Annotated in this window: 61 protein-coding genes and 4 pseudogenes (1 of these 65 only partly in view); 30 read left to right on the forward strand and 35 right to left on the reverse strand. The window is 66.3% G+C overall.

The window, feature by feature from the left end:
• On the reverse strand, positions 1-178 hold a 178-nt coding region (locus CDN38_RS26220; protein WP_180276390.1), incomplete at its 3' end, for a class I SAM-dependent methyltransferase.
• Between the two features lie 231 nt (positions 179-409).
• Between CDN38_RS26220 and CDN38_RS26225 the strand changes: the two are divergent.
• The 3 genes and pseudogenes from CDN38_RS26225 (at position 410) to katG (ending at position 3805) form a co-directional block, all read left to right on the forward strand.
• A pseudogene (locus CDN38_RS26225) lies at positions 410-885 on the forward strand (SRPBCC family protein).
• A gap of 191 nt (positions 886-1076) precedes the next feature.
• Positions 1077-1529, forward strand: coding sequence for a Fur family transcriptional regulator (locus tag CDN38_RS26230; RefSeq protein ID WP_036405375.1), 453 nt, complete (start codon positions 1077-1079; stop codon positions 1527-1529).
• 35 nt (positions 1530-1564) lie between these two features.
• Positions 1565-3805 (forward strand): catalase/peroxidase HPI, encoded by a 2241-nt coding sequence (gene katG, locus CDN38_RS26235; protein ID WP_075512152.1) that lies wholly within the window; start codon positions 1565-1567, stop codon positions 3803-3805.
• A gap of 60 nt (positions 3806-3865) precedes the next feature.
• On the opposite strand, the gene CDN38_RS31370 is transcribed toward katG, so the two are convergent.
• From CDN38_RS31370 to CDN38_RS26250, 5 genes are all read right to left on the reverse strand, one after another.
• A complete protein-coding gene (locus CDN38_RS31370; RefSeq protein ID WP_233027048.1) occupies positions 3866-4159 on the reverse strand; it encodes a C39 family peptidase in 294 nt (97 codons plus the stop codon).
• Entirely contained in the window at positions 4095-4610 is a 516-nt protein-coding gene (locus CDN38_RS26240; RefSeq protein WP_233027049.1) for a hypothetical protein, read from the reverse strand. Before CDN38_RS26240 ends, CDN38_RS31370 begins: the two co-directional genes overlap by 65 nt.
• Before the next feature lie 38 nt (positions 4611-4648).
• Complete coding sequence (locus CDN38_RS31375) at positions 4649-5011, reverse strand: NAD-dependent epimerase/dehydratase family protein (RefSeq protein WP_233428399.1); 363 nt, start codon at positions 5009-5011, stop codon at positions 4649-4651.
• Positions 4956-5663: an NAD-dependent epimerase/dehydratase family protein gene (locus CDN38_RS26245; RefSeq protein ID WP_233027051.1), complete on the reverse strand. Its 708-nt coding sequence runs from the start codon at positions 5661-5663 to the stop codon at positions 4956-4958. Before CDN38_RS26245 ends, CDN38_RS31375 begins: the two co-directional genes overlap by 56 nt.
• Positions 5664-5779: 116 nt before the next feature.
• On the reverse strand, positions 5780-6814 hold the full coding sequence (locus tag CDN38_RS26250) for an AraC family transcriptional regulator (protein ID WP_075512153.1): 1035 nt from the start codon (positions 6812-6814) through the stop codon (positions 5780-5782).
• Between the two features lie 104 nt (positions 6815-6918).
• On the opposite strand from CDN38_RS26250, the gene CDN38_RS26255 reads away from it, so the two are divergent.
• A complete protein-coding gene (locus CDN38_RS26255) occupies positions 6919-7476 on the forward strand; it encodes a 2,4'-dihydroxyacetophenone dioxygenase family protein (RefSeq protein WP_075512154.1) in 558 nt (185 codons plus the stop codon).
• 143 nt (positions 7477-7619) lie between these two features.
• Here the strand turns inward: CDN38_RS26255 and CDN38_RS26260 are convergent, their stop codons facing one another.
• From CDN38_RS26260 to CDN38_RS29755, 8 genes and pseudogenes are all read right to left on the reverse strand, one after another.
• Entirely contained in the window at positions 7620-8243 is a 624-nt protein-coding gene (locus CDN38_RS26260) for a hypothetical protein (RefSeq protein WP_075512180.1), read from the reverse strand.
• Between the two features lie 107 nt (positions 8244-8350).
• Positions 8351-9538 carry a cytochrome P450 gene (locus CDN38_RS26265; RefSeq protein ID WP_075512155.1) on the reverse strand — a complete coding sequence of 396 codons (1188 nt, stop codon included), beginning with the start codon at positions 9536-9538 and terminating at the stop codon, positions 8351-8353.
• Positions 9535-10908, reverse strand: a complete 1374-nt coding sequence (locus tag CDN38_RS26270) for an NAD(P)/FAD-dependent oxidoreductase (protein ID WP_099319273.1) — start codon at positions 10906-10908, stop codon at positions 9535-9537. Before CDN38_RS26270 ends, CDN38_RS26265 begins: the two co-directional genes overlap by 4 nt.
• Complete coding sequence (locus tag CDN38_RS26275) at positions 10905-11132, reverse strand: ferredoxin (protein ID WP_075512157.1); 228 nt, start codon at positions 11130-11132, stop codon at positions 10905-10907. Before CDN38_RS26275 ends, CDN38_RS26270 begins: the two co-directional genes overlap by 4 nt.
• A 448-nt stretch (positions 11133-11580) precedes the next feature.
• Positions 11581-11850 carry a hypothetical protein gene (locus CDN38_RS26280; protein WP_142361334.1) on the reverse strand — a complete coding sequence of 90 codons (270 nt, stop codon included), beginning with the start codon at positions 11848-11850 and terminating at the stop codon, positions 11581-11583.
• A 99-nt stretch (positions 11851-11949) separates the two neighbouring features.
• Positions 11950-12180, reverse strand: coding sequence for a DUF167 domain-containing protein (locus CDN38_RS26285; RefSeq protein ID WP_075512181.1), 231 nt, complete (start codon positions 12178-12180; stop codon positions 11950-11952).
• 70 nt (positions 12181-12250) lie between these two features.
• The gene (locus tag CDN38_RS29750) at positions 12251-12547 is read right to left on the reverse strand and encodes a hypothetical protein (RefSeq protein WP_180276391.1); all 297 of its coding nucleotides are present in this window, start codon (positions 12545-12547) and stop codon (positions 12251-12253) included.
• A pseudogene (locus tag CDN38_RS29755) lies at positions 12429-13023 on the reverse strand (LLM class flavin-dependent oxidoreductase). Before CDN38_RS29755 ends, CDN38_RS29750 begins: the two are co-directional and overlap by 119 nt.
• Before the next feature lie 153 nt (positions 13024-13176).
• Here CDN38_RS29755 and CDN38_RS26295 point away from each other — a divergent pair.
• Together CDN38_RS26295 and CDN38_RS26300 are read left to right on the forward strand one after the other, a co-directional pair.
• Positions 13177-13836, forward strand: coding sequence for a cutinase family protein (locus CDN38_RS26295; protein WP_408633048.1), 660 nt, complete (start codon positions 13177-13179; stop codon positions 13834-13836).
• A gap of 336 nt (positions 13837-14172) precedes the next feature.
• A complete protein-coding gene (locus tag CDN38_RS26300; RefSeq protein WP_233027053.1) occupies positions 14173-14937 on the forward strand; it encodes a hypothetical protein in 765 nt (254 codons plus the stop codon).
• Positions 14938-14944: 7 nt separating this feature from the next.
• Here CDN38_RS26300 and CDN38_RS26305 read toward each other — a convergent pair whose 3' ends face one another.
• The 3 genes from CDN38_RS26305 to CDN38_RS26315 form a co-directional block, all read right to left on the reverse strand.
• A complete protein-coding gene (locus tag CDN38_RS26305) occupies positions 14945-15988 on the reverse strand; it encodes a M48 family metallopeptidase (RefSeq protein ID WP_075512160.1) in 1044 nt (347 codons plus the stop codon).
• An 85-nt stretch (positions 15989-16073) separates the two neighbouring features.
• On the reverse strand, positions 16074-16280 hold the full coding sequence (locus CDN38_RS26310; protein ID WP_082274470.1) for a hypothetical protein: 207 nt from the start codon (positions 16278-16280) through the stop codon (positions 16074-16076).
• Between the two features lie 316 nt (positions 16281-16596).
• A complete protein-coding gene (locus CDN38_RS26315) occupies positions 16597-17454 on the reverse strand; it encodes a class I SAM-dependent methyltransferase (protein WP_075512161.1) in 858 nt (285 codons plus the stop codon).
• Between the two features lie 101 nt (positions 17455-17555).
• Here CDN38_RS26315 and CDN38_RS26320 point away from each other — a divergent pair, with 101 nt between their 5' ends.
• The gene (locus CDN38_RS26320; RefSeq protein ID WP_075512182.1) at positions 17556-18569 is read left to right on the forward strand and encodes an NADP-dependent oxidoreductase; all 1014 of its coding nucleotides are present in this window, start codon (positions 17556-17558) and stop codon (positions 18567-18569) included.
• 74 nt (positions 18570-18643) lie between these two features.
• The gene (locus CDN38_RS26325; RefSeq protein WP_075512162.1) at positions 18644-19507 is read left to right on the forward strand and encodes a glycoside hydrolase family 16 protein; all 864 of its coding nucleotides are present in this window, start codon (positions 18644-18646) and stop codon (positions 19505-19507) included.
• On the opposite strand, the gene CDN38_RS26330 is transcribed toward CDN38_RS26325, so the two are convergent.
• Positions 19474-19875: a hypothetical protein gene (locus tag CDN38_RS26330; RefSeq protein WP_233027054.1), complete on the reverse strand. Its 402-nt coding sequence runs from the start codon at positions 19873-19875 to the stop codon at positions 19474-19476. The two genes, CDN38_RS26325 and CDN38_RS26330, sit on opposite strands and share 34 nt — an antisense overlap.
• A gap of 89 nt (positions 19876-19964) precedes the next feature.
• On the opposite strand from CDN38_RS26330, the gene CDN38_RS26335 reads away from it, so the two are divergent.
• Positions 19965-20234 (forward strand): EF-Tu/IF-2/RF-3 family GTPase, encoded by a 270-nt coding sequence (locus CDN38_RS26335; protein ID WP_075512163.1) that lies wholly within the window; start codon positions 19965-19967, stop codon positions 20232-20234.
• A 146-nt stretch (positions 20235-20380) separates the two neighbouring features.
• A complete protein-coding gene (locus tag CDN38_RS26340) occupies positions 20381-20647 on the forward strand; it encodes a hypothetical protein (RefSeq protein ID WP_075512164.1) in 267 nt (88 codons plus the stop codon).
• Positions 20648-20710: 63 nt separating this feature from the next.
• On the opposite strand, the gene CDN38_RS26345 is transcribed toward CDN38_RS26340, so the two are convergent.
• The 3 genes from CDN38_RS26345 to CDN38_RS26355 form a co-directional block, all read right to left on the reverse strand.
• Positions 20711-21442: a hypothetical protein gene (locus CDN38_RS26345; protein ID WP_075512165.1), complete on the reverse strand. Its 732-nt coding sequence runs from the start codon at positions 21440-21442 to the stop codon at positions 20711-20713.
• Positions 21439-22263, reverse strand: a complete 825-nt coding sequence (locus CDN38_RS26350; protein WP_075512166.1) for a hypothetical protein — start codon at positions 22261-22263, stop codon at positions 21439-21441. Before CDN38_RS26350 ends, CDN38_RS26345 begins: the two co-directional genes overlap by 4 nt.
• Before the next feature lie 166 nt (positions 22264-22429).
• Complete coding sequence (locus tag CDN38_RS26355) at positions 22430-23335, reverse strand: NAD-dependent epimerase/dehydratase family protein (RefSeq protein ID WP_075512183.1); 906 nt, start codon at positions 23333-23335, stop codon at positions 22430-22432.
• Between the two features lie 185 nt (positions 23336-23520).
• On the opposite strand from CDN38_RS26355, the gene CDN38_RS26360 reads away from it, so the two are divergent.
• Complete coding sequence (locus CDN38_RS26360) at positions 23521-24939, forward strand: sensor histidine kinase (protein WP_082277287.1); 1419 nt, start codon at positions 23521-23523, stop codon at positions 24937-24939.
• Complete coding sequence (locus CDN38_RS26365) at positions 24921-25583, forward strand: response regulator (protein ID WP_075512167.1); 663 nt, start codon at positions 24921-24923, stop codon at positions 25581-25583. Before CDN38_RS26360 ends, CDN38_RS26365 begins: the two co-directional genes overlap by 19 nt.
• A gap of 111 nt (positions 25584-25694) precedes the next feature.
• Here the strand turns inward: CDN38_RS26365 and CDN38_RS26370 are convergent, their stop codons facing one another.
• From CDN38_RS26370 to CDN38_RS31385, 3 genes are all read right to left on the reverse strand, one after another.
• Positions 25695-26453 carry a hypothetical protein gene (locus CDN38_RS26370; RefSeq protein ID WP_075512168.1) on the reverse strand — a complete coding sequence of 253 codons (759 nt, stop codon included), beginning with the start codon at positions 26451-26453 and terminating at the stop codon, positions 25695-25697.
• A 236-nt stretch (positions 26454-26689) separates the two neighbouring features.
• Positions 26690-26845 (reverse strand): hypothetical protein, encoded by a 156-nt coding sequence (locus CDN38_RS31380; RefSeq protein ID WP_233027055.1) that lies wholly within the window; start codon positions 26843-26845, stop codon positions 26690-26692.
• A gap of 26 nt (positions 26846-26871) precedes the next feature.
• Positions 26872-26922, reverse strand: coding sequence for a hypothetical protein (locus tag CDN38_RS31385; protein ID WP_233027127.1), 51 nt, complete (start codon positions 26920-26922; stop codon positions 26872-26874).
• 631 nt (positions 26923-27553) lie between these two features.
• Here CDN38_RS31385 and CDN38_RS33225 point away from each other — a divergent pair.
• From CDN38_RS33225 to CDN38_RS26390, 3 genes are all read left to right on the forward strand, one after another.
• The gene (locus CDN38_RS33225; RefSeq protein WP_075512169.1) at positions 27554-28210 is read left to right on the forward strand and encodes a PE family protein; all 657 of its coding nucleotides are present in this window, start codon (positions 27554-27556) and stop codon (positions 28208-28210) included.
• Between the two features lie 171 nt (positions 28211-28381).
• Positions 28382-28663, forward strand: a complete 282-nt coding sequence (locus CDN38_RS26385) for a hypothetical protein (RefSeq protein WP_036405345.1) — start codon at positions 28382-28384, stop codon at positions 28661-28663.
• 27 nt (positions 28664-28690) lie between these two features.
• A complete protein-coding gene (locus CDN38_RS26390; protein WP_075512170.1) occupies positions 28691-29092 on the forward strand; it encodes an NYN domain-containing protein in 402 nt (133 codons plus the stop codon).
• 57 nt (positions 29093-29149) lie between these two features.
• Here CDN38_RS26390 and tpx read toward each other — a convergent pair whose 3' ends face one another.
• Entirely contained in the window at positions 29150-29647 is a 498-nt protein-coding gene (tpx, locus tag CDN38_RS26395) for a thiol peroxidase (protein WP_075512171.1), read from the reverse strand.
• A gap of 118 nt (positions 29648-29765) precedes the next feature.
• Between tpx and CDN38_RS26400 the strand changes: the two genes are divergently transcribed.
• Both CDN38_RS26400 and CDN38_RS26405 read left to right on the forward strand, forming a co-directional pair.
• Positions 29766-30716 (forward strand): GlxA family transcriptional regulator, encoded by a 951-nt coding sequence (locus tag CDN38_RS26400; RefSeq protein ID WP_075512172.1) that lies wholly within the window; start codon positions 29766-29768, stop codon positions 30714-30716.
• 19 nt (positions 30717-30735) lie between these two features.
• Positions 30736-31479 carry a DJ-1/PfpI family protein gene (locus tag CDN38_RS26405; protein ID WP_075512173.1) on the forward strand — a complete coding sequence of 248 codons (744 nt, stop codon included), beginning with the start codon at positions 30736-30738 and terminating at the stop codon, positions 31477-31479.
• Positions 31480-31508: 29 nt separating this feature from the next.
• On the opposite strand, the gene CDN38_RS26410 is transcribed toward CDN38_RS26405, so the two are convergent.
• On the reverse strand, positions 31509-31985 hold the full coding sequence (locus CDN38_RS26410; RefSeq protein WP_075512174.1) for a nuclear transport factor 2 family protein: 477 nt from the start codon (positions 31983-31985) through the stop codon (positions 31509-31511).
• A gap of 55 nt (positions 31986-32040) precedes the next feature.
• Here CDN38_RS26410 and CDN38_RS26415 point away from each other — a divergent pair.
• Positions 32041-32250: pseudogene (locus CDN38_RS26415) on the forward strand (SDR family NAD(P)-dependent oxidoreductase); the annotation flags it as partial.
• 28 nt (positions 32251-32278) lie between these two features.
• Positions 32279-32656 carry a hypothetical protein gene (locus CDN38_RS26420; protein ID WP_142361335.1) on the forward strand — a complete coding sequence of 126 codons (378 nt, stop codon included), beginning with the start codon at positions 32279-32281 and terminating at the stop codon, positions 32654-32656.
• 3 nt (positions 32657-32659) lie between these two features.
• Here CDN38_RS26420 and CDN38_RS26425 read toward each other — a convergent pair whose 3' ends face one another.
• A complete protein-coding gene (locus CDN38_RS26425) occupies positions 32660-33436 on the reverse strand; it encodes a YqjF family protein (RefSeq protein ID WP_075512184.1) in 777 nt (258 codons plus the stop codon).
• 373 nt (positions 33437-33809) lie between these two features.
• On the opposite strand from CDN38_RS26425, the gene CDN38_RS26430 reads away from it, so the two are divergent.
• From CDN38_RS26430 to CDN38_RS26440, 3 genes are all read left to right on the forward strand, one after another.
• On the forward strand, positions 33810-34307 hold the full coding sequence (locus tag CDN38_RS26430; RefSeq protein ID WP_233027056.1) for a hypothetical protein: 498 nt from the start codon (positions 33810-33812) through the stop codon (positions 34305-34307).
• A gap of 86 nt (positions 34308-34393) precedes the next feature.
• A complete protein-coding gene (locus tag CDN38_RS26435; protein ID WP_180276393.1) occupies positions 34394-35122 on the forward strand; it encodes a peroxiredoxin in 729 nt (242 codons plus the stop codon).
• 254 nt (positions 35123-35376) lie between these two features.
• Entirely contained in the window at positions 35377-36228 is an 852-nt protein-coding gene (locus CDN38_RS26440) for a bile acid:sodium symporter family protein (RefSeq protein ID WP_233027129.1), read from the forward strand.
• Positions 36229-36247: 19 nt separating this feature from the next.
• Here the strand turns inward: CDN38_RS26440 and CDN38_RS26445 are convergent, their stop codons facing one another.
• Together CDN38_RS26445 and CDN38_RS26450 are read right to left on the reverse strand one after the other, a co-directional pair.
• Positions 36248-36919, reverse strand: a complete 672-nt coding sequence (locus tag CDN38_RS26445) for a GAP family protein (protein WP_075512188.1) — start codon at positions 36917-36919, stop codon at positions 36248-36250.
• Positions 36920-36962: 43 nt separating this feature from the next.
• The gene (locus CDN38_RS26450; RefSeq protein ID WP_075512176.1) at positions 36963-39296 is read right to left on the reverse strand and encodes an arylsulfatase; all 2334 of its coding nucleotides are present in this window, start codon (positions 39294-39296) and stop codon (positions 36963-36965) included.
• Between the two features lie 144 nt (positions 39297-39440).
• Here CDN38_RS26450 and CDN38_RS29760 point away from each other — a divergent pair, with 144 nt between their 5' ends.
• The gene (locus CDN38_RS29760) at positions 39441-39581 is read left to right on the forward strand and encodes a hypothetical protein (protein ID WP_161951668.1); all 141 of its coding nucleotides are present in this window, start codon (positions 39441-39443) and stop codon (positions 39579-39581) included.
• Positions 39582-39658: 77 nt separating this feature from the next.
• Positions 39659-41017 (forward strand): HNH endonuclease signature motif containing protein, encoded by a 1359-nt coding sequence (locus CDN38_RS26455; protein ID WP_075512177.1) that lies wholly within the window; start codon positions 39659-39661, stop codon positions 41015-41017.
• A 195-nt stretch (positions 41018-41212) separates the two neighbouring features.
• On the opposite strand, the gene CDN38_RS26460 is transcribed toward CDN38_RS26455, so the two are convergent.
• The gene (locus CDN38_RS26460) at positions 41213-43081 is read right to left on the reverse strand and encodes a fatty acyl-AMP ligase (protein ID WP_075512178.1); all 1869 of its coding nucleotides are present in this window, start codon (positions 43079-43081) and stop codon (positions 41213-41215) included.
• 154 nt (positions 43082-43235) lie between these two features.
• Between CDN38_RS26460 and CDN38_RS26465 the strand changes: the two genes are divergently transcribed.
• From CDN38_RS26465 to CDN38_RS26485, 5 genes are all read left to right on the forward strand, one after another.
• Positions 43236-43619: a hypothetical protein gene (locus tag CDN38_RS26465; RefSeq protein ID WP_075512179.1), complete on the forward strand. Its 384-nt coding sequence runs from the start codon at positions 43236-43238 to the stop codon at positions 43617-43619.
• 37 nt (positions 43620-43656) lie between these two features.
• Complete coding sequence (locus CDN38_RS26470) at positions 43657-45066, forward strand: TIGR00366 family protein (protein WP_075511897.1); 1410 nt, start codon at positions 43657-43659, stop codon at positions 45064-45066.
• A complete protein-coding gene (locus CDN38_RS26475; protein WP_075511896.1) occupies positions 45056-45970 on the forward strand; it encodes an aminoglycoside phosphotransferase family protein in 915 nt (304 codons plus the stop codon). The genes CDN38_RS26470 and CDN38_RS26475 overlap by 11 nt, the downstream gene beginning before the upstream one ends.
• A 98-nt stretch (positions 45971-46068) precedes the next feature.
• Entirely contained in the window at positions 46069-46428 is a 360-nt protein-coding gene (locus CDN38_RS26480; protein ID WP_075511895.1) for a hypothetical protein, read from the forward strand.
• Positions 46429-46431: 3 nt separating this feature from the next.
• Entirely contained in the window at positions 46432-48735 is a 2304-nt protein-coding gene (locus tag CDN38_RS26485) for a hypothetical protein (protein ID WP_099319274.1), read from the forward strand.
• Positions 48736-48741: 6 nt separating this feature from the next.
• Here CDN38_RS26485 and lipD read toward each other — a convergent pair whose 3' ends face one another.
• From lipD to CDN38_RS26500, 3 genes and pseudogenes are all read right to left on the reverse strand, one after another.
• On the reverse strand, positions 48742-50013 hold the full coding sequence (gene lipD / locus CDN38_RS26490; RefSeq protein ID WP_075511893.1) for a lipase LipD: 1272 nt from the start codon (positions 50011-50013) through the stop codon (positions 48742-48744).
• Between the two features lie 76 nt (positions 50014-50089).
• Complete coding sequence (locus CDN38_RS26495; RefSeq protein WP_099319275.1) at positions 50090-51262, reverse strand: serine hydrolase domain-containing protein; 1173 nt, start codon at positions 51260-51262, stop codon at positions 50090-50092.
• Positions 51263-51408: 146 nt separating this feature from the next.
• Positions 51409-51982, reverse strand: a pseudogene (locus CDN38_RS26500) (1-acyl-sn-glycerol-3-phosphate acyltransferase).
• 97 nt (positions 51983-52079) lie between these two features.
• On the opposite strand from CDN38_RS26500, the gene CDN38_RS26505 reads away from it, so the two are divergent.
• The gene (locus CDN38_RS26505) at positions 52080-52547 is read left to right on the forward strand and encodes an SRPBCC family protein (RefSeq protein ID WP_075511891.1); all 468 of its coding nucleotides are present in this window, start codon (positions 52080-52082) and stop codon (positions 52545-52547) included.
• A gap of 15 nt (positions 52548-52562) precedes the next feature.
• Here CDN38_RS26505 and CDN38_RS26510 read toward each other — a convergent pair whose 3' ends face one another.
• Both CDN38_RS26510 and CDN38_RS29765 read right to left on the reverse strand, forming a co-directional pair.
• Positions 52563-53744 carry an LLM class flavin-dependent oxidoreductase gene (locus tag CDN38_RS26510; protein ID WP_075511890.1) on the reverse strand — a complete coding sequence of 394 codons (1182 nt, stop codon included), beginning with the start codon at positions 53742-53744 and terminating at the stop codon, positions 52563-52565.
• A gap of 106 nt (positions 53745-53850) precedes the next feature.
• A protein-coding gene (locus tag CDN38_RS29765; RefSeq protein ID WP_075511889.1) for a hypothetical protein crosses the window boundary here: on the reverse strand, positions 53851-53908 show its 3' end. 344 nt of this gene lie beyond the right edge of the window; the window shows 58 of its 402 coding nt (coding positions 345-402); its start codon lies off the right edge, out of view — the gene reads right to left on this strand; its stop codon occupies positions 53851-53853.

The raw sequence follows: 53908 nt of genomic DNA on the forward strand, positions 1-53908 counted from the left end.
GCTTGCCCAGCGCCAGGTCGATCTTGGCGATCTGGGCCTCTTCCAGGGTCATGTCGTCGCGCTCGAAGTAGGCGCAGCTGTAGGTCTGGGTCGGGTCCAGGAACAGCCGGAAGAAATCATCGGACAAGTCGTAGTGCGCCTGCACCTTGTCGAAATGCGGCCTCAGCTTCTGAGCCATGATCGTGTGCCTTTCTGGCCCCCCTGAGGCCCCCGCGGGTGGCATGCACCGGTCTGCAGCATTCTCCCCGTGCTGTCCATCAAACCAGCCGGCGGGCCCTCCGCCCGTTCGTACCCCACCCGTCGGGTGCACCAGACCGGGGCCGGGGCGCAAGGAGGGGTGGACTCCCGGTGTGGTTGGCTGGACTTTCGCGACAAGTAATCGGGCGCGCCTGTGGACCGAGGACAACGCATGAACATGAATCCAGAGCGGTTTGTCGTCAGCCGCATCATCGCCGCGACTCCGGCGGAGGTATTCGCAGTTCTGGTCCAGCCGTCACGCCATCGGGACACCGAGCCCGGCGATTGGGTCCGCGACGCGATAGACGCCGCACCGATCACCGGCAGCGGTCAGGTCTTCGCGATGAATATGTACCTGACTGAAGCCGGTGGCGACTACGTCACCTACAACTTGGTCAATGTCTTCGACCGGGACCGCGCCATCGGCTGGATGCCGGGCCAGCTCGACACCGCGGGAAACCACGTTGCCGGCGGTTGGTGGTGGCGTTACGACCTGGTCCCCAGCGGGGAGCACACCGACGTCACTCTCACCTACGACTGGAGTGCCACTCCGCAGAGTTTTCGCGACCAGGTCGGCGGGATGCCTCCGTTTCGGAGGCCTACCTGGCCGCGTTGCTACAGACGCTGGAGCGCTTGGTCACCGGTTGAGCCGCGATCCACGATCGCGGCTCAACTGCTTGTGCCGCAAGGCTATTGGGCTCATGAGCCGATGAGTCGAGGCGAACGACGCTCGGTGGTCCGACCGGTCACAGCCGACGAAGATGATCCCCGACGGATTCGCCAAATCCCACCCGCCCAGAAGTCTTGACTGATTCAAGATAAGGCGTCATAGTGGCGAAGTGGCGTCAACGGCGCACTACACACAAAAGCTGCGAATGGCCGATCTGCGTGTCACCCGGCCGCGGCTTGCGGTACTCGAAGCCGTAGACGCCAACCCACACGCCGACACCGAGACCATCTTCTCGGCGGTTCGGACCGGCCTGCCCGAGGTTTCCCGCCAGGCGGTGTACGACGTGCTCAATGCGCTCACCTCGGTAGGCCTGATCCGTCGGATCCAGCCGTCGGGTTCGGTCGCCCGCTACGAATCGCGGGTGGGCGACAACCACCACCATGTCGTCTGCCGCTCGTGCGGGGTCATCGCCGATATCGACTGTGCGGTCGGGGATGCGCCGTGCCTGACTCCCGCGGACGACGGCAACGTTCTTGATGGCTTCGTTCTCGACGAGGCCGAAGTCATCTACTGGGGCTTGTGCCCCGACTGCTCGACCGCAGTACCTCGATCACAGCCGTGATCGCAGCCCGTTTCACCACACCCGGAAGGAATGCTGTGTCATCCGATACATCCGAAAGCCGCCCGCCGCAACCGGATACGAACACGGCGAGCACCAGCGAGAGCGAAAACCCGGCGATTCCGTCGCCCAAGCCCAAGGCGCATGCACCGCTGACGAACCGGGACTGGTGGCCCGACCAGATCGACGTGTCGATGCTGCACCCGAACCCGCCGGCGGCCAACCCGCTCGGTCCGGATTTCGACTACGCCAAAGAGTTCGCCAAGCTCGACGTCGAGGCGCTCAAAGCCGACCTCATCGATGTGATGACCACCTCGCAGGACTGGTGGCCCGCTGACTACGGCCACTACGGCGGCCTGTTCATCCGGATGAGCTGGCACGCCGCGGGCACCTACCGCATTCATGACGGCCGCGGCGGCGGCGGTCAGGGCATGCAACGGTTCGCCCCGCTGAACAGCTGGCCGGACAACGCGAGCCTGGACAAGGCCCGCCGGTTGCTGTGGCCGGTCAAGAAGAAGCACGGCAACAAGATCTCGTGGGCGGACCTGATCATCTTCGCCGGCAACGTCGCCCTGGAATCGATGGGGTTCAAGACCTTCGGCTTCGGCTTCGGCCGCGAAGACGTCTGGGAGCCCGAAGAGATCCTCTGGGGTGAAGAGGACGAATGGTTGGGCACCGACAAGCGCTACTCGGGCGAACGCAACCTTGCCCAGCCCTACGGTGCCACCACCATGGGCCTGATCTACGTCAACCCCGAAGGCCCCGAGGGCAAGCCGGATCCGATCGCCGCGGCGATCGACATCCGCGAGACGTTCGGCCGGATGGCCATGAACGACGAGGAGACGGCCGCCCTGATCGTGGGTGGGCACAGCTTCGGCAAGACCCACGGGCGCGGCGATCCCGAGCTGGTCGGTCCCGAGCCGGAGGCCGCCCCGATCGAGCAACAGGGACTGGGCTGGAAGAGCTCCTACGGCAGCGGCAAAGGCAAGGACGCCATGACCAGCGGCCTGGAGGTCGTCTGGACACCCACCCCGACCAAGTGGGACAACACCTTCCTGGAAACCCTGTACGGCTACGAATGGGAGCTGACGAAGAGCCCAGCTGGAGCCTGGCAGTTCACCGCCAAGGACGGCGCCGGCGCCGGCACCATCCCCGACCCGTTCGGCGGACCGGGCCGCGCCCCGACGATGCTGGTCACCGACATCTCGTTGCGCGAGTCGCCGATCTACCGCGACATCACCCGGCGTTGGCTGGATCACCCCGAGGAGCTGCAAGAGGCATTCGCCAAGGCCTGGTACAAGCTGCTGCACCGCGACATGGGGCCGATCAGCCGTTACCTGGGGCCGTGGGTTGCCGAGCCGCAGCTGTGGCAGGACCCGGTTCCGGCCGTCGACCACGAACTGGTCGACGAGCAGGACGTTGCCGCGCTGAAGAGCAAGGTGCTCGAGTCCGGCTTGTCGGTTCCGCAGCTGGTCAGGACGGCATGGTCGGCCGCGGGAAGTTTCCGCCGAACCGACAAGCGGGGCGGCGCCAACGGGGGCCGACTGCGCCTCGAACCGCAGAAGAGTTGGGAGGCCAACGAGCCTGCCGAGTTGCAGCAGGTGCTGCCCGTGCTGGAGCGCATCCAGCAGGAGTTCAACGGATCGGCATCCGGTGGCAAGAAGATCTCGCTGGCCGACCTGATCGTGCTGGCCGGGTCCGCGGCGGTGGAGAAGGCGGCCAAGGACGCCGGTTACGAGATCTCGGTGCATTTCGCGCCAGGGCGTACCGACGCCTCGCAGGAGAACACCGACGTGGAGTCGTTCGCGGTGCTGGAACCACGGGCCGACGGGTTCCGCAACTATGTCCGTCCCGGGGAGAAGGCTCCGCTGGAGCATTTGTTGGTCGAGCGGGCATACCTGCTGGGGGTGACCGCCCCGGAGATGACGGTGCTGGTCGGCGGGTTGCGTGCCCTCGGTGCCAACCACGGTGGCAGCAAGCACGGTGTATTCACCGACCGGCCGGGCGCGTTGACCAACGACTTCTTCGTCAACCTGCTCGACATGGGTACGGAGTGGAAGCCCTCGGAGGCCGCGGAGAACGTCTACGAGGGTCATGACCGGGCCACGGGCGATCTGAGGTGGACCGCGACCGCCAATGACCTGGTATTCGGGTCGAATTCGGTGTTGCGGGCGCTGGCCGAGGTGTACGCCCAGGACGACAACGCGGGCAAGTTCGTCGAGGACTTTGTCGCGGCCTGGGTCAAGGTCATGAACAACGACCGGTTCGATCTCGCCTAATCCGCCGGCGTGACCGAGCGACACCCCGCGAGCCGCCGGTTCGCGGGGTGTCGTTTTTGCTCAACCTGAGGCGGCAGTGACGACGATCGAATCCCCCCCGGTATGCCAGGCCGTCGTGAACGTGGTGACGGCGACCTGCTCGTCGGCGTGGTCGGCGCCGGGGTCGTTGAGGTGGACGATCTCGTTGTTGGTGTCGATCGCGGTGACGACGAGGAAGTGGTCGGCCGTGCTGCGCTGATCGTTGCTGTTCCAGATGACCGCGGAATTGACCCAGGCGATGATCTTGCGGTTATCGGTGAGGTACTGCTGCAGGGCGGGCAGCCCGGTCTGATCGGGGTGCGTGGTATCGGTCATCACGGATGCGATGCCGTAGTTCGCGCCCCAGCTCGATGCCCCCGGTGCCGTTGGCGTGGCTCGGGTAGTTGGCGGGAGCATAGATCGGCCCCGGGTTGGTCTGCGACGGGGTGCTTTCCGCCAGCGCGATCATCTCTTGCTCGGTCGGCGCGTGCCCAGTGATTTGACCGACCACATCGGCCACCGAAACCAGCCCGCAGTTGTCCTCGAGTGACTGCGGCTGCCAGCTCCTGGCGGCCGCCACCGGGTCGCCGTACATGCCGGCGACGGTGGTCGGGGACGCCGTTACCGGGAAATTGCTGGACGTGGCGCCGGCGGTGACCGTCGACAGCGTCGTAGACGGCTCCGGCGGCGCAGGGTGGCCACAGGCCGAGGCGATGGAAATACCGGCCACGACGAACGCGGCTCGCACCGCATTGCGTGTGGCGGCTGCGATCCGGACGTCGGGCACGGTGCTGATTATCGATCAAAGTCGTGCTGCCCGAAGACCTACTTCGTGCCCTCGATGAGCCCTTCGCTCTGAAGCCAGTCTTCGACACGGACCATCCCCTCGTCGATCGAAAGCCGCGGTTGGTAGCCGAGCATTTTCTGCGCCTTTTCGATCGAGTAGGTACCTGGACGGTTGAGCAACCACATGGTGCCGGCCGAGAGGTCGGTCTTGTGCCCCAGGCGGCGTAGCAGCGAGCCGAGGAGTTCGGCTGCGGGCGCGGCCGCCCTGATCGGTATGGTGCGGATCGTGCCGGCGCTCATCGCTGCCATCCGTCCGAAGAAGTCGGCGCAGCGGACGCCGAGGCCGTCAGTGATGTTGAACACCTGGCCGACGGCGTCGTCGGACGAAACGGCGAGCACCATGCCGTCGACGAAGTTGTCGATGTACACCGCCTGAGAAGATGCCGTTGCCGCCGTTGGGCAGAGGAAAGCCGGTCTTCTTGCGCATCTCGGCGATCGGCGAACGGACCCAGACCGAGCCGGGGCCCCACACGTCGCCGGGCCGGATCACGGTGACATCGATCTCCCTGGCGGCGTGTGCGGCCAGGACGACGGCCTCGGAGTTCACCTTGGTGTTGGTGTAGACGTCACCGTTGACGTGAACGGGGTACGTCTCGTCGATATCGTCGGGGAAGTCGAAGCCATAGGCGGCCACCGAGGAAAAGTGCACAAACCGGCGGACCCCGGCGTCGATCGCCGCGCGCAGTACCCGACTGGTGCCCAGGACGTTGACGCGCCAGGCCTGCTCCAAGGGAAACGACGCGCCCAGCAACGCCGCGGTGTGGATCACGGTGTCCACACCGGCCAGCGACGCTGCCCAGACCTCCGGGCGCGTGATGTCGCCGGCCACCACGTTGCCGGCCGGATCGGCGGCCAGATCGACACCGCCGACTTCGGCGCCCAGGGCGCGAAACCGTTCGGCCATGGCGCGGCCGATGAAGCCGTTGGCTCCGGTGATGAAGATCTTGCGCCGCTGCAGCGAGGGCACGGGGCGGTTGATTTCGGTGTCGTTCATCGAGATTCCATTTCGGTCCGGGGTCGTCGTCGGCTACCAGCGTGCCCGCTCAATCGCCGGATGTATTGACAGCAGAGACCAATTTCTTGACTGTAGAGGACGTCGTCGGGAGTGCTTCACCGCGTCAACGGGACGGTAGGTGGCACCTGGGCCTGTTGCCACTGCGCCCTCAGCGACGCCGGGCTGGCTCCGAACCAGCGTTGGCATGACCGGGAGAGCACACTTTGCTCCGCGTACCCCAGTTGTCGGGCGAGATGGTTCAACGTCATATCGGTATCCCGCAAATAGCGTTCGGTGAGTTCGCGTCGCACGTCGTCGACGACGGCGTTGAAGGTCGTCCCCTCCGACGCGAGTCGGCGGCGTAATGCCTTGGGGTGCAACCGAAACTGGTCTGCGATCACCGGAACCGTTGCGGCACCCGTCGGTAGCAGCTGCCGGATGAGCTCCCGTGCCGACGACGATATCGTCCCCCGGTGCCGGCCGATGACGGTGTCGAGGTAGTCCAGCACCACGCGGTGCGCCATCTCGTCCCTCACCAGCGGCCGTTGCAGGTCATCGGTCGACACACTGAATCCTGCCCTGCTCGAGCCGAATTGGGGGGTACAGGAGAAATAGCGCAGATAGTCCTCGCGCGCCGTCAGTGGCTGATGGGGCAGGTGAACCACGGTGGGCGCATAGCCGGCGCCGAGCAGAAAACGTAGCACCCGCAGCATCACTCCCAGCGACAGTTCGGTGGTCTGCGGGTGTGCCGGCGGATGCGGAATCAGGATTTTGAATTCCAGGAATGACGCATTGGGGTCGAGCTCCGGGCTGAGGGTGGCAGAGATCGCGGGGCTGTAGGCGCCGAGATACTGCTCGAACGTCGCAAACGCCTCGGCCGCCGTTTTCGACGTGCGCCCGGCCACCCCGACCGGGCCGAGAATCTCGATGCCCTGACGTTCGGCCAGCCGGCGGCCGAAGTCGGAGGTATGTGTCGCCGCCGCCGCGGACTCGATCGCGTGGATCAGCGCTGGATATGTGATGAATGCGTCGAAGCGGCCGATGTCGGACCGCCTGATTCCGGCGCGGGCGAGTAACGGCTCGGGATCGCCCCCGAGCTCGGTCACTAGCGCCGGATACCCGGTCATGCACGTGCCCCGGATCACCGACATGTCCCTTACTGTCAAGCAACTGTCCGCTGCTGTCAATACATCGGGCGTTGACCCGGGCAGGGTGGTGGTCACAGCCGATCCACAAACCAGAAGGGAATCCCCTCATGACTATGACCGCCCCCGCTCCGGCGACCACCGCCACCGGTGCACCGCTACCGCTGGTGGCCCTGCCCCAGGGTGAGCTGCTGACCGTCAACGCCAACGACATCCCGCTGGTGCGCAACGCCCTCGGTGAAGGTGTGCACTTCCGGCCACTGCGACTGGATATCGAAAACGGCGAGTGGGTGGTGCTGGCCACCTTCGCGCCCGGCGCACGCATCCCGCTGCACTATCACACGGGTGCGGTGGACGCCTGGACCATCAGCGGCTCCTGGCACTACCTGGAATATGCCGACCAGCCGCAGACCGCGGGCTCCTACCTGTACGAGCCCGGGTCGTCGGTGCACACACTGAAGTGCCCCGAATCCAACGCCGGAGACACCGTCGTGCTGTTCCGGGTCGGCGGCGCCAACGTCAACTTCACCGACGACGGCCAGTTCCACTCCATCCTCGACGCGGCCCTCATCACCCACCTGACCGGGCAACTCGGCGAGGAACAACAGCTTGGTCCCATCGCCTACATCGGCGGCGGCGCGGCCGGCCGCACCGCCCAGGGGGCCTGATGCGCGCGATTCGGCCGCGGGTTGCAGGCTCGCGGTCGCCGAAGTGGTGGCAGCTGCGGCCCATGCACGGATGCTTGAACCTCAACGGCGACAACGCGAAATGGATCTGCGACCGCTCCGTGGCCGCCTCCTGACACCGGTAGTCAGTTTCCGGCGAACCACGCGGTGGCCACCGCGCGAGGCTGCGGCGCCGGGAAATGGTCGGTGGGCATGCCCAGCTGCCCCACCTTGACCGTCCATACCGGCGCCGAGCGGTCGATGCAGGTTCCGGCGCCCTGGCTAGGAAGCCACAAGACCGCGAGGTTCGCGTCGGGGGCGCCACATCCGTAGACGCCGACGTACCCGTCGTCACGGCCGCCCCAGGCGCCGCCGTTGCGTAGCAGGCAACGGGTGCCGTCGTCGAGAAGCAGTGCGAACGGATCGGGTGTCGCGATCGGCCGCACCCGCGGGAGCGGGCCGCCGTAGGTCGCCCGATGCAGCCGCTTGTCCCACGGATTATCAACGCACAGAAGCGATTCCGGCGTCGATGGCCAGCAGGTTCCGGCATCGGCCGCGCTCGGCGAGCAATAGTAGATGTTGTCCGCCACCGCCGACGGCGACGCTGTCGTGCAGCTATCGACGGCAGTGACGTTGCCCTGCGCGGGGGCCTCGCGGTACCCATTGATCGGCTGGCCATCGGATCCGACCGCCACCGCGGTGATCACCTGCGTGGGTGCGGGATCGGCAAGGGCCGATCCGCAGACGGAAACGACCGCGCAGGCAAGCATCGCGATCGGGGTCGCGACGGCTCGAAAGACGAAGTCCACGAGCCTAACTCTGCTCCACCGCAGGCCAGCTTTCAAAGGAGCAATCCGGTTTGTTGAAGAGCCGAAGCTCAGTCCCGCACCCCGTCGACGGTGACAACCAGGTGGCGCGGCCCGCGCAGCAGAGGATTCCTGCGGTACGGGGGCGGATCGGCGACCAGCCGCGGTGATTCCAGCCGACCTACCAGTGCGGTCAACGCGATCTGTGTCTCGAGCCGAGCCATGGGAGCACCGAAGCACGCGTGAATGCCGTGTCCGAAACCGAGATGTTGATTGTCCGGGCGGTCGGGCACGAACAGGTCAGGGTCGGTGAAGCGTCGCGGATCGCGATTTCCGGCGGCAAGCAGGAGATTGACTCTCGCGCCCCGTGGGATCGTCACCCCGGTAACGGAGATGTCCGCCAGGGCCACCCGCGGCGTGATTTGTGCGGGTGGCTCATACCGGAGCAGTTCCTCGACCAACGGGATGACCAAGTCCGGTTCGCGGCGCAGCCGCTCCATCACCTCGGGATGCCGCAGCAGGGTCAGCATCCCATTGGCGATCAGGTTGACGGTAGTTTCGTGGCCGCCGATGAGCAGCAGGACTCCCGTGTCCGCGATCTCGGTCATGCTCATCCGGCCGTCGGGGTCGTTGTCGGTGACCCACCGCGACAGCATGTTGTCGCCCGGCTGGCGGCGATAGGCCCCGGCGATTTCGGTGATGTATTCCCGCATTTCGGCGATCGCTTGCTCGCCTCGCTGCCGCTGTTGGGGTGTCCCGAATTCGCCGTCGAGGAAGTCTTGCGTCCAGCACTGGAATCGGGGTTCGTCCTCGAGCGGCACCCCGAGCATGTCGCAGATCATCGACACCGGCAGTGGATACGCCAGGTCCTCCACGATGTCTATCTGGCGACGGCCGCGACAGTCGTCGATGAGGCGCTGGACCGTGTCGGCGAACTTGTCGCGCATGCCGTCGATCCATCCGGCCCGGTGCGGCGGACCGAAATGCCGCATCGCCATGCGGCGTAGCCGACCGTGCTCGGGCGGGTCGAGCGTGATGAAGCCCGGGATCAGATCTGGCTCGAGCTGGGCGCCCTTGGTCATGTCGGAGCTCATCCGCGGGTCGTGAAGCAAAGCCACGATCTCCCGATGGGTGCTGACGACGTAGCTGCCATCCTCGTGCCGGGCCACCGGTGTCTGCCGCAACTGGGCGTACAGCGGATATGGGTTGGCACGGTTGGCGTAGTCGAGGACTTGTTGATATGCGGACCGACGCGTCATGACGCCTCACTTTCAGCCTGCTCGTGGCCGGTCAGAATGACGTCGCCCTGATGGCTGGGTAGGCCCCGACTCGGGAACCGAGCTGGGACCGGTTGGGTGTCGGCCGGCTGGTCGAAGCCGGGCGCAACGGGCGGGAACGGGGCCGATTGGGCAATCTGCCGTTCGAAGAAGTCCAGCCACATGCCCTGGTTGACGGTGACGGCCCCGACGAGTCGGCCTTGCCTGCCGTAGGCGGCGACGAACCGGTGCTTATTGACCGAGCCTTGGCTGACGACGACCTCATCAGCGAAGCGCGGCACGCCGACGGACTTGATGTTGACCCCGAACTGGGCAGACCAAAACGTGGGCACCGCCAGATGGGGACGGCGCTGGGCGGGCGCACACGCCATGTTGTGGGCCGCGACCTCGGCCTGGGCCACGGCGTTGCTCCAGTGCTCCACACCCAGGAACTCGAAATCGTAGAGCGGGTGTGGGCAGCGGGCGACGTCGCCTGCGACGAAGACATTGTCGGTGACGACGCCGTTCAGCTCGAGGGCGCGGCAGGCCGCGTCGCAGGCCACACCCCAGTTGCTGTCGGCTGCCAACCCCGAGTCGTGCAACCACTCGGTATTGCGGAGCGAGCCGAGCGCGGCCACGGCCACCTCGACGTCGAGCGTGGTCCCGTCGGACAGGTGAGCGCGCCGGAGTCGCCCGTTCCCATCCGCCTCCAACTCCGTTACGGTGACGCCGCAGCGCAGATCGACGCCGTGCTGTCGCTGCAGCGTCGCGGCGATGTCGCCGATCACCCCGCCCAAGGCGTTCTCCAGCGGAGCGCCGCCCCGATCGACCACCGTCACGGGCAGGTCTAGTTCGCGGCAGACCGATGCGATTTCCGAGCCGATGAACCCGGCGCCGATGGTGAGCACCCGCCGCGGCTTGGCGGCCAGGTACTGCCGCAGCCGGGCCGCGTCATCGCGGGTGCGCAACACACCCACGCCGTCGAGAGCGGCTTCCGCTTGGTTCGGCCAAGGTCGGGCGCGCGCCCCGGTGGCGATCAGTAAGCGGTCGAAGCCAACGTTCTGGCCGTCGGCGAGGTGCACCCGCTGCGCGGCCAGATCCAAGCCGACGGCGGCGACGCCCAATCGCCATTCGGCGTCGAGCTGGCACAGGCGCGGCAACGCGGTTTGGTCGGCCGGCGCGTAGCCCGTCAGGACTTGCTTGGACAGCGGCGGGCGGTCGTAGGGCTCGTGGGGCTCCTCGCCGATCAGGGTCAACTTTCCGCGAAAACCGTTCTTGCGCAACGTCTCGGCCGCGCGCAGTCCTGCCAGAGATGCGCCGACGATCACGACCCGCCCGGGGCGCTGGCGTGTGTGGGCAACCGAGCCGGTCATACTGACCCCGTTTCGTAGACCAGTTCCGCATCTTCTAACCGATCCATCCGGATCGCCTGGACCGGACAGGCTGCTGCGGCGCGCAGGATCTGCTGACGTTGCCCATCGTCCGGGTTGGGGTGATATACCAGCGCCTCCTCCCCGGCTAGCTTGAATGCCTGGGGTGCAAGGAAGCAGCACTGGGCGTAGCCCTGACAACGCACCAGATCGACCACGATACGCAAGACAATCTCTCCTTTGGGCTCTCCTTTGGGGCTGGACGAGAGTTCTCGTGAGGGCGTGAAGCGGCGCAGCTGAAGTGCCGTGTTTTCAATACAGCCCGGTCGAAGTCTCCCCAGGTCGCCGATCAACCCATTGACGCTAGGTTATCGTTCGATAACCGAACTGTCAATGGGCGGCCCCGAGATCCGCCGGCGGTGGGGGCGGTGCCGTTAAGGTGCCGATGACACCGCTCGTGAGTGCTAGTGCTCCCAACGCAAGAGCGGCACCACGTTTGCGACATTCCGGCTGCTTCCGCACCCGATTCGTTGAGCCGGCCGCGCAGCGGCGCGCTGGGACAACGCCTTTGCAGCCGGGATCATTGTCGCCACGCTGAATGCCGAGGTCCGCCACCGGCAATCCCGAGGTTCGGATCGGGTGGCGCGACAAACACATCGACTGACACTGGCCATGCTACGGATAGCGGCGACGGCGGTACGGCAGCGGAACTCGCAGCGGCTCAACCAGTTTCGCCAACCCAACGGTCACGGAGTTGACTGCCCGCCGCCGGATCCGCCGCCGGATACGACGAGCCACCAGCACCGCGACGAGACCGACCGCGACGTCGGCAAGTATCGCCCCGCGCGCTCGGCGCTGCCAACGTGGGGTGTTCGAGCGGCGGCCGATGCGGTAGCCGATGCCCAGTGCTATCAGCAGCGCAGCGATAGCCGTCAACGCGGTCATGGATCGAGGATCTTGTGTCGCCGTCGCGGTTGGGTCACGGGCCAAGCACGCCTTGGCCAACACCCGGATGGTGCTACCCACCCAGGCAACCGGAGCCGGTCAGCGATCGATGCGGAAACGTTTGAGCCGCGAGCGCGCCCCCGACACCAATTCGACTCGGCTCCTCGGCAAGTGAAAGTGAGCTGCCAGCAGCCGGGCAACCGCTTCGTTGTCTTCGCCGCCGACCGCCGGCTCGGGCACGTGGATCGTCAGCTCGGCGCCGGAAACCGTCTCGACCCGCGGCCCTTTGCGAGAGCCGGGTTTCACCTTGACGATGACGATGTCGGCCATGCCGGGTGCCGCTAACGCGCCGTTGCGTCGCGCCCCGCGAACCGCGGAACCCGATCCGAGCACGCGGCCGTCATGCGAGACCGGCGCAACGCTCGAGTAGCTGTAGCGCGGGCGGCTGCCGAAACGCCAACACCATGTGTTCGCAGCCCAGCTGCTCGAATTCGGGCACCAACGCGAGTTGGTCGTCGACCTGTCCGTCCATTGCCGGATGCAGGGGCACTTGTCCGGAACGGCGGACCTCGGCAGGGTTACGGTCTACATCGGCACAGGCCTTGTCCAGCCGGGCGTTCACGTCGCCCCATGGCTGCGGGCCTTCCGCGGCCGGCATGTTCCACTCGTCGCCGTGGCGGGCGATGAGACGCAACATCTTTGGCCCGGTACCCGCCATCACGAATTGGTGGGTGTGGAAACTGAAGGGGCTTGGGCTCGCAGAACGCGTCCTCAAGCGTGAAGAAGTCGCCGGTAAAGTTCACCGACTCCTCGGCCCAGAGCCTGCGAATCACCGTCAATGCTTCGTCGACCATTGCGACCCGGCTCGCTGGGCTCGGGTACGCGATCCCGTACCCACGATGCTCGGTCGACGGTGACCGCCATCTTGGCCAGAACCGCCGGATTCCGGTACGTCACGCCGGTCACCAGACAGCCGATCCGAGCCCGTTCGGTAATCGCCCCCATGGCGGCCAGCGTCGTCCAGGCCTCGTAGGTCGGCTCGTCGAACACCGATGGTCCAAAGAAGTGGTCGTAGTCCCAAATCCCTTCGAAACCAAGGTGATCGGAGCTTCGCCATAAATCTTTCAGTTCGGGGAATGCGAAACTCAGCTGGAACTTGACCGAGATCCGCATGCCGCGATAGTACGGTCGGCGCCCTGGTCGCGTCGCGCTATCCGCTCATGCGCGGCCAAAGCCGACGGTCAGCGTCAAGCCGGCCAACGGCTGGGCCGCAATGGCTACCATCTTCGTGTGCGCGCTCCGCTTGCCGTGAAGTCGGTTGAACAATTGTTGGTGGCTGGTGCAGTCTCCGCTGCGCTGACGATCGCCGCGGCCGTGTTGCCGCCCGGCGCGCCGGGCGCCCCGCGGCGGGCCAGTGCGGCGAATTGCCCGCAGGTGGAAGTTGTCTTCGCCCGAGGCAGATTGGAGTCGCCGGGGCCCGGCGTGATCGGCAATGCGTTTATCAGCACTCTTGCCTCCAAGGTTGGCGGTAGGAGCATGGGCAGCTACGCCGTCAAATACCCGGCCGACACCGAGGTCGACGTCGGCGCCAACGACATGAGCCGCCACGTTCAGTACATGATCAATGCCTGCCCGGCCACCCGGCTGGTGCTCGGCGGCTACTCCCTCGGGGCCGCGGTCACCGACGTGGTGCTTGCGGTGCCGATGTCCGCATTTGGGTTCGACAGCCCGCTACCCGCCGGTGCCGACGAGCACATCGCCGCCGTCGCGTTGTTCGGCAACGGAAGTCAGTGGGTGGGTCCGATCACCAACTTCAGCCCGCTCTACAACGACAGGACCATCGAGTTGTGCCACGGCTCGGACCCCGTCTGCAACCCGGCCGACCCGAACACCTGGAAGCAGAACTGGCCGCAACATAACCCCAGCGGCTACATCCAGGCGGGCATGGTCAATCAGGCGGCCGACTTCGTCGCCGGCAAGCTCTAGAAGTGGGGGTGCGCTCACCGCCGCGGAACCGGCCGTCGCGGCGGGCCTCAATACCCTTCCGGTAGCCCCGTTGGGCCAGTTAGTCGGAAGTCATCACGGGCGTACTCTGCCGAGCTACGGTTCCCGGCCGTCCGTGATGGCGAAGCCACCGGCCGCTGGTTAGCTTCGATCAGGTGCCTACCGCCTCCGCTTCCCGGCCTCCGGCGCCCCGCCTGACGTCGTTGGTGATTTTCGCTTGTTGAAAGTCGTTGTGGGATAGACGATTCGTCGTGGCGCAGTTGGTCGCCGAGGACCGCGTCGTTCGGGCCACGCGCTGCGACGACTAACGTGCGGGGCATGGATATCGGGCGACTCGTCACGCGCTACGCCCGCCGGTTCAGTCGGGTGCACGCCGGCGTGCACTCGCTGTCGTCCCGTTGGGCGCGTGGTTGCTCCTCGCGCTGGCCGCGCCGGTGGCGCGCGGTCAGGTCCGAGACGACATCGAGGACGTGCTCGGCACCGACGCCGGGCATGCGCGCCGTCGGCAACGGTGGCCTGCACGTGACGTCGGTGATCGCGAGCACCGACGCTTCTTTCGAAGCGGTGCTGGCGGCCGCACACGACATCGCCCGGCGCGAAGCAACCGGCTCCGCCGTGCGCCGGCGTGCCTTGACGGATATGACGCTCGGCGACGGTGAATTCTGGACGATCACGCAGGAACAGCGGCCAGGCGGTGAGCAGGTCCGGGTGGTGTTGCCGGCGTGGCAGGCCACCTCGAACCACGACCTCACCGCCGACCCGGGCCTGGGGTTCGCCGCCGTCGGACGGGCGGCACTCGCAGCAGCGGCGACGATGTCGCCCGGTATCCCGGACATCAGCGCCCGACAGTCCCCGACAGCTCGCTACGGCCGGTGGGGATTCGAGGCGGTCGCGGTCACCGCGGTTGCCCTACGCAGCGCGATGGTGTCGTCGGCGCTGTCGCGGTCGGCGACGCTGCGTTTCGGTCATCCCTACGCGGTGGTGGCAGTGACCAGTGCGCGTCGGCGCGGTGATCCGTGGGCGGGTGTGCCGGTGTTCGCCGCGTGGGTGTGCGGACCCGCCGACGTCACGTCGATCGGCTAGCGGGCAGTCATTTGGGCTGCCGCCATTCGCTGATCTTGCGGCCCAACGAATCGGCCGCGCTCGTGGCGGCGCGCCCGACGCCGTCGACGAAGCCGCCGAGGCCGTCGCGGATGCCCTTGATCAGCGGGTCGTCGGATTGGTCGAAGCCGTCGCGGTAGTGCCGGGCGGCCCGGCCCAGGTCGTCGGTCAGCGAGGACTTGTCGTCGTCGGCTCGGCGCGGATAGTCGCCAGACATCACCTTGCCGTAACCGCCGGCGTCCACCCACTTGGTCAGGGCGGCGGCCCGCAGCACCGAGAACGGATGTGTCTGCAGTTCCAGGTTCAGCAGCTTGAGCAGCCCGTCGCGCATGTCGCCGGACCGTTCGTACTCCCGCGCCTGGGCCATAAAGGCCTCTGAATCCAGCTTGTCCAACCGGCTACCGCCGGCGAGCTTCATCTCGACCCGAATCGCGGTGTCCAAGTCCTGGCTGCACAGCAGCCCGGCCCGGTCGCCGGACAGCTCCGATTTGCGTTGCCACTCCAGCAGAGCGGCAATGATGGCGCGTAACGCCCAGCCGCCTACCGGCACAATGCCGAACGACCGTGCCAACCGCATCAGATGCATCATCATCGTGCGGTACACCGCGTGCCCGGACAGCGCGTGGCCCAGCTCGTGACCCACCACGAATCGCAGTTCGTCGTGGGTCATCAAGTCGTAGAGCGCGGAAGTGACCACGATGAACGGCTGCTCCATCCCGATCGTGTACGCGTTTACGATCGGCGACTGCACGACGTACAGCTCGGGCTTGGCCGGCGCGTCCAGAACGTCGGCACATTCGTCCAGTAGGGCGTCGAGATCAGCGAATTGGCGCGGCCCGACGCGGGCGGCGCTGGCCAGGTAGAGCAGCCGGTGTTGACGCTCGCGCAGCATTCCCGACAGGAGTTTCAGGATCTGGTCGAAGCCCTTGAGGCGGCGCAGCGCCGATAACGCGGTCCGGTCGGCGGGATGCTCCCAGGCGCGCGAGCTGATGCCGGGGAATGTGGTGCGGGTGCTGGCGGGTGGCTGAGACATGGCGCTCCCCTCGGTGCTCCGTATCAGGATACGGAGGCTGGCGCGGGGCGCCATTCAACTGAATGGGGGCAGGCTTGGGCCAGCTTTAGGCCGGTGCGTCGGCGCTGACCCATCCTGGGGTGGCGGGCACACCGGCGCCGACGTCGTGGCCCATTGCTGCTGCGCGCTGACGACCCAGATATGCGGGATGACGACGCATCTCTTCGAGCAGTTGACTTTCCCGCCGCTGGGCCGCAATCCAAGCCGGGTGTGACTCCAGACTGATCACCGTTGCCCCTGATGCTTTCGCCACGATTGTCCGCTCCTCTCATCCCACCGACTCAGGTTCACACGGCGCTGTGCAACGTAAAGTTAGGATTCTTAGCAAACCTGTGATCAAACCGTGTCTTTAGATAAGAATTAGCCATGAATTTCCGGAGGTCCCCGGCGTTTCCGCAGGTCCGGCGCCGACGGCGGTCCGCCAGTCGGTCACGTCACTGAACGACGTCGCTGCGTTGCCGGTGGATCCGAAACCGGCAGTTGATGACGCGCGGTGCTCGCTCCTGTGGCGAATTGTTTTCGGCTGCACCGGAAATCCGCGGAGACGTTAATTCAGGTAGTCGGCGGCTTTACTGCGTGAGCAGGACCACCGCACTCCACGGTCTACGGCCCGGGTGACGCGGATCGGGCTGCGGCAACCATGCGACTGCGCGCATGGATTTTGGTAACCGGTGAAATCGATTTGCGGCCGCAAACAGTGATTCCGATTCGGTTACTCGCCAGCCGAGGCTTTCGAAGAAGGCCAGCCCGTTATCGGGCGCGAACGTGAAGGGCGCATTCTCCAGCATGCCGGCCATCCTCTTGTTCATCATCTTCTTCAGACCCGGACCGGCGAAATCGAGCATCCACCACCCGACTTCGGGTCGGCGTATGGCTTCCGCGAGTGCAACGACGTCCTGCTCGTCGAGATACATCAACAAGCCCTCGGTCAGGACCAGCGCATTGGTGGCGCCGTCCATGGCCTCGGTGAAGAACGCCTCGCGGGCAACCGGGTCGGCCAGGTCAACGGCGCTGCGGGTCAACTGGCATCGCGGCGTCTGGTCGGCAAGCAATTCGGTTTTTTCGGCGAGCAACTGCGGCAAATCAGCCTCGATCCACCGCAGCCGAGATGGCAGATTCAGCCGATACGGTCGAGTGTCCAGTCCGGCGGCCAGGTTGAGCACTCGGTCACAGCCCTCGGCGATTGCCCTGGCAATGGTGTCGTCGATGATTTTGGTACGTGCGACCAGCCACCAGCCATTGCGAAGTGTCCACGGGGCGTGCCGGACGATCGTGCGGCCATGCTGCCCGGCCAGACGCTGGGCAAGCGGGTCGCTGAACAATGCGTCGGGTCGGGCCGATTCGGTGGCCCGATGCAGAGCCGTCAACCTGGCCGTGTCGGAAACATGCGTGATGACGTGCCCGTCGCCGGACTCAGAGCCTGACATAGAGGCGTTATAGCACCCCCGGCGAAGTCCACCGCGATTCGCAAGCAAATAGGATTTGGCGCATATGTCGCGAGGTTGATGTGTTCGGGTACCGTGCGCTCATGGCCGATCGCAACCGCCGGTTTCTGCTTCGTGAACGACCCACCGGACGCATCGGTGCGGACACCTTCGAACTCAGCGAAGCGCCGGTCCCCGAAATCGCCGACGGGGAGGCACTCGTCCGCGTCGACTGGATATCGCTCGATCCGACGAACCGCGCGTGGATCAACGACATGCCGTCCTACCTGCCGCCGGTCGGTATCGGCGAGGTCATGCGTGCGGGCGGGCTCGGTGAGGTCATCGCGTCGAAAAATCCCAGATACCCGGTCGGTCAGACGGTGCAGGGGCTTGTCGGCTGGCAGGAATACGCGGTGGTCTCGGACGCGATGCCGTTACTTCCGGTCGACGTCGCCGAGGGCGTCTCCCCCAGCGCCTACCTGGGCGCACTCGGGATGACCGGGCTGACGGCGTGGATCGGGATCCGCGACATCGGCAAGCCGCGGTCCGGCGAGACGGTGGTGGTGTCTGCCGCGGCCGGAGCCGTCGGCTCGGTCGCCGGCCAGCTCGCCAAAGCCGATGGGGCGCGCGTCGTCGGGATCGCCGGCGGCACGGAAAAGTGCGCGTTGCTCACCGAACAGCTCGGTTTCGACGCCGCTGTCGACCACCGCGCCGGCGACTGGCCGGCACAACTGGCCGCGGCTACTCCCCACGGCATCGACGTCGACTTCGAAAACGTCGGCGGCGACATCATGGACGCGATCTTCGCGCGCCTCAATATTGGCGCGCGTATCGCGCTGTGTGGCCTGATCTCGGGCTACAACTCGGCCGAGCCGCCACCCGGACCTCGCGCATTCGCCAATCTGCTCGTGCAGCGCGCGACATTGCAGGGCTTCATCATCCTCGACCACCTGCACCGCGCACCGGAGGCGATAGCGGAGATCTCCGGGCTTATCGCCCAGGGCAGGCTCACGCCGTTGGAGACCGTCGTGGAGGGCTTCGAGCAATTGCCGACGGCGATCAACATGCTGTTCGACGGCAAGAACATCGGCAAGCTCGTGGTCAAGGTGTCCGGGTAACCCAGTCGATCGCGGTTTGGCGCGGTACGGCTTCGTTTTCTCGGGCTTCCTCGGGCTGCTATCGTCCCTGGCTTATGCCTGAGATGGATCGTCGTCGCATGATGCTGATGACGGGCTTCGGTGTATTTGGCGTGCTCGGGGTGGCGAATCCGGTTCCCAGGGCGCATGCAGACCCGTCCCGACGCGGCGCACCGGCGGGACGAACGCCAATGCCCGCGGCGCCGGCGCCCAATGGCCAGTCGACCAACTACGTGTTCCACGACGAGTTCGACGGCCCCGCCGGCTCGGCGCCCGATTCGTCGAAGTGGACCATAGCCCGGGCGCGCGAGCAGATGAAGGACCCGACGTACTGGGAGCGGCCCGAGAACGTCGGGCAGTACCGCGATGATCGCCAGAATGTGTTCCTCGACGGCCATTCCAACCTGGTCATCCGGGCCGCAAAAGACGGCGGGACCTACTACTCGGGCAAGCTGCAGAGCCCGTGGCGGGGCGGTATCGGCCACACGTGGGAGGCTCGCGTCAAACTCGACTGTCTGACCGCCGGATGCTGGCCGGCCTGGTGGTTGTCCAATGAAGACCGCGGCGAAATCGACATCCTTGAGTGGTATGGCAACGGCAGCTGGCCGTCGGCTACCACCGTCCACGCCAAATCGAATGGCTCCGAATGGAAGACGCACAATATCGCACTGGACAGTGGGTGGCACACCTGGCGATGCCAATGGGATGAGAGCGGGATGCGGTTCTGGCAAGACTATGTCGACGGCGCGCAACCGTACTTCACCGTGGCAGCGCACTCACTGCCGGACTGGCCGTTCAACGACCCGGGCTACACCGTGTCTCCGGTGGTGAACCTCGCGGTCGCCGGCTCCGGCGGCGGTGACCCCGGGCCGGGAACCTACCCCGCTCAGATGCTCGTCGACTGGGTGCGGGTCTGGTAGTCACAACGCCGCGACCACGAGGACTTTCGACGGGTCCCGGGGATCCACCCGCGCCGGCATCTCGGCGCCGACCGCGAGATGCGGCGCCGTCGACAGCTCGAGCGCGATGCGCCGCGTTGCGCGGTACGAATCACGTTCTGGCAGTTGCACATCAGTTCCAGCTCATGCCAGGATTCCAGCGTTGTGGCCGCGACGTTGCGGCGGATCCCGACGATTGTGGCCACACCCGCCAGGCCGTCGCGCAGCAGCCGTTCCCGGTCGGCGTTGAGCGTGTCGAGTTCGGCGACCGCGTCCATTGCCCGCTGCTGGTCAGCGCGCGTGACTCGTTGGCCCGCAGCGGCTTTCCTCGCTCGCCGCAACCAGTTCATGTCCGTCAGGGTACGGCGCCGTGCGGTGCTCGTCGATCGGGTGGCGGGAACCCGAAGCCGGCACCCGCCGGACACAGTACCGTTGCCGCATGTTTCGCATGACGGTCCAGGACGTGTTCTTCGTCCGCGGTCGCGGGATCGTGGCCACCGGCCGCGTGGAGTACGGGCAGTTGCGGGTCCGCGACGAGGTCCGGATCAACGACGGACCTGGGGTGCGGGTCGACGCCATCGAGGCGTTCCGCAAGAAGCTGGATACGGCGACTGCCGGTGACAACGTCGGCCTGCTCTTCAAGAAGCTCAGCAACCGCGACCTGGCCGCCGGTGACGTGATCACCTCGGCGGGTGTGTTTCTGGCGTAACGCCAGGTCTTCCCGGCGGGGTCCCGCCCCGCGTGCGTCCGGTCCGGCGGCCGGACGCGTTGTTGGGATCGGTAGCGGCGTCACGGCCTTGTACTTGCCGCAACGACGACGCCACCGGGCGGCGCCTCACGCGAAAGGAAGAGCCCATGAACATCATTCCCGTCGGCATCGAAGAAAAGATCAACCGCGTCGATCGCCAACCAAGCCTGGCGATCGGCATCAGTCTCGGCCTGCTGGCGGCGTGGTCCTTCTACCGGGTGATCTGGCTGCTGTACCTCTCGATGACGTTCGGCTGGTTCATGGGCTCGGGGGCTTTCCAGTTCGTGCTGTGGACCGTGACCGGCGCCATCGCCGCGATCGCGGCCACCGGCTTCCTGACCCGCTACTTCAAGGGACCCGGCGCCGACCGTTGATGGCTGTGGCGACGAACCGTGCCGAACCCGAACCGGGTTCGGCACGGTGCCGTCTGTGGGCGGTCAGCGGTTGGAGATTCGGCTCAGCGTGCTGTCGAAGAGGGCGTCGAAGGGTTGCTGGTGCCCTGTGCTGGCCGTGCCGCTCAGAATCAGTCCCGAAGTGCGCGCGTAGGAGTAGTAATCGGTCCGGGCGGCGTCCGGCTCTCCGCCAATGGTTGCGGTGATCGAGTACCGGAACCGCTGCGGTCCGTCGGCGGAGTGCGAATCCTCGAGGATGCGCACCTCATAGGAGCCGACGGCCGCGCTGGTGAAGCGCGGACACCGTGATACCAGGCCGGTGAACGCGCCAAATCCGGTGGGGTCGAATTCGCGGCCGACCATGAGCCGGATGTCTCGACGGTCGGCGACCTCGGGCGGATCGGCGGGGTCGTGCCCGAACACCTCGGCCGCATCGAAAGCGCCGGTCGAGGCGACCCCTACCACCGCGAAGCATTCAACGGGACTGAAGCCCAGGCCCTCGTCGGACACGTGGTATCTGAAGTACCCGAACGTATCGGACAGTTCTTTGATATCGCTGACGGTCCACGCGGCAGGAAAATCGCTCGGTTTGGGCAGCAACTCCGCCAATTGTCGGTCGCTCAACGAGGCCAGCTTCGGTGCAAGTGAGCCCGGGGCCGCGGGATTGCTATGCCGTCGGGCGCTGAGTACCCCCGGCGCGGTGATCACGATGGCGGCAGCTGCCAGCACGCACAGCACGGCCGCTATCACCCATGGCCGCCGCGAGAGTCGGTTCATAGCGCGCGCAGCCGTTGCAGCGTTTGGCCGGCGAGCTTCTGCACCAGATCGAGCTCGGGACCCTCCATATAAATAGTGCATTCGAGTAGCACGCCGCGTACCGCGTAATAGGTGACGTGGTAGGTCGACGAAGGGTCGCGGCTACCGATCGTGGTGAACGTTCGGGTGACCGTGACGGCGGCATCGGCACCGGCGGCCGAGCGCACTCCGACCTGAGTGGTGACGGTCCGATGGTTTTTGACCCGGCCATCGAAGAAATAGTTGGTGACGCGATAGGAACCGCAACGGCCCAGCCAGTCCAGGTAGTTCGCGATCCGTGCCGCCGCGTCGGAGACGACCCAGATCGCGAAGCGGGCGTTGGGTCCGTGCTCGCGGCCTTCGCCGGTCGCGGCGAAATCGGCCGCCGCCGCGTCCTGAACGAATAGTTGGGCGTAACGGTCGACCTGGACGTATGCGGCCAACGCACCCCCGGCATGGTCCAGGATCTCGGGAATGTCGCCGCAGCTGCCCGGTTCGTAGGCCGCTGCTGGGTCCTGATGAGGCGCCGTAGTCAACGCCCCCGGATCTGCTGTCGCGGCTCGCCGCAACCGCCCCGTCAACGAATATCCCCAGTCGGACGGGAAGTCGGTGCCGGCGGGCAACGCCGTCGCCAGGTCCCAGTCGGTTCGCGAAGCCAGGTTCGCCGGAGCGGTATCCGAGCGGGGAGCCGTCACCAACAAGGCCGCACCGCACGCGCCCAGCACGGCAAGTGCGGCGCCCCCTACCACCCGGGGCCATGGTTGGCTGCGCGAAGGAGCGGGTCCTGCGGCCTGGGATCCCATTCGTGACTCCTCCCGCGGGCCGGCCGGTGCGACGCCCGCATCGCCACCGGGGTCGCCGGCGTAACACTATCGCGGCCGCCCAGGCGTCAACCCGATCGACACAGTGCTCCCTTTCGGCGAAACGGCTGCGGCGTCGTTGTCCCGGCGCTTCGGCGTTTCGTTACCGTCAGGCATGAACCAACTCCGGGTGAAATCTGGCCACCATCCGGCGTAATCCCTCGCGCCAGTCGACTGTGGTTGCGCTGCCGATGAGTTCGCGCATCCGGGTCAGGTCGACGGGATTCCCGCGCAGCGCCCGATCGCTCTCGGTGAACACCGGCTCCTTGCCGATCAGGGTGCCCAGGTAGGCGCACCACTCCTGGATGCTGACGATCTGGTCACCGGCCCAGTTGACCGTGGTCGCCGGAATCGACGCCACTGCAAGCAACTTCGGGATAGTGGCGATGATGTCATCCTGATGTATAGGGTTGTAGCGTGCCGGTTCGCCGGGCGGAACCGGGATCGGAATGCCGGCAAGCATCATCTCCATGTGGAAGTACGGCCACCCGCCGGTGTCGCCGTACGGCACGTTGAGGCGGGCGATGGTGGTGGGTACCGCCAGGATCCGCGCCGTCGACCGGGCGACCGCCTCACCGGCGATCTTGGAGATCGAATACGTGGGGAACAGGAACCGGTGGTTGTCGCCGAGGGCCGCACGCTCGGTGCGCGGCAGGTCGTCCGGTGGATCGTAGACGGCCGCTGATGAGCAGTGCAGGAACGCCTTTGCGCCGCGGCACCGGGCCATCAGCAGACCAATCGACTCCGCGTTGGCGCTCAGGTCCTGGTCCCAGTTACCGCTTTTGGCCACCGCAAAGTTGAGGACGTAGTCGAAGTCGGACGGGATCGCGGTGAAGTCGCCGGCGGCCAGGTTGACCGATTCGCAGCGAACACCGGCCTTTTCGAGGCCGGCACGGGCGGTGGCGTCGGTGAATCGGGCGATGCCCCAGACCTCGTTGTCGGCCGCCAGGGCCCGGGCGACGGGTGCTGCGACCTGGCCGGTGACACCGGTGATCAGGATTTTCGAGTCGGGCATGACGGCGATAGTAGGCGGTTTGGCACCTTGCGGCATCCGATCGGTCGACTGGTGGCGCGCGCCTCGGCCGAATTCCCACGGTTTGTCGATGAGCGCGGCTCGCCGGGCCCCGCTTGCACGGCCAATTGGCTTGCGAGGCAAAGGTGTTCATCTTCATCGAGGCGGTGGCGGCTACATCGTGCCGAATGCAAAGCGTTGCCCCACGAGTCGAGCAACGCACCCATGTGCTGTTCGTGGTCATCGCCAACACCCAGGGCATCCGGCTGGCGCATCCGCGTCGCGACGAGTTGGGCGGCCGGGTCAGTACCGATCCCGCGGAGGCGCTGGCCGGTCACGAACAGGTAGTCCACCAATCCGGCACCCATGGGCGGTCGATCGTCGCGAAAGTGCCGGTGGTGGAACCCGGTTCGAACCGGGTGCTGGGAATGGTCAGCGTCGGCATCTCCACCAAGGCCTTCGACGAACAGTTCTTCAAGAACCTGCGGGTGCTGGCCCCGTTGGGCGGTGCGGCGCTGCTGATCGGTGTGGCCGGGTCGGTGGCGCTGGCACGGCGCTGGCGCGGGCTGACACTGGGTCTGCGGCCGACCGAGATGGCCGAGCTGTTCCGCACTCAGGCGGCCGTCCTGCACGGTATCGGCGAGGGCGTTCTGGCGGCCGACGAAACCGGAAGCGTCGCCTTCGTCAACGACGAGGCGTGCCGATTGCTCGAGATCGGCAACGACGTGGGCCGCCGCATTGACGAGATCGGGCTGACCCCAAGCGTTCTCGACGTGTTCACCGCGGCCGAGGCCGCTCCCACGCTGGCCACAGTCGGCCAACGGATCGTCGTGGTCTCGGCGCGCAAGGTATCCCGCGACGGGCGCGAGCTGGGCACGGTCCTGGTGGTGCGGGACCGGACCGATGTCGAGTCGCTGACCCGCCAACTCGACGCGGTACAAGTGATGAGCACCGCGCTGCGCGCACAACGCCACGAGTTCGCCAATCGCCTGCACCTGCTGAACGGGCTGTTGCACACCGGCCACGTCGAGGAGGGATTGCAGTATCTGGAGGAGCTGCTCGGGCCGGGGCCGCTGGCGTCGGCAGTACCCGGTATCGACGCCATCCGCGACACCCATCTGCAGGTGTTCCTGGCGGCCAAGGCTGCGGCCGCCCGCGAGGCCGGGGTCACGTCGCGGATCGGCGAGAACACCTGGATTACCGGCCGGCTCGAGTTGCCCGTCGACGTCACCACCGTGGTGGGCAACTTGCTGGACAATGCGATCGACGCCGCCCGCGCGAGCCGGAATGCTCCCAGGGAAGTGGAAATCGAACTCCTGCAAGAGGGTTCGACGTTGCATGTCACGGTGGCAGACAGCGGCGACGGCGTGGCACCCGAATTCGTCGAGCAGCTGTTCACCGAGGGCACCACCACGAAGCAAGACTCCGGAATACCGTGTGGGCGGGGCATCGGGCTTGCGTTGTCACGCCAGATCAGTCGTTCTCTGGGCGGCGATCTTTGGCTGTCGAGCCGGGGCGACCCAGCATCACCGCTGCGAGGCGCAGAGTTCATCGCCCGGCTGCCGGGCGTGCTGGCCGAGGAGGGGCAATGGGTGGCTCAGACCTGACGGTGCTGGTGGTCGACGACGACTTCCGCGTCGCCAACATGCATGCCGGAGTCGTTGCCGCGATGTCGGGTTTCGCGGTGACCGGTACCGCCAACACCGTTGCGGCCGCGCGCGAGGCGCCTGCCGTCGACCTGGCGCTGGTAGACGTCTACCTGCCCGACGGCTCCGGAATCGATTTCGTTCGCGAACTGCGTTCCGACAGCATGATTTTGACCGCGGCGACCGAAGCCGAGACCGTCCGCGCAGCCATGGCCGCGGGCGCGTTGAGCTACCTTGTCAAGCCGTTCTCGACCACCGAGCTTGCCGCCCGGCTGTCCGGCTACGCCCGCTACAAGATCCTGGCCGGCGCCAACCTCGGTGCCCGCGACGTCGACGCGGCATTGGATAGGCTTCGCCCCCGCCTCACCCCGGCACGGTCCTCGGCAACCGCGGCCTCCCCCACCAAACAGCTTGTGCTGCAGGCCTTGAAGAAGTCACAGACACCCATGTCGGCGGCCGAAGTATCCGCGGCCATCGGGGTATCCAGAGCCACCGCGCAACGGTATCTGGCGGCGATGGCCTCCAGCGGCGACGTGAGCGTGGGGCTGCGCTACGGTGCCACCGGCCGGCCCGAGCAGGAATTCGCCGCGATCGTGTCGCGCTGAGCGGGTCAACAGACCAACATGGCGGCGACCTACGCGGCCCCGTCCTTCGGTTCGGGACGCAGCCAGCCGGTGGTTGCGGTAAGTGAGAACTCCCGCAACGTGCGTACCAGGTCATGACGCACAACCTCGTTCGAATTGATGCGGCCGGGCTGGTAGGCAAGCACCGAGATTGGATGCGACGACGGCGCTCGGGCCGCCGGCCGCCACGGTGACCAATCGCTTGACCAGTCCCTTGGGCAGCAGCGGCACCAGCGGCATGAGCGCCCACCGCGCGCTGGGCTCGTCGCGGTGGCGGATCGGCGCTTGCTTGATGGTGGCCCGGATCTCCCGTAGGTCTGTCGGTGCGGGTACCCGCCCGACGGTGATGTCGGCGTTGGTGACCGCGTTGGCCCGGGTATCGCCGGGGACCGTCGTCATCGGCAGGGCTGCCGGCTGGTCCGCTTCGGTCGGTATTGCCGTCGGCTTCCGCGACGCCGGCGGCGGGCCAGCTGATTGCGCGGCCGCGCCCGCTTGCGGCGTCCGCCAGGGCTTCGCACAGACCCAGGTGTCGGCGAGGCAATGTGAGAGGCAATGTGAGAGGACCAGGCTTATCCCGGAACCGCCGTCGGTGAACGGCAGCACGGCGAGGTGGTATGCGGGTCCGTGTTCGGCCTGGACGGGGGCCTGGGTGAGCAACCAGGCGTCGAATTCCTCGCGCGGGCGAACCGACGCGATCTCCAGGTTGGACATGCGCCGCGGCGATACCCAGCGGTGGCGGCCGAATGGCAATGGTGACCGCTCGATGCTGCGGGACAACCGTCCCTGCTGCAGATGACGATGGAATCGGCGCAGGCCGTCGAAGTGGAGCCCGCGGTTATCTACCAGGCGCACTGCAGCAGGCCGATGGCGCCGGTTGCCTGCTCGCCAAGGAACATGGCTAGGTCGACCAGGTCAATCAATGACATTGTTGATTTCGCCGGGGCCCGGTGTTTTGACGCCGCTGGATGCAACCATGACTTTATTCCTGTCTGATTTCAGGTCTGATTCGGTAACTATTGGTCACCGGAGAATTGGGTCCGCCAAGAAATGGCCGATGGTGATTACGCTGACAATGGACCCCCGCGTGCTTACCAGGCCAGCCAGGGGTTGGTTATCGGAAAGAGGGCGAACAGTACGCTCTCGGCGGCAGCTTCATCGACCTCGGTATAGGACTGGGCAACTTGCCTGAACGCCGCGCCGGTTCGCATCAGCTCTTCCTGCGCTGCCTGGTTCAGTGCCAGCATCGAGGCTGCTTGGGTGTGGACGGCCGTCACCGCCTGGCGGAGACCTCATCCGCCCCGGCGGGAGCGAGGCCGGTCACCGAGATCGCCGCGTGGCGGCGGCCTGCAGGGAGCGGGTGCCCAGATCGGCCACCTGGCTACCGATGTCGGCCACCACCGGATCAAATGGCATGGGCTGCATTGACGTACTCCTCGACTGCTCGTGTCGAATTCGTCTGCCCGGTGGGAAAGCGGCAGAACGGCAACCCGAGAATTGATATTCAATCCGCGCCAATTAACTTCGGCGTGCTGATCGCGAATGTCTTCGGTGCTTGTCAGGCCGAATTTAAGACATCGCTGTTCTGGTGTCGCGCTTGTAGGCGATACCCGGGATAAGTGACGATTTCCAGCTTTTGCGCATTATGCTCAAGCCCGGTGCCGGCAGCCGGAGCCCGTTGATGCCCCGCGCGGTAGCACAGCCGGCGTGGTGCGCTGCGTCACTATTGGCCCGGCGGGATTCCGGCAACGTGCCACCCGTGCCGCCACTGACCCGTATTGAAAAGAAAGTGGCTGGCTAGGGCTCCACGAGGCCTTAGAATTGAACAATCGTGCAGCGCAGCTGTACCGGAGTTTGCGGCAGCAGCCGCGCCACTGGCCCCGCTGATCGTTGAATTGCTAGGCGGTCACGACCACGGTCACGTCCGCGCACAAATACATAGGAGCAGCAGGCAAATGGACACCATGTCACACGACCCGTCGGCAGGCGACATTGGTTCGCAGTTGGTCGACATCGGCAGCCAGGGCATAAGCGCGAGCAGCACTGCGGCGATGACGGTGCTGACCGGCCTGATCCCCGCCGGCGCTGAGGAGGTCTCGGCGCAGGCGGTGATGGCGTTTGCGCAGGAGGCCGCCTCGATGTTGGCGTCCAACGTAGCGGCTCAAGAAGAGCTGATGCGCACCGGTTCGGCACTGACCAACATCGCCCGGATGTACGGTGACGCCGACGACAGCGCCGCCGACGCCCTGGCCTTCCGTGGTGCGGCGATATCCCGCTCGGCCGCGGGTGGCTCCGGGGCAACGCTTGGCCCGGGACTCATGGGCTCCGGGGCAGTACAGGCAGCGGCTGAATCGGTGGCGCGCGCGCCGCTGATGTCGCAGATGGTGGAAGCGTCATCCTCGCCGATGGCGTCGACCGCCGCCAACGCCGGATCATCGGCGATGAGTGGCGCAGCCCCGCTGAGCAGCGGAATGGGCAGCGGAATGGGCACCGGCGCCCCGGCCGGCGGTGCCTCCAAAGCAGGTCTGACGTCAGCTACCGGTCCCGCGGATCAGGACGAACGCGAACGCGACGAGCAGACCAGCGCCCAATCCGGTGAACGCTTGGCCTGACAAACCTGTCTGTCCCGCAGTTGTTGCTCCCTAACTGAACCGCGCATCAGTGGCAGGCGCTCGACCGACTGCATGCGCTAGTGAACAGTCGCACGCCACGGTTCTGTTTGCAGCGCATCTCCTACGCTTGCGCTGTCCCGTGGTAGCGCAGGAAGCGAAAGAGAGGGCGTAGTGACCAACCCGGACATGGCCACCATCTTGCGGGAGATGAAAATCCCGGAGCGGATGACCGGCAGCCAGGCGCTGCGCGACTTCCTGCTCATCTACATCGATGACCAGGAGTCACTGGCGAACAACCCGGAACGACTCAAGCAGTTGAACGGCCTGCTCATCCTTTCGCACCTGGAGGTGGTCAACGCTCTTGGGTCGCTGGAATCGGCAGCCGCTGAGCAGCACGTGGAGAGGTTCCGGAAAGAGATCAACCGAAAATACCGGAAACGCTGGTGGTTCTAGCCAGGATCTCTCATCGTACGGTGAGGTGTGCGCTGGATCGTCGATGGTATGAACGTGATCGGGAGCCGCCCGGATGGTTGGTGGAAGGACCGTCACGGCGCCATGGTCGCGCTGGTGGACAAGCTGGACCGGTGGGCCGCTGACGACCGTGACGCGCACGGTAACGCGGTGACTGTGGTGTTCGAGCGGCCCCCGTCCAGGCCTATCCGCTCTTCGGCGGTCGAGGTGGCGTATGCGCCCAAAGCCGCTGCCAACTCGGCCGACGACGAGATCGTCCGGCTGGTGCAAGCCGACGCCCAACCGGATGCGATTGCAGTCGTGACGTCGGACAAGGCGTTGACCGACCGGGTCCGGCAGTTAGGCGCCACCGTCTACCCGGCGGAGCGTTTTCGTAGCCTCATCGACCCGCCCACCCCCGGACAGGCTTGATGCAGGCACCGCAACCGATCCGGCCAGCCGGGTGGTCACCGCCGGGGCCCCCGGGCGTCAGCCGCTGACTGCCGCGAGCGCGGCATCGTAATCGGGCTCCTGCCCGATTTCCGGTACCAGCTGGGTGTAGGCGACGTTGCCGTCGCCGCCGATCACCACGATGGCTCGGGCAAAGAGTCCGGCCATGGGGCCGTCGGCGATAGTGACGCCGTAGTCCTCACCGAAGCTGTCCCGAAACGCCGAGGCCGTCGTGACGTTCTCGATCCCCTCGGCACCGCAGAATCGCTTCAGCGCGAACGGCAGGTCTTTCGACACGCACACCACCGTCGAGCCGGTTGCGGCGACACGCTCGTTAAAGGTTCGCACGCTCGCCGCGCACACCGGCGTATCGATCGACGGGAAGATATTCAGCACGACGGCCTTGCCGCGGAACTGGTCGCTGCCGACGGTGCTGAGATCGGCGCCGGTCAACGTGAACGCGGGGGCCGAAGTGCCGACAGCGGGCAGTTCGCCGACAGTGTTGATCGCATTTCCGTGCAGGGTTATCTGTGCCATCGGCACAGTCTGCCAAGGTCGGGATCGCGGCCCGCGACCAGGTCCGGCCACGGGTCATGTCCTAATTTGTGGGGTATAGGGCGTAGACGCCATGCCGTTGTCTGGCCAACACTGAGTCATGGCCCGCAAAGTGCTGATCGTCGGCTTTTCCGGGGTTGAGGCGCTCGACGTCGTGGGACCGTTCGAGGTCTTCGCCGGCGCATCGCTGCTGACCCACGGCGGCTACGACGTCACGCTGGTCTCCCCCGGCGGGCACCCGGTGACCACCGCAACCGGCCTTGCCCTGATGACCCAGCCGCTGCCGGATCCGAGTGCACCCGTGCACACCGTGGTGCTGCCCGGGGGCGCGGGGGTTGATGCCGCCCGCGCGAACCCCGAGCTGATGGCGTGGATCAAAGCCGTCGCGCCTCTTACCCGCCGCCTCGTCTCCGTCTGCACGGGCGCGTTCTTGGCCGCGCAGGCGGGATTGCTCGACGGTCGACGCGCCACCACGCACTGGGCCTTCGCCGACCGGTTGGCCCGCGAGTTTCCCGCGGTCGAGGTGGATCGCGACCCGATCTTCATCCGCAGCTCTGAGACGGTATGGACTGCCGCCGGGGTGACGGCGGGGATTGACCTCGCGCTGTCGCTGGTGGAGGACGATCACGGCACCGAAATCGCGCAGACCGTCGCCCGCTGGCTGGTGCTTTATTTGCGCCGCCCCGGCGGCCAGACGCAGTTCGCTGCTCCCGTCTGGCTGCCGCGAGCCAACCGGCCTTCCATCCGCCAGGTGCAGGAGGCCATCGAGGCAGAACCGGGTGGCGCCCACCGCGTCGACGACCTGGCCCGCCGCGCGGCGATGAGCCCACGTCATTTCACCCGGGTGTTCACCGATGAGGTCGGTGAGGCGCCGGGCCAATACGTCGAACGCGTGCGCACCGAAGCCGCGCGCCGGCAGTTGGAAGAGACCGACGACACCGTGGTGGCCATCGCCGCCCGCTGCGGCTTCGGCACCGCAGAAACGTTGCGGCGCAACTTCATTCGCCGGATCGGCGTCTCGCCGGACCAGTACCGCAAAACCTTCGCCTAACACAACGAGGAGAACACCGATGACCCAAATCGCGATCGTCACCTATCCGGGATTCACGGCGCTGGACATGATCGGCCCCTACGAGGTGCTGCGAAACCTTCCGCAGACCGATGTGAGGTTCGTCTGGCATGAATCCGGGCCGATCACCGCAGATTCCGACGTGCTGGTGCTCGGCGCCACCCATTCGTTGGCCGAAACACCCACGCCCGACGTCATTCTCGTGCCGGGCGGGCCGTCTACCCCGGCGCATGCGCGCGACGAGAAACTGTTGGACTGGCTGCGCCGGGCTCACCGGACCGCCAGCTGGACCACGTCGGTGTGCTCCGGCTCGGTGATCCTGGCCGCCGCCGGCCTGCTCCAGGGTCGACGCGCGACGTCGCACTGGTTGACGATCCCTGCGTTGAAGGCATTCGGCGCCATCCCCGTCTCCGATGAGCGGATCGTGCGCCAGGACAACGTCATTACCAGCGCGGGTGTGTCCGCGGGGCTCGACCTGGCGCTATGGCTGGCCGGGGAAATCGGGGGCGAAGGTCGCGCCAAGGCGATCCAGCTGGCGATCGAGTACGACCCACAGCCGCCGTTTGACTCCGGCCACATGTCGAAGGCATCGGCCACCACCAAGGCCGCGGCAACAGCTCTGCTGTCCAAAGACAGCGTCACACCGGCCAACTTGACGGCCACGACGATGCTCGCGTGGCAGCAGGCGCTGGCGGCGGTGCGGTCACGGCGGCGCAAGCAGCAGCCGGTGGGCGCGTCGGGATAGCAGCTCCAGCTCGAAAATCGATGCCGCGGTCAAGTTTTGGGCTGCAGAATGTGGTCGGTGGCCAGCCGGCCACCGGCCTGCAGCCAGGCACCGACCACCCGCGGGGCATCACGATCAGGGTTGTAGATGTCTTCCTCGCTACTGAATAGGCCATTGCCCGCGTAGACCAGGCGCGTCCAGTTCGGGAACCAGAACGGCTCGCCGTTCGGGTCGGTCGGGTGGTCGAGCAGATTCCTGATCGCGAGGACAACCGCGTCGTTGGCCTCATCGTAGGCGGTCCAGTCCGAGGGAAACCGCATGTGCGGGAACGGCGCCATGACCGCGACGATCCATTCCCGTAGCGCCTCGCGCCCATGAAAGACGCCGTAGTGGTGTTCGATGTAGACGACGTCCTCGGTGAACAGATCGGCGAACGGTCGCCAGTCGCCCGACGCCGAGCACCCCTCGACGACGGTGGTGTAATGCCGGACGGCTTGTTCGATCTCGGCTTTGGGGAACGTGCCCATACCGGACACACTAGAGCCTGCGTCGATTGGCGGTCACGTCCGGAGGGGATGACGAATGAGCGTGTTGGACTTATTCGACCTACACGGCAAGCGGGCTCTGATCACCGGGGGCCCCGCCGGCATCGGCAAGAAGGTGGCTCTGGCGTATGTTCAGGCCGGTGCTCAAGTAGCCATTGCCGCAAGGCATTCCGAGGTATTGGCGACGGCCGCCGCGGAACTCACGGCAGCCGGCGGCACGGTGCTACCCATCTGTTGCGATGTGACCGCGCTTCGGTTGCGCGGTATGCGGCAACATGGCGGGACGAGTGCGGCTCGCTCGACCAACCGAAACGCTCGGTGACAACGGCCGGCCGGCCCTCGAGGCGTTGGCCGAGTTGGATGCCCTGGTTCGCCCGCAAGGCCAAGCCCGCATCGTGGTGCAGACCTCCTTCGGCGCGGCCAGCCAGCCCGTCTCGGCCGACCGTGCCGACACCGTGGCCGAAGCGATCGCCGGCGCGGACGCGGCGGCGCTGTATCGCATCGGCTACTCATACGCGCCCTTCCATTGCCCGGACTGTGCGTCGTCCTACTGCGGAGACCATTGGAACTGGCGCGAATTCGACGACGACCCGTTCAGCGGCATCGAACGCATCGAAGGCGACTGCCCCCGTGGGCACGTGCTGTCCTATTGAACCTCACTCGACGCGGCAGCGACGTCCGAAACGCGTTCGCATACCGGGTGAATACAGCGCGCGCAACCGCTGGCCGCCGGGTCGCACGCCGCTCGCGTCACGCAGCTCGTCGGCCAATTCGACGATCTCCGCGGCGTGCAATGACCATGTTTCATGCTCATTCGGTACCCACCACGTCCGGCCGCCCTGGCGACTGTGGGCGCCCCAACGGGCGGTCAGCCAGATCTCCAGCGGCGTGGGCTCGACCACGCCGCCGATTTCGATGGTGAGCCGGCTGCGCAGCCCGCGCTTCGGCCAGCGGCGCACACTGTCATACGTAATCCGGTTGCCGGAGCGTGTCATTCGCATCCTGGCCCAGGTATAGGGGACGCCGAGGCCGATCCGGGTGACGGGCACGACCGCCAGCCGCGCCGTTTCCAGTGACCGGAAGAGGACGCCGTGACGACCGGCGTCACCGATCGAGTAGAGCCGGATGTTGGTCTCCAGAAAGCTGCCGAAATAGGGCAGCGGGAGTGCGGTGCCGAGCTTGGTGCCGGTCATGGCAAAAGGGACTAAGGCCACGTAGGTCATCCCGTCGGCGAAGACGTCGGGTCGGGTCGCCGGTGGATACAGGTGCGCGACGCTGTTCGGTAGCACCGGCCAATGGACGAACGTCAAATCAGTCCATAGCTGGTCGAAGATAACCGGACCGGGCAGCGGCGGCGGAGCGGTGACCGGGTACCCCGCCAGGGCCGAATTCTCGTCTGGCGCTTGCGACGACGGTGCGGGTGTGGCGGTCATTCGATCATCGTGGCACGCGGGCGCCATCGCCCCGAAGCTGTCCCAGCCGGGAAATCCGGGAGCATCGATGATCAGCCCGGCCAGGTCGCCCGTCGCCTCGATATGGGGGTCAACCGTCTTCGCGAGTTGGTCGAAGTCGTCGCTGTCGAGCGCGGATTTGGGCCGCACCAGCAGGATCGAGTGGTCGGTGTCCAAGTCGTATTCGATCATGTGTTACTCCTAGCGGGAGTTTCCGGTCTGTGACCAAGCTGAACGGTCCCGAGTTCTCGCCGGCGACGTCGTCCATGATCCGTTCGCCGCAAGTCGTGGATAAGAGGCCAAAGTCCCCTCTATGTTGGCCGGTATGGCTATTTCACGGTGTTGGAGCGGGGGCATGTTAGTCGCCGCGGTGGCGGTGTTGATCGGAGTCGGGGTGGCGCCCGCCGGACGCGGCGCGGCCGATCCGGGGTGCGCCAACGGGCGACCCGACGCCGTCCCTGCCGGCAAGGGGCAGCAAGTGATCGTCGACTACTTCTCGGCAATCAACAACCACGACTACATCACTGCCTGGGGATACCTCGGTGGTCCGATGCGTGCCATGTACGGTGCGACGGCACCAGAGCGGGACTCCACCGGGCTGGCGACGTTCTCGTCGATCATGCGTGAGCACCTGACATGCGTACGAGTCACCAACATCACCAACGCCAGGAGCGGCGACCCGGACATCTCGGCGTCGCTCGGAATCCAGTGGTATCGGGTGACATTCGACGCCGAGTACCTCACGCCGTTCGAGGCCGGCGCGGGCACGCTGCCGCCGTTCTACAAGACCCACGCCGACCCCCACGAAGGAGCGCCACCGCCGCTCATCATCAACCAGGGCACCAGCCCCTGATCGCCTTCGGGCCGGGCAAGCTCGATGATGGGAATATACCCCTCTGGGTATTTGTTGGAACTGGTTGAACCACGGAAAGGACCGCGATGACCGTCACCGACACTCCCACCGCCGGAGCCATGCCCCGGATCGGGGAACCAGCACCGGCTTTTACCGCCGTCACCACTGAAGGGCCGATCAACTTCCCCGCCGACTACGCCGGCAAGTGGGTGATCTTCTTCTCCCATCCAGCGGATTTCACGCCGGTGTGCACGAGCGAATTCATGACGTTCGCGTCGATGCAGCAGGAGTTTGCGGCCTACAACACCGAGTTGGTCGGCTTGTCCGTGGACTCGCTGTACAGCCACATCGCCTGGTTACGAACGATCAAGGACAAGATCAGTTTCCGCGGTATGCATGACGTGGAAGTCGGTTTCCCGCTCGTCGAGGATATCTCGATGCAGGTCGCGCAGACGTACGGGATGATCATGCCGGGCGAGGACGCCACGAAGGCCGTTCGCGCGGTCTTCATCATCGACCCCACGGGCATAGTCCGCGCGATCATCTATTACCCGCTGAGCCTCGGACGCAACTTCGACGAGCTGTTGCGAGCGGTCAAGGCGCTGCAGACGGCCGATCGCTTCGATGTCGCGACACCGGCCGATTGGCGCCCCGGCGACCGGGTGATTGTGCCACCGGCGGGTTCGTGCGGTACCGCCAAGGAGCGAATGGACGGTCACGTCGCGGGAGTGGAGTGCGACGACTGGTTCTTCTGCACCAAAGAACTCAGCGCCGACGACGTCGAGTCGGCGATTCGAGTCTATGGCCGTGCCTGACACGCCGAGTGCCGGCTCGTCCGAACTGCACTTTCCCCCCAGGCCATGGCGGCGTACCTGCCGGGAAGTCCCGGACGACGATCCGTCCGACCTGGGCTGTCGAGACCCGGATCAGCCGGTCGCCGCACCCTCGAATGGACTGGGGCCGAAGACGTTTCGTACCGGACCGGCCGCGAGCTGACGGCGCTGCGGCACCGGTTTCCGGATGCGGCGCCGGCGGCACCGGGCGCCATGGCAGGCTGTGCGTCGTGACAATGGCAGAAGCGGCGAAGCTTGCCTTCCAGATAAGCCTGTTCGTCGTGATCCTCGGCTACGGGTTGACCGCGCAGTTCGCCGACGTGGGCTACCTGGCGCAACGTCCGGGACTGCTGGCGCGGGCGCTGCTGGCCGTTCTCGTCGTTGCACCCGGGGTCGCGGTACTGCTAGTCCAGATGATGGATCTGCGGCCGGAGGTTGCCATTGCGCTAGTGACGTTGGCGATCTCACCGTTGCCGCCATTGTTGCCCCGCCGCGGGGAAAAGGCCGGTGGCCACGTCCAGTTTGGGCTGGGCCTGGTCATCGTGCTCGCGGTACTCGCCGTTCCCGTGCTCGCCGTGGCTGCGACCTTGCTGGGCAACGTATTCGGGCATCAGTACGTGGTCAGCCCGTGGGCGATCGGCAAGCTGATGCTGGTGTCGGTGTTGGCGCCGCTCGTCGCCGGAATGACGATCGGGGCGGTCTGGCCGGTGGCGGCCAAGCGTATCGCGGGTCCCATCGAGAGCGCCCAGCGCTGGGTGCTGCCGGTGGCGATGATCGTGCTGTTGATCGCCGCAGCGCCGCGGATGTGGAAGCTCATGAGCGGTTCCACCCTGGTAGCCCTGGCGGTATTCGTGGTGGCCACGTTGCTCGTCGGGCATGTGCTGGGCGGGCCCGATCGCCAGTTTTCGGCGGTGGTGGCTTTCGCGAGCAGTTGCCGCCACCCGGCGACCGCGCTGACCATCGCGTCGGCGAATTTTCCCGACACCGACGAACACGGGGCGGTGGCGCTCTACGGCCTGATCACTGCCGGTGTCGGCCTCGTCTACACCCGCTGGATACGTCAGCGGGAAGCCGCACCGCCCGGCTGACCTGCCGGGCCTGCCCCGGTTAGAGAATTCCCGAGCCGTGCAAGGCTTTCCACCCGAACCAGACTCCGAAAACCGTTCCCACCACGACCATGATGGGCCGGTTATTTGCCTGCAGCCAGCGCAGGATCCGGTCCAGCAGGGTGCGCGACTGGGCAGGGAATAACGCAGCCATCGCGATGATCAACAGATTGGCGCTCATGGCCAGCAGCACGAACGCGATGTAGGAGGCGATATTGGCGGCCCGCGGCAAACCCGCGCCGCCGATCACGCTGATCGCCGCCAGAGTGAACACCCACGCCTTGACCGAGACCGTGATGACGCCCGCCCCGATGAAGAAGGCCTTGGTGGGTGTCGCCGACATGAGCATGCTCATCCACTTCGGTGGCGGAGCCTCGGGATCGTCGTCGCTCAACAGCTCGCGCGCGGCGGTGACCAGAAACAGCAGGGCCACCACCAACAGCACCGTCGACACAATCCAGTGGTGCGGGTGACTCGTGTCGGCCTTGCGGGCTCCCCAATGCAAGATGGTGCCGAAAATGAGGCCCTGCAATAGGCGGGTGCCGATATGCCCGGCGACCCAGGCGCAGGCCGTCCGCAGATGCGATGGCGTGCCCAGCAACATGATCGTGATCGCGATCTCGATCGGTTCCAGGACGCCGCCGAGAATCAGCGGGATAAGGCTGCTCCACATGGCGGTCACCGGCTGAGGATAGCGACTCGTCGCCCCGTCTCGGCTACTGCGAGCCCAGTGCGGCGCGCATCTCGGCTTCGGCGATCGCGGCGGCGAGATCGGCCGGATGCGGGTCGACGGTGGCGTCGATGCGATCGATCCGGCCCGTGAACCGGAAATCATGCCCGTACGGTGCGACCGGAGATCCGGTATCGACGCCGACGTCCAGCGTTTCGCCGCTCATCGAGAACCGGAACGGGACGGTGCGCTCCAACCGGCCGCTGACCACGGCGGCGTCGTCGACCAGCAGCGTCACCGATGCGCCCTTGCCCAGTCCCCCGCCGTCGTAATCGAACGAAAGCCCAAGATTCACAGGGCCTTCGGGCAGTGGACCGGGTGCGGTGACTGTGGTGAGTTGGTGGCCCAGATAGTTGTAGGCAAAGTTGGGAATGGCGTCTTGCAGATAAAGGCTCCACCCGGCCATCGCCCCGCCGACGGAGATGACCACCCCCTGAGCACCCCCGGGCGGGATGTGCAACTGTGCCCGCAGTGCGAACGACGTGCTGGTGTAGCTAAGCGTCACCGGTTCGGGGATGCGTACCTGACCCGGGTAGTAGGTGACCGAGGTGCGATCACCGAGCAGGCTTGGCCGGTTGACGGGCAGCGCCCGCGCCAGCGTGGCATCGCTGAGCGGGTAGACGTCGTACTTGCGTGCTTCGGTGTCGAAAACGGCCTGCAGCTCGGCGAGCTTGTCCGGGTACTGCTCGGCCAGGTCGACGCCCTGGCTGAAGTCGTCGGCGAGATGGTAGAGCTCCCAGCGCTCGGCCTCTCCGAACGGAATGTTGCGCTGGGCACGGATCCAGGGCAGTCGCCCATGGAAGCAGGACGCCATCCAACCTTCGTGGTAGACGGCGCGATTGCCGAAGATCTCGAAATACTGTGTAGTTCGGTGGCTTTCGGCGTCGGCGTCGGCGTCGTCGAACGAGTACCGCATGCTGACGCCTTCGATCGGCTTCTGCTCGATGCCGTTGACGCGCCCCGGCATCTCGATGCCAGTGACCTCCAGGATGGTGGGGACGATGTCGATGACGTGGTGAAACTGGCTGCGCTGCTCCCCCGCTGCGCGAATGCCTCGTGGCCAGGAGACAGCGAGCCCGTTGCGGGTGCCGCCGAAATGAGATGCCACCTGCTTCATCCACTGGAACGGCGCGTCGAGTGCCCAGGCCCAGCCGACGTTGTAGTGGTTCTCGCAGCGCGCCGTGCCGAAATCGGCCAGGTGCGCAAGCAGCCATTCGGGGTCTTCGGGTAGCCCGTTCTGAAACGCCGGTGAGCTCCAGGCACCGTGCAGGGTCCCTTCAGCCGACGCGCCGTTGTCGCCGCACACATAGATGAACAGCGTGTCGTCCCATTGCCCCAACTCGTCGATGGCGTGGACGACCCGTCCGATCTGGGCGTCGGTGTGGGCCAGGAACCCTGCGTAGACCTCCATCAGGCGCCGGGCCACCGGCTTGTATCGATCGTCGTAGTCGGCCCAGGCGGGTATCTGCTCGGGCCGAGGGGTCAACCGCGTGCCGGGTGGGATGATGCCCATCTCGATCTGGCGGGCGAATGTCTGCTCCCGCAATGCATCCCAGCCGTCGTCGAACTGGCCGGCGAACCGGTCCGACCACTCCGGCCACACGTGGTGCGGGCTGTGTGTCGCCCCGGGAGCCAAGTACACAAAAAACGGCTTGTCGGGCGCCGACGTCTTTTGCTTGCGGATCCATTCGATCGTCTTGTCGGCGAGATCCTCGGTGAGGTGATAGTCGTCGCGCCCCAGATATGGCTCGACGGGTGTGGTCTGGTCGTAAAGCGCCGGCTCGTACTGCGACGTGTCGCCGCCCAGGAAACCGTAGAAGCGCTCGAAGCCGAGGCCGGTGGGCCAGCGATCGAACGGGCCGGCGGGGCCGGTCTCCCAGGTGGGGGTGAAGTGCGCCTTGCCGAACAGCGCGGTGCTGTAGCCGTTCATTTGCAGGACCTGTGCCACGGTCGCGGTGCTCTGCGGCAGCATGCTGTCGTAGCCGGGGAATCCGTAGGCGATCTCGCAGATGGTGCCCATGTGGGCGCTGTGGTGGTTGCGTCCGGTCAGCAGCGCGGCGCGCGTCGGGGAGCACAGCGCGGTGGTGTGAAACTGGTTGTAGCGCAAGCCTATTCGGGCAATACGTTCGAGCGTGGGCGTTGGGACCGGGCCGCCGAACGTGGATGCGGCGCCGAACCCGACGTCGTCGAGCAACACGACCACGACATTCGGAGCGTCGGCGGGTGGATAGGTGATCGTCGGCTTGACGGGTGTGGAATCGGCCGCCGACGGGTTGATGACTCCGCTGAAATGCTCAGTGCCGCGTGGTAGATCAACCACTAATGCCTCCGTTGCTCGACGGGGTGGAGCCCTTCTTGATACCGATCCGTCCGGTGGGTTCGGCTTTGCATCGTGCACCGGGCCACTACACCGTAGTGGCTGGAGGTTTTGCGGCTCTAAGCAGTCGGCGAAGGCTGCAATGACTTGATCGGGACGGCTGCGCTGGCCATGCTGCCGGGACCACCATGGTTCCAACGTCTGGTGATCAAGATCCGTCTTGTGATCGGTGTGGTGGTCGGGATGGCGTTGGGGTTGATGCGGGCCCCGGATTGTTGTTCGCCGTGAGCGAAACGTGAAATCGGTTGTTGGGCAGGCACTTTCTGCCCCGGTTTTTGTCAGAGGTCGCCGATAGGTTAGGCGCTATGGATTGGCAGGCGATCACGGCGGCCTTTGACGGGTTGGATGCCGCGCTGGATGTGGTGGCGGGCCTGAACTTTGACGCGCTGAGCACCGCGCAGTGGTTGGCGCTGCTGCAGCGCTGCGAACAGGTGCGCCGGCGCCTGCCGGTGCCCGAGCATCAGCTGATCAACCATTTGGCCCGCCAGGCCAGCGCCGCAGAACTGGGCGGCAAACTGTCGCATGCGATCGCCGAGTGGACCTTGATCAGCCGCGCCGAGGCCGCCCGGCGCATTCATGTGGCTGCCGATCTGGGGCCGCGGTGCGGGTTGACCGGTGAGCCGATCGCCCCGGCGCTGGCCGCCACCGCCGCCGCCCAACGCGACGCCACCATCGGCGCCGAGCACATCGCGGTGATCCGCCGGTTTTGCCGGCAGCTGCCCGGCTGGGTCGACCAAGCCACCCGCGAGCGCGCCGAAGCCCAGCTGGCCCGCCAAGCCAGCCAGTTTCGCCCCGAACAACTGGCCGAGCTGGCCGCCACCCTGGCTGATTGCCTCAATCCCGATGGCACCTACCGCGATGAGGACAGGGCGCGGCGGCGCGGGCTGATGTTGGGCGGCCAGCACGCCGATGGCATGTCGGAGCTGCGGGGGCTGATCACCCCGGAGCTGCGCGCCACCCTGGAGGCGGTGTTGGCCAAGCTGGCCGCCCCGGGCATGTGCAACCCCGAATGCCAAAGCCCATGTGTTGAGGGCAGTCCCAGCCAAGAGGCCATCGACACCGACACCCGTTCGGCTGCCCAACGCCACCACGACGGGCTCAACGCCGGGCTGCGCGCCCTGCTGGCCTCCGGAAACCTGGGCCAGCACAATGGGCTGCCCGCCTCGATCATCGTGTCCACCACCCTCAAAGACCTGCAAGCCGCCGCCGGCACCGGAGTGACCGGCGGCGGCACCACCCTGCCGATCAGCGATGTGATCCGCCTGGCCAGCCACGCCCACCACTACCTCGCCGTTTTCGACCACGGCAAAGCCGTGGCGCTGTATCACAGCAAGCGGCTGGCCTCACCCGGACAGCGAATCATGCTCTACGCCAAGGAGCGTGGCTGCTCGGCCCCGGGCTGCGACGTCAAAGGGTATTACTGCGAAGTCCACCATGTGATTCCGTTCGCCGAGTCGCCCACCACCGATATCAACCAACTGACCTTCGCCTGCGGACCCCACCACAAACTCCTCGACCAGGGCTGGAGCACCCGCAAAAACACCCACGGCGACACCGAATGGCTCCCACCCGCCCACCAAGATCGCGGCCAACCCCGCACCAACACGTTCCATCACCCCGAAAAACTGCTCCGCGACGGAGACGACGACACGGAACCCCCATAGCCCGCACCACATACCTGTCCGTCGGCGGACGACATTGCAGCGCAACGCCATACGTGCGAGGCCAACCCGCCTGCTTTGGCATGCGCCAGCGACAACGGCGGATATCGCACGGCCTGGCCAAATCTCATGGCTCAGAAGTGTTGCGCAACGGGGACTTTCGTGAGATGAGGCGCCAGGCCCCGACTCTAGGAGGAGTTAGTGCGCTCCCAATACTCCGCTGAGGTATTGGGCACGGCAGGCCCGGCGAGCCAGCTTGCCGCTGGTGGTACGCGGAATGGCCCCGGCGGGGAGGAAACGTACGTCGGCTGCCGAGAGCCCGTGGCGTGCGGCAACCGCGGCCCGGATCGCCTCGATCGCCGGTTGCGGATCGGCGTGGCTGGTGCCCGCCGCACGTTCGGCGATGATCACCAGCCGGGGGCTGGTGTCATCCGGATCGTCAGCATCCGGCAGCGCGTTGGCCGGCGCCGCGAAAGCCGTGACATATCCCCGCCGGACGATGGGCGATGCCGCCGCGACGGTGGCCTCGATGTCCTGCGGATAGTGGTTGTGGCCGTCGATGGTGATGAGATCGGCGATCCGTCCCGTGACGTACAGCTCACCGTCGAGGTAGACGCCCAGGTCCGAAGTCCGCAGCCAATTCCCGTCGAGCGCAGCGCCCTTCACCCGGCTGCCCTCGCTGAGCGGTGATTGCAGCCTGGCGCCAAAAGTGTGGCGCGTTTCGTCCGGTCGCCCCCAGTAGCCGCGGCCGACGTTGTCTCCCTGCAGCCAGATTTCGCCGACTTCGCCATCCGGCAATTCCGCGCCGGTGTCGGGGTTGACGATCGCGGCCCACAGGCTGCGAGCGACGTGACCGCACGACACCTGCACGACGGCGTTAGGGTGATCCGCGGCGACGGGGACCGCACGCCCGCAGCCCAATTGCTCCCGGTCGAGGTAGACCACCGTCGTTTCGGCGGTGTGGTCGATGGTCGCGACGAGCAGCGTCGCCTCGGCGATGCCGTAAGAGGGCTTGAACGCCGTCCGCGGTAGTCCATAGGGCGCGAACGCTTTGTTGAATGTCGTGATCGCCTCGATGCTGACCGGTTCGGATCCGATGATCAGCACGACGTTGCGCAGGTCGATATCCTCGCCCGCCGCGGGCAGGCCGCGCTGGGCGGTCCACTCGTAGGCGAAGTTTGGCGCCGCGGTGACGACGCGCCCGGTCCGCGACCCCGCTGCCAGCGCATGAATCCACCGCTGCGGCCGACGGACGAACGCGGTCGGCGACATCAGCGTGGAGTGCCCGCCGTATACCGCCGGGAAGCCGATCATGGACAAGCCCATGTCGTGGTAGAGCGGCAACCAGCTGACGCCGTGAGTATTGCGGTTGAGCAGGTCGATCGACAGGATCATCTGCACCAGGTTGGTGCCGACGGCGCGGTGAGTGATCTCGATGCCGACGGGCGGGCGGGTCGAGCCCGAGGTGTACTGCAGGTGGGACACGGCATCCATGTCCAGCTCGACCGCACTGAACTGCTCCCCTGCCGAATCCGGAATCTGATCGATGATGATGACGTCCGGCTTTCGCAGGTGCGGACGGCTGGCCAGAAAGCCCTCCACGGCGGCTTTCGCTGTCGCCGTCGTCAGGACGACCGTGGGCTCCGAGTCGCGAAGTGCGGTATCGAGACGTTCGGCGTGGCCGGGCAATTCCGGGGCAAATAGCGGCACCGCGATAGTTCCGGCCTTGATCGCCGCGTAGAAACCCGCAACGTAGTCGATGCCCTGCGGCGCCAGGACCGCGACCCGGTCGCCGTTGCCAGCGAACTGTTGGATCTGGGCACCGATCGCGGCCAGTCGCACCCCCAACTGCGCCCAGGTCACCTCGAGGGCCTGCCCCTCAGCGGAGCGGGTGTAGTCCAGATAGCGGTACGCGATGGAGTCACCGACATTGGCGATATTGCGTTGGATGAGCGAGATCAAGGTGGTGCCGGGCGGCAAGGCGATACTGCCGTCGGCTGCCAGGCAGTCATCGATCTCCAGCAGGCCTTCTGGAGCCCGGGAGCCCTGCGGGGAACCGTCGTTCATACGCGGCAGTCTATGCACCGGCGCACCGCTGACACGGCAAGCGGCGTGTGGCCTCGGCCACCGACCGGGTGGCTCGATGGAACTCGCCGTCGGCAACCGGTCCACTAGAGTCCGTGCGGAACCCGCTCGCCGATCGCATCAGCCAGGAGTAGCCATGGACCCCGTCGACCAGCGCGCCCGGGCCGTCGCCCGCGACGAGGCGCTGAGCCGCGTGCTGGCATATCGCGAGCGTGGCCGGTCCCGGCCGAGGGTGGTGCGCGCATCCCTGGCCGTGCTTGCCGGCGCGTTGCTCATCGCGTCCATCCCGCTGATCGCGCTGCTTCCCGAGCTGGGCATCCCGGCCCTGCTGGTCGCGTTTCGGCTGCTCGCGGTCGAAGCCGATTGGGCCGCACGCGCCTACGCGTGGACCGACTGGCGCTTCACGCAGGCGCGTGCGTGGTTGCACCGTCAGTCCGGATTTGTCAAGGCAGCCGTCATCGGCGGATTGCTGCTGGTGGCAGCCGGTCTGGTGTGGCTGGTGGTCTACGAGTTGATCTAGAGGCAGGCTTAGGCAAGGTCTAGGCAAGGGTGACCCAATGACGACGGAACAGGACCAACAGGTCAGGCGGCGCGGCTTGATGCAGCTGCTCACCACGTTGTGCGTCCGGTATGTCGAACGTCTGATGCCGGATCCGTACTTGTTCGCGGTCATCCTCACCGTCCTGGTGGTCGCGCCGGTGGCGCTGCTGGTCGACGGCGCGACGCCGGCCGGCGTGCTCAAGGCGTGGTACCGCGGCGTGTGGGGATCGCAGAACATCTTCACCTTCGCCTTCCAGATGGTGCTGATCCTGGTGACGGGCTATACGCTCGCCGAGGCGCCGATTCTGAGGCGGGCCATCATCGGGGTGGCGAGTAAGCCGACGAACCAGGTTCAGGCAGCTCTGCTGTGCTTCGGTGTCAGCGCCGTCCTTTCGTTGTTGAACTGGGGGCTCGGTCTGGTCGCGGGCGCGCTGGTTGCGCGCCAGGTTGCCAAACGGCTTGCGGGCGCCCATTTCGGTTATCTCATCGCCGCGGCGTTCATGGGTTTCATTGTCTGGACGCAGGGGCTCTCGTCGTCGATTGCGCTGGCGAACACCGATGTCGGCAGTCCCATCAACGTGATACACAAGCTGACCGGCGTGGTGGTGCCGCTGAAGTTGACGATTTTCCAGCCCTACAGCTGGCTGGCCGTGATCGTGGTGCTGGTGTTGCTCGCGCTCGCGATCCGGCGGATGGAACCGACCAAGCCCCTCGAGCCCGACCCGGAAATTTTCGAGGACGAGGGGCCCGTAGTGCCCCCGCCCGTGGGCAGCCGGACGTTCGCCGAGTGGCTGGAGAACTTGTGGATTCTCAACGTTGCCGTCTTCGCCGCCGGAATCACCTACTTCTGGCTGAGCGGATTTGCGTTGAACATCTCGTCGATGGTCATGCTGTTCACCGTCACCGGTGCGTTGCTGCACCGCACCCCGATTCGGTTCATCCGGGCGTTCTCCGGCGCGGCCAGGGTCACTGGCCCGCTGCTGCTGCAGTACCCGCTGTACGGCGGGATCGTCGGTCTGCTGGGTTATGTCCCCGCTGGATCGGGCAAACCGCTGCAGACTGTGCTTGCGGCGGCGCTGGTGACCGGTGCCGGCCAACACACCCTGCCGTTCTTGACCTTCGTCGGCTCGATCGTCATCTCGCTGTTCGTGCCCTCCGGCGGGGGGCACTGGGCCGTGCAGGGGCCCGTCGCGGTCGACTCGGCACTTGCGATCGGTCAGCATTCACCGGCCTACCTCGGGCTGATCTCGATGTCCGTCGCCGTCGGCGAAGCGGTCGCCAACATGATCCAGCCGTTTTGGCTGCTGCCGCTGCTGGCCATCGCCAAGCTCAATGTCCGCCAGGTGATGGGGTTTACCATCGTGGCCTTCCTGATCGGTACGGCGGTGTTCGGCGCTGCGCTGCTGATTGCGCCCTATGTGCTCTGACAACACACCGGGCTTCCCGCCCGACGAGATCACCGCCCGGTTGGCGCGCCGACTCGTCGACAGTCAGTTCCCGCACTGGTCGTCACTTGCCATCACTCCCGTCGCCCACCAAGGCGTCGACAACCGTACCTTCCGGCTCGGCGACGAGCTATCGATCCGGTTGCCCACCGCGGACTGGTATGCGGATCAGGTTGCCAAAGAACAGCATTGGCTACCCCAGCTGGCGCCGTGGCTGCCGTTGCCCATACCCCAACCCGTCGCGATGGGGGGACCCGCGTTTCACTATCCCTATCCCTGGTCGGTATACCGTTGGCTCGACGGCGCCACCGCGGCCGAGGCGGTCACCGACTGGGGCCCGATCGGGTGTGCGCTGGGCCACTTCCTGCGCACACTGCACCACATCGATCCCGGCGACGGCCCAGAACCCGGGCCGCACAACTTCTTTCGCGGCGCACCCGTATCGGTGTACGCCGAGGAAACCAGCACCGTCATCGACGAGCTCGGCGGTGAAATCGACGTCGCCGGCGCGCAAGCGGTGTGGGCCGCCGCCACCGGCAGCACCCGCGCCGGCGAACCGTGCTGGTTTCACGGCGATGTGGCAGCCGACAACCTGCTGACGCAGCGCGGACGCCTGACCGCGGTCATCGACTTCGGGCTCTGCGGTATCGGTGACCCGGCGTGTGACACCGCCATCGCCTGGACCCACCTCGACACGGTCAACAGGACGGCATTTCGCCGCACGCTGGGCGTCGACGCCGCAACCTGGACCCGCGGCCGCGGATGGGCGCTGTGGAAGGCGCTCATCAGCCTGCGCAGCCACCTCGAAGCCGACGACCCGCACGCCGCCGCGGTTGCCCGGGCCACCATCAACGGTGTCATCGCCGGCGACGACGCTGACCGATAACGGCGGCCGCCGGTCCGATGAGGCTGCTCGACGTTGTCTGCCAACAGTTTTGACTGTGACCCCTTGCCAAACGCCGCCGGCTGGCATAGGCCTGAACAATGACATCGAAGGAACCGCAGCAACCGAACGGCCCCGACAGCAGTGCGTTCGGCCCGGTGATCGACCGGCTCGGCCCGCGGCTGCGCGCCGAGTTCGAGCAGTTGCACAGGTCGGAGCGCACCATCCTTGCGGCGCTGGCCAAACCGGAGGTCGCCCGCCAGTTCGCCGCCGACCCGCTGGCCACCTTGGCGGCGCTGAAAATCGACGTCCCGCCGATCATCAAACAGCGGCTCAAGGCGGCGTCGCTGACCGGCGACGCCCCGGACCTGCACCGGCCCCGAGCGTTCCGGTTGCCGAACGGACAGGTGATCACCGCCAACTTCAACATCCGATTCACCGGCTCGCCGAAGGTGGGTTAAGAGATGTCGGGGGAACAGACGCACGGCTACGACCTCGTCGTCGAATTCGGCGAACAGGCTTATCAGCAGCTACTGAGCGTCGTCTTCGACACCGGCGGCTTTCTGCTGGGCACCATCCTGGGGGGCCTCGGCATCCAGCTCGACCCGGCCACGCCTTTTTCGGTGACGGTCTCCTTCGACCGGCCGGGTGGTCTGCCGCCCGGCGCGACCGACGTCGTCGACATCCATGTGCTGCTCGGCGACGCCGGCACACTCGGGGCGCTGCGCATCGTCGCCAGCGTCGACGTGGACACCAGCACCAACGGAATCGACCTGGTGCGAATCGATCTCGAACAGAAGCTGTGGCTCACCGAGATCGCGGTGGCGGGGTTCCCGATCCCCGGCCTCGACGGACTGTTCGCCGCCTTCCTGCGGAACAACGTCAAACTGATCCCGCTGGTGCCCTTCCCTGTCGACCACGCCACCAGCACCACCACCGCGATGAAGAACGCCGACGTGCACATCGTGGACGACGCCTCCCCCGCGGACAAAGACGCGTCGGCGTTCCTGGTCACGTTCGGCGGCGGCAGCCCGGGCGACAAGTCGGCGTTCACCCAGAGCTTCATCACCGCGGGCGGCAACGGGGGCATCGTCGCGTCGATGGGCTGGATCTGCCGGGTCATCAGCCCGATGATCGACAGCGCGCTGAACCTCGGCGGCGCGTTCACCAACTGCACGCTGACCCGCACCGTGCGCATCGACGAGGACAACGAGGTGGATCTGACCGGGTTGTCGATCACCGCGGGAGACGACGGCGCATTGCACGTTCAGGTCAAGATCACCAAGTCCGGCTTCTGTTATTCGGCCACCGGCACCGTCGGGGCGAAGATCACCATCGCCGTCGCCGGCGGGCAGCTCGTTGTGCAGGTTCAGGCGGACGATCCCGATGTCGACGTCGACATCCCCTGGTACTGCTGGGTGGCGGGCGCGGTGATCGGCGCACTGCTCGGGGCGCTACTTCCCTCTGTCATCTATGTGATCGTCGGCGCGGTGCTGGTCCCGCTCATCATGTACATCGCCGAAGAGGTGATCGAGGGCACCATCAACAGCGTCGCCGCACACATCACCGACGCGCTGAACCAGCTGCTGGTTCCGGTGGACATCCCCGCGGTGGGCTTCAACATCGTCTTCAGCGACGCCCGCATCGACGACGTGCAGATCGGCTGCCGGATCCGGCCCATCGACACCGCTTCCGTTCGGGCCGCCGGCACCGTCGTGGTGCCCAACGGTTCGGCGTTCGACTTCGACAGCGGCCGGGTCGGCGCGCGCGACATGCCCAGCGGCGACCTCACCGTCCTCGGCGGCCCGTTCGATCGCACGGTGCGGGCGGTGTGCGGTGCCCGCTGGGCCCGAACCGGCCTGCGCGACTTTGACGGCCTCTACCGCGCGGCCGTCTACGGCTACGCCTATGACGCGCCCAACCCGATTCCCCTCGCCGACCTGGCGACCATCGATCCCTTCGGGCTGCTGTTCGGCAACCCGTTCAAGGAATCGCTGCGCATCTACGGCGTGCGCACCAACGAAGGCAGGTGGGCGGCCGTCCAGGCCGTGGACGTGACCCCCGACCACATCCGATTCCGCTACATCACCTGGGAGAAAGCGCTGGTTTCGGTGCAGATTGTCGGTGGATTCACCTGTCCGCCAAGTATTTTCGGCACCTTCGGCGAGGTGGCCAAGCCGGGCGCGACGGTATTCGCACCCTCGCCGGCATTGCGTGTCAGCGCGGTGGGGACGCAACGTGATCCATGCAACCAGTTGCGTGCGGCGCTCGACGCCGTAGTTGTGGCTCCCCCGCCGGCCAGAGGTGCCGACACCGTGAAAGACGCCATTCGCGCGCTGCCGCTCATCGATCGGCGCATCGGCACATTCGTCGGAACGGTGGTGCGGCCGATGCGTCCGCAGGGCCGATTCGACGCCATCGCAACCGGTTTCGGCCCGGGGCTGGAGGCCAAGTGGCAACTCGACGGCACCGCACTCGGGGCGGCCAGCGGTCAAGTAGACCTGGGAGGCGGAGCGGTCGCGCACTACCGGCTCACCGGAACCAGCCTCCTGCTGACCGTGCAGGCCGCCAAGCCCGTCGAGATGCTGCTAACGGTGACCGTCGTGGACGAAGAGGCGCACGTGGCGTCGGCCGAGCGGTGTGTGCGCTACGACCCGCGATGTGTCAGCCGCGGTCGCCTGACACCGGCATGGAGCGACTACCGCACGGCCTGGACGACGAACTTCGGTGTGGTTGAGGTCCCGGTCCCGCAGCCGGTCATCGGCTGACGAGCGCTATGACGCGGGCTCTTGCTCGTCGGCCTCCCGGTAGGGCGCACCGAAATGGGGCACCTCGAGTGGACCGGCTCGTCGCGCTGCCGAGATGGCGCTGCTTAGCAGCGGCGCCAGCCCGGCGAACGATCCGACATCGAACAACATCAGGGTCAGCAGGCGGTTGTGCACGTAGCCGAACGAGCTGCCGGTGTCCGGGTCGGCCCAGCCAAGAGTTCCACCCAGACCGATGTGGCCGTATCCGGGCAGCAATCCCGGGACCGGCGACGATTGAAAGCCGTGGTGGTAGGTGAACGGAATCCCCAGGTTCAGATCTGGTGTCAGATTGGGCTTACCCCTCAATTCACTCACCAATTCCGAGGACAGCAGCCGCGTCCCATCGATGACGCCGTCGTTGGCGATTGCCCCGTACACCTTGGCCAGCGCACGCGCGGTGACCACGCCATTGACGGCGGGAAGTTCGCCGTCGAGAAACGGCATATCGCCCTGCAGCATCGACATGATCCCCGGGAAGTAGATCGAACCGAGCAGCCCGGAGAACGACAGCCCGGCGACCTTCGGCGCGACGAAGTCGAGCACCGGCGTGGGGATATTCGCCTGCGGTAATAGCGTCTGCGCCGCCGTGGTGGGCGAATCGGCCGGCGGACGGCCCAGATGCAGACCGTCGACGTCGAGCGGGAGCGCGAGCTCTTCACGGAACAGCTCACGCATCCCCTTGCCGGTCACCGCCCGGGCCAGACCGGAAAGCAGCCATCCGTAGGTCACCGCGTGATACGCCATCTTCTTGTGGGTGTGGTCCAGCGGCGCCGCGGCCAGCTTCTCCTCCATCAGCAGGTGGTCCAGCACTTCCTTCTTGCCCACCCCTTTGAGGTGTGACAACCCGGCCCGATGCCGCAGCACGTCGCTGACGGTGACTTCGGACTTGCCGTTCGCTCCGAATTCCGGCCAGTACTCGGCGACCGGCACGTCGTAGGACAGCAGCCCGCGGTCGACCAGGCGGTGGATTACCGTCGCGGCCAACCCCTTGGTCGCCGAAAACACCATGGCCCCGGTGTCGGCCGTCCACGGCACTTTGCCACGCCGATCCGACCAACCGGTCCAGACGTCCACGACCTGCACACCGTCGATGTAGACCGCCAGCGCGCCGCCGCCGAACATGCGACCGGGAAACAGCGCGTTGAACGCCCGGATGAGTCCGGCGAAACGGGAATCGCAGGCGCCTTTCACGCCGGACGGCAGGCCATTGTCGGTGGTCAAGACGGACGGTTTCGCCATAACTGAATGATTATGCCTACCGCGGGCGCGGCGCATGGGAATCACGCATCGGGTTGAAATAGTGATCGACCCGAAGCTACATCCAGAGGCGTCCGAGTGCGTCGGCCATGGTTTCGGGGTCCTGCTTTTCGGTGTTGCAGCTGACGGCCACCGAGGTCCGCCGGTCGCTGCTGATGCGGAACGCGGTGACGAATCCCGCCCAGCTGCCGCTGTGTTCGAGCGTGCCGTCGGCGCGCGAAAAGATTCCTGCGCCGTAGCGGTCGCCGCCGCCGGGTTCGGTTTCCACCGCTCCGGCCAGCTGCTCGTCGAGCAGTTTGGGGCCACCCACCGTGCCGGTTCGGTAGTTGTCCGCCCATCGCACGAGTTGGCTGGGCGTGGTCTGGATGGCCCCGTCGCCGATCTGTTCCCATGGCGAGTCCAGCACCCGGAATAGGGAACCGGTGTCGCCCTTGTCATACGACACCGCCTTGTCGGGAATCTTGCCGACCGGATCGACCACCATGGCCAGCCCGAGCGGTTGGAAGATCTCGGTGCTCAGGAATTCCGGCAGCGGATCGCCCGACACCCGCCGGACGATCTCACCCAGCAGCAGGTAGTTGGAGTTGGAGTACTCGAAGTGGGCGCCCGGGCGAAACCCCAGCTCCGGCGCCGCTGCCAACGCTTGCAGCGCTTGCGCCTGGGTGGTCCGGTCGGTTGATTGATATCCCTGTTCTTCGAGCAGCCCGATGTAGTCGGGTACGCCGCTGGTTTGGTGCATCAGTTCGGCCACCGTGACGGTGGCGGCCCAATCCGGCAGGTCGGGAACGTACTGGGCCAGCGGGTCGCCCAGGGCCAGCCGTCCCGCATTGACCAGCAACAGGATCGCGGTAGCGGTGAACTGCTTGGACACCGACCCGATGTCGAAAACGGTGTCGGCGGTGATCTTGGTACCGGTGGCCAGGTCCGCGATACCCCGAACTCCCGTCCAGACCACCTTCCCCTCCACGCCCGCCGCAGCCGAGCAACCCGGCTCCTCGGCGTTGACGGCGCCGTCCAACACGGCCTGGCTGCGAACCTTGGCGGCCGAGTTGGCGGCGCTGGTCGCGGTGGTGGTGGTCGAAGGGCTGACGGCGGTGTGCTGACCACCGCAGCCGCCGAGCAGCAACGCGACCGCCAACAGCGGCCCCCACCGGTGTCGCTTGCCGGCACGCCCTGCCTGCTTGTGGGCGGACTCTACCGGAATCGCGGGGTGCGACGGGGACAGCGACATCTCAGCGGGACCGTTCGTCAAGCCGGGCCACTCACATCCCCTTCGTCATCGCCGTCACGGACTCGCCGCGTCCGACCGGTCGGGCCTGCGAACGGATTAAATTAATCCGCTGGAAACCATCGAAATCGGTTCGGCTGCTCGGGCTTTCAAACGTCTGAACGGAAGAGCCGGCGCACCAGGGATCGGTTCGGGTCGGCTTCGCGCTCGGCGAGCAACGATGCCCTCCTCGATCGCGGCGGCCGCACGCCCGCGCACCTTACGGGCGGCGTTGTCGTCGGCTTCGTGTCCGGCGAACTCGGTGGTGTCGATCGGCTCGCTTGTTGACCTCACGGGCGCCGCCGGGAAACACCATGACCAGTTCGCCGCGACGCATCAGTTCCGAGGCAATTTCGCGGGTGCCCATCCGCGTCAGCATGTCGCGCCACCCCGGGACCTTGAAGTGGGCGTGGTCGCCGAGGGATGGGACCAATCTGCCGCGCCCCCAGAGCTCGGCGGCCAGCAACGGCGCGTCGACCAAGCCGAGCGTGTTGCGGTTACCCACCAGCAACGCGCGTTCGGTCGGCACATTCTCGGTGCCATAGACCTGGGCTTGATCAGTATTCGCAGCGGCTTCATCAGTAGCGCCGCGTCGACTTCGGCTTGGGACAGCGCGGCTGGAACTGAGACAGTTTCGGCGTTCGGCACACCGTGAGTATGCCCCGGCGCGGCTGCCCACGGCATTGTTTTCGCGGCCCTGCCACCGCCCGCGGCCGCTCCGCACGCGGGGTCGCGGTAGGGTACCGGTCAGCCAGGTCAGTTGTCGGGGCGGGAGTCGGGTATGCCGGGACGGAAGTTCTCGTTCGAAGTCACCAAGTCCAGTAGCGCGCCGGCTGCGACACTGTTCCGGCTCGTGACCGACGGTGGTCGATGGTCGGAGTGGGCCAAACCCATCGTCCTGCAATCGAGTTGGGCGCGCCAAGGTGATCCGGCGCCCGGCGGCATCGGAGCCGTCCGCAAGGTCGGCATGTGGCCGATGCTGGTGCAGGAGGAGACCGTCGAGTACGAGCAGGATCGCCGTCACGCCTACCGGCTGATCGCGCCCAGGACACCGGCCGAGGACTACCACGCAGAGGTCGTCCTCACGCCGAATGCGTCGGGCGGCACCGATATCCGCTGGAGCGGCTCGTTCACCGAGGGTGTCCGCGGAACCGGACCGGCGATGCGGGCGGCGCTGGGTGGCGCGGTCAAGTTCTTCGCGGGCCGGCTGGTGAAGGCGGCCGAACGCGAGTCCGGCACCGCACCATAGCGTTTCCGGCCCGGCTCAACGGCTTTCGGGTCGTGCGGTCGAACTGACCTCGTCTTGATACCTCTTGGTCATGTGCTCGATTGCCTGTAGCTGGGCGCGTGCGAGGTTTTCGCGCACTTCGCCGGCCCGCGCTGCGGCGTCGAGGGTCGGTTGCGCCTGCCCCTGGAAATGCGGCATCACCTCGGCGGCGAACAGTTCGGCAGAGCGTCTGGTCGCCGCCGGGTTGGCCCACTCATGACCCATTTGCAGCATGCAGCCGAATCCGCCGGACTGTTCCCACAGCCGCTGCACCTGCGCGCGCGCCCGCTCGGGCGTGCCGATCACGCCGGCTCCGTTCTCGTTGATCATGTCGATCATCTCGTCGAGCCGATCTCCCGACATGGTCATCTGCGGGAAGGCGGCGACCTTCTGGAAATACCGGAACCAGGGCTCGATACCGAATTTCACGTCGGCACGGGCCTGCTCGTCGGTCTCGGCGAGGTGGAACGGACCTACCAGCGTCCAGTCCTTGCGGTCCACCCGGGTGCCGAACGCTGCGGCGCGTTCCTCGACGATGCCCCAGTGATAGGACAGCGCGTTGAAACCCTCGATGGTCAGCGTCGCACCGATGGACAACAGCCCGATGCCGTGCTTGCCGGCCAACCGTGCGCCGGTCGGCGACGCGACCGCGGCGACCGCCAGCGGGATGCCGCCCTCGGAATACGGCGCGAGCTGCAACTTGGCGTCGAAGAGTTGGTGCGTGGCGGTCTTGGCGGTCACGGTCTCCCCCGCCAGCAGCCGGACGACGATGTCGAGGTTGGTTTCCAGAAGCTCCCGGGTGTCGGTGGGCGTCAACCCGATCATGGATGAATCCGTGGGCAGCGAGCCCGGACCCATACCACCGATCACCCGGCCATGGGTGAGGTGATCCAGCAGCATCAACCGGTCGGCAACCCATAGCGGGTTGTGGTAGGCGAGTGAGATGACCCCGGTGCCGAGCCGGATCCGTTTGGTTCGTTCTGCGGCAGCGGCAATGAAGATTTCCGGCGAGCTGATGATCTCGCTGCCGGCCGAGTGATGCTCGCCGATCCATGCTTCATCGAAGCCGAGGGCATCGAGATGTTCGACGAATGCCAGGTCGCGTTGCAAGGCCAGCGTCGGGTTGGTACCCGCGCGGTGGAACGGGGCAATGAAATATCCGAACCTGAGCTTGGCCATGTTGGTGCTCCCTTGCGATCCGTCTGAGGCGAACCTTAACCGTTGCCGACCGGTCTTAAATTTAGGTGTGTCTCAGGCCGCGACGGGAGTCAACGACGGCGCGCGATCACGGATAGCCGCCGCAGATGTTGCCGACGCAGCCGCCTCCGCCACCCGGTCCGCCG

Source organism: Mycobacterium ostraviense, assembly GCF_002705925.1.
GTDB classification, from domain to species: domain Bacteria; phylum Actinomycetota; class Actinomycetes; order Mycobacteriales; family Mycobacteriaceae; genus Mycobacterium; species Mycobacterium ostraviense.

What these genes read in the sequence shown, in the direction of transcription:
- CDN38_RS26505 (WP_075511891.1), top strand. Translation starts at nt 52,080, where the DNA reads ATGCCGGGACGGAAGTTCTCGTTCGAAGTCACCAAGTCCAGTAGCGCG.
- CDN38_RS26410 (WP_075512174.1), bottom strand. Translation starts at nt 31,985, where the DNA reads ATGGGCACGTTCCCCAAAGCCGAGATCGAACAAGCCGTCCGGCATTAC.
- CDN38_RS26340 (WP_075512164.1), top strand. Translation starts at nt 20,381, where the DNA reads ATGAACATCATTCCCGTCGGCATCGAAGAAAAGATCAACCGCGTCGAT.
- CDN38_RS26400 (WP_075512172.1), top strand. Translation starts at nt 29,766, where the DNA reads ATGGCCCGCAAAGTGCTGATCGTCGGCTTTTCCGGGGTTGAGGCGCTC.
- lipD (WP_075511893.1), bottom strand. Translation starts at nt 50,013, where the DNA reads ATGGCGAAACCGTCCGTCTTGACCACCGACAATGGCCTGCCGTCCGGC.
- CDN38_RS26265 (WP_075512155.1), bottom strand. Translation starts at nt 9,538, where the DNA reads ATGACGCGTCGGTCCGCATATCAACAAGTCCTCGACTACGCCAACCGT.
- CDN38_RS26485 (WP_099319274.1), top strand. Translation starts at nt 46,432, where the DNA reads ATGTCGGGGGAACAGACGCACGGCTACGACCTCGTCGTCGAATTCGGC.
- CDN38_RS26510 (WP_075511890.1), bottom strand. Translation starts at nt 53,744, where the DNA reads ATGGCCAAGCTCAGGTTCGGATATTTCATTGCCCCGTTCCACCGCGCG.
- CDN38_RS26270 (WP_099319273.1), bottom strand. Translation starts at nt 10,908, where the DNA reads ATGACCGGCTCGGTTGCCCACACACGCCAGCGCCCCGGGCGGGTCGTG.
- CDN38_RS26420 (WP_142361335.1), top strand. Translation starts at nt 32,279, where the DNA reads ATGGCGGGACGAGTGCGGCTCGCTCGACCAACCGAAACGCTCGGTGAC.
- CDN38_RS26430 (WP_233027056.1), top strand. Translation starts at nt 33,810, where the DNA reads ATGTTAGTCGCCGCGGTGGCGGTGTTGATCGGAGTCGGGGTGGCGCCC.
- CDN38_RS26345 (WP_075512165.1), bottom strand. Translation starts at nt 21,442, where the DNA reads ATGAACCGACTCTCGCGGCGGCCATGGGTGATAGCGGCCGTGCTGTGC.
- CDN38_RS26460 (WP_075512178.1), bottom strand. Translation starts at nt 43,081, where the DNA reads ATGAACGACGGTTCCCCGCAGGGCTCCCGGGCTCCAGAAGGCCTGCTG.
- CDN38_RS26300 (WP_233027053.1), top strand. Translation starts at nt 14,173, where the DNA reads ATGGATATCGGGCGACTCGTCACGCGCTACGCCCGCCGGTTCAGTCGG.
- CDN38_RS26365 (WP_075512167.1), top strand. Translation starts at nt 24,921, where the DNA reads ATGGGTGGCTCAGACCTGACGGTGCTGGTGGTCGACGACGACTTCCGC.
- CDN38_RS26405 (WP_075512173.1), top strand. Translation starts at nt 30,736, where the DNA reads ATGACCCAAATCGCGATCGTCACCTATCCGGGATTCACGGCGCTGGAC.
- CDN38_RS26335 (WP_075512163.1), top strand. Translation starts at nt 19,965, where the DNA reads ATGTTTCGCATGACGGTCCAGGACGTGTTCTTCGTCCGCGGTCGCGGG.
- CDN38_RS26470 (WP_075511897.1), top strand. Translation starts at nt 43,657, where the DNA reads ATGACGACGGAACAGGACCAACAGGTCAGGCGGCGCGGCTTGATGCAG.
- CDN38_RS26250 (WP_075512153.1), bottom strand. Translation starts at nt 6,814, where the DNA reads ATGTCGGTGATCCGGGGCACGTGCATGACCGGGTATCCGGCGCTAGTG.
- CDN38_RS26305 (WP_075512160.1), bottom strand. Translation starts at nt 15,988, where the DNA reads ATGTCTCAGCCACCCGCCAGCACCCGCACCACATTCCCCGGCATCAGC.
- CDN38_RS26455 (WP_075512177.1), top strand. Translation starts at nt 39,659, where the DNA reads ATGGATTGGCAGGCGATCACGGCGGCCTTTGACGGGTTGGATGCCGCG.
- CDN38_RS31380 (WP_233027055.1), bottom strand. Translation starts at nt 26,845, where the DNA reads ATGCTGGCACTGAACCAGGCAGCGCAGGAAGAGCTGATGCGAACCGGC.
- CDN38_RS26255 (WP_075512154.1), top strand. Translation starts at nt 6,919, where the DNA reads ATGACTATGACCGCCCCCGCTCCGGCGACCACCGCCACCGGTGCACCG.
- CDN38_RS26260 (WP_075512180.1), bottom strand. Translation starts at nt 8,243, where the DNA reads ATGCTTGCCTGCGCGGTCGTTTCCGTCTGCGGATCGGCCCTTGCCGAT.
- CDN38_RS26280 (WP_142361334.1), bottom strand. Translation starts at nt 11,850, where the DNA reads ATGACCGCGTTGACGGCTATCGCTGCGCTGCTGATAGCACTGGGCATC.
- CDN38_RS31370 (WP_233027048.1), bottom strand. Translation starts at nt 4,159, where the DNA reads ATGACCGATACCACGCACCCCGATCAGACCGGGCTGCCCGCCCTGCAG.
- CDN38_RS26360 (WP_082277287.1), top strand. Translation starts at nt 23,521, where the DNA reads ATGCAAAGCGTTGCCCCACGAGTCGAGCAACGCACCCATGTGCTGTTC.
- CDN38_RS26440 (WP_233027129.1), top strand. Translation starts at nt 35,377, where the DNA reads ATGGCAGAAGCGGCGAAGCTTGCCTTCCAGATAAGCCTGTTCGTCGTG.
- CDN38_RS26425 (WP_075512184.1), bottom strand. Translation starts at nt 33,436, where the DNA reads ATGACCGCCACACCCGCACCGTCGTCGCAAGCGCCAGACGAGAATTCG.
- CDN38_RS26245 (WP_233027051.1), bottom strand. Translation starts at nt 5,663, where the DNA reads ATGAACGACACCGAAATCAACCGCCCCGTGCCCTCGCTGCAGCGGCGC.
- CDN38_RS33225 (WP_075512169.1), top strand. Translation starts at nt 27,554, where the DNA reads ATGGACACCATGTCACACGACCCGTCGGCAGGCGACATTGGTTCGCAG.
- CDN38_RS26320 (WP_075512182.1), top strand. Translation starts at nt 17,556, where the DNA reads ATGGCCGATCGCAACCGCCGGTTTCTGCTTCGTGAACGACCCACCGGA.
- CDN38_RS29750 (WP_180276391.1), bottom strand. Translation starts at nt 12,547, where the DNA reads ATGTTGCGTCTCATCGCCCGCCACGGCGACGAGTGGAACATGCCGGCC.
- CDN38_RS26350 (WP_075512166.1), bottom strand. Translation starts at nt 22,263, where the DNA reads ATGGGATCCCAGGCCGCAGGACCCGCTCCTTCGCGCAGCCAACCATGG.
- CDN38_RS26445 (WP_075512188.1), bottom strand. Translation starts at nt 36,919, where the DNA reads ATGTGGAGCAGCCTTATCCCGCTGATTCTCGGCGGCGTCCTGGAACCG.
- CDN38_RS26465 (WP_075512179.1), top strand. Translation starts at nt 43,236, where the DNA reads ATGGACCCCGTCGACCAGCGCGCCCGGGCCGTCGCCCGCGACGAGGCG.
- tpx (WP_075512171.1), bottom strand. Translation starts at nt 29,647, where the DNA reads ATGGCACAGATAACCCTGCACGGAAATGCGATCAACACTGTCGGCGAA.
- CDN38_RS26325 (WP_075512162.1), top strand. Translation starts at nt 18,644, where the DNA reads ATGCCTGAGATGGATCGTCGTCGCATGATGCTGATGACGGGCTTCGGT.
- CDN38_RS26495 (WP_099319275.1), bottom strand. Translation starts at nt 51,262, where the DNA reads ATGTCGCTGTCCCCGTCGCACCCCGCGATTCCGGTAGAGTCCGCCCAC.
- CDN38_RS26355 (WP_075512183.1), bottom strand. Translation starts at nt 23,335, where the DNA reads ATGCCCGACTCGAAAATCCTGATCACCGGTGTCACCGGCCAGGTCGCA.
- CDN38_RS26315 (WP_075512161.1), bottom strand. Translation starts at nt 17,454, where the DNA reads ATGTCAGGCTCTGAGTCCGGCGACGGGCACGTCATCACGCATGTTTCC.
- CDN38_RS26285 (WP_075512181.1), bottom strand. Translation starts at nt 12,180, where the DNA reads ATGGCCGACATCGTCATCGTCAAGGTGAAACCCGGCTCTCGCAAAGGG.
- CDN38_RS26480 (WP_075511895.1), top strand. Translation starts at nt 46,069, where the DNA reads ATGACATCGAAGGAACCGCAGCAACCGAACGGCCCCGACAGCAGTGCG.
- CDN38_RS26330 (WP_233027054.1), bottom strand. Translation starts at nt 19,875, where the DNA reads ATGAACTGGTTGCGGCGAGCGAGGAAAGCCGCTGCGGGCCAACGAGTC.
- CDN38_RS31375 (WP_233428399.1), bottom strand. Translation starts at nt 5,011, where the DNA reads ATGGTGCTCGCCGTTTCGTCCGACGACGCCGTCGGCCAGGTGTTCAAC.
- CDN38_RS26475 (WP_075511896.1), top strand. Translation starts at nt 45,056, where the DNA reads ATGTGCTCTGACAACACACCGGGCTTCCCGCCCGACGAGATCACCGCC.
- CDN38_RS26435 (WP_180276393.1), top strand. Translation starts at nt 34,394, where the DNA reads ATGACCGTCACCGACACTCCCACCGCCGGAGCCATGCCCCGGATCGGG.